Below are 57,671 nucleotides of genomic sequence, written 5' to 3'. Positions count from 1 at the left end.
TCTTCTACCGCTAATTGCAACGAAGTATAACCATTTTTTTCTGCTGTTTTAACATCAGTAACAACATTAGGTTGCACTTCAATAACTGTTACGGGAATTATCTTTCCTTCAACAGTAAAGACCTGACTCATAGCAATTTTTCTGCCTAAAATTCCTTTCATAAGAATTTTACCGTCCTTTCCAACTTATCATTATTGTGTATATCATTGCCTTTTAAAATATATTTCTAAAAGGTTGACTAGGTAATTGCATTTAATTTAATCTCAATATCCACACCACTCGGTAGTTGTAATCTTGATAAACTATTTACAGTTTTTGGCGTTGGATTAATAATATCAACGATTCTATTATGAGTTCGAATTTCAAACTGTTCACGAGCATCTTTATGTTTATGAACAGATCGTAAAACAGTATAAATTTCTCTTTTGGTTGGCAAAGGAATCGGTCCCTTAACTTTTGCTCCCGTCAATTGCGCTGCTTGAACAATTTTAAAAATTGACTGGTCAACAGTTTTGCTATCATAACCACATAAACGAATTCTAATTTTTTGAGCCATAACACGGTCTCCTTCCTGAATTAAAAATTACTTTTACTACAACGCTTCTTGGCGTATCAATAATGGTACATATAATATACACAATTAAATATTATACACTATTCCTTAGCAATTACAAATATATTTAACACGCTGGGGCGCATAAAGTTTTGTTAGGTGGGTAAAGATTTGAATAATTTTGAAAGAAAAGCAACTAAAAATTTATTACCTTTTTACTTGAAAAATAATTAATAAAACAAAATATTTAATATTAACAAACATATTCTTAATAAAAGGTTATAAAAACTAAGTAAAATGCTTATAAAAACAACATTAAAATAATTTTTTACAACAAAAATCATACATAAGAAATATATACTTAATTTGCATATTGAAATAATTTATAGTAAATGACTATTTTTTCTTTTTTAAGCCAAATTGTAAAGTTAAGTGCAACTAAATTATTTTTCTAACCAAATATTCGATTGGCGAAAGATAATTTAGTATTTTTCTTGGTCTTTGGTTTAAAGACAATATAAATTTATGAACTGCATTTTTAGTAGTGTTTGAAAAATTAAATTTTTTAGGAAATTTTTCTCTAATTAAACCATTAGTATTTTCATTAGTACCTCTTTGTCAAGGTGAATATGCATCAGCAAAATAAATTTTCACATTTAAATTTTTTTCAAGTTGTTGTCAATTAGTAAATTCTTTACCCCTATCAAATGTTATAGTCTTAACAAGATTATTTGGAAGAATTGATAAATAATGACTAATATTTTTGTTAATAACTTTAGTAGTTCTATTTTCAACTAATATTGCTAAAGTAAATCTTGATGTTCTTTCAACTAAAGTTATTAAACATGATTTACTTTTACCTCGTGATGATACTACAGTATCACCTTCTCAATGGCCAAGAGTTATGCGATTATTAACATTTCGTTCTTTAATGGATTTACCATTAAATTTACCCCGATTTTCTTGAGATTTTCGTTTCTTACCTTTTCTTCTTAAATTTTTACTAGTAACCTTTTCAAGTAATCCAGAATAAATTCAATTGTAAATTGTTTTAAAACTAATAATTCATTCTTGATGAAAATTTTTAATTCTGCCATAAATTTGTTCAGGCGATCAACCTAATAATAATTTTTGTTGTACATATTTTACTAATTCTCTATTTTTAAATTTATGAAAATAAACATGTAATTGTTTTCTATTTTCTGCTTTATTTTGTGCAATTAATGAAAAATAATGATTATTATCTTTATTTCTATTAACTTCTCGATTAATAGTACTAATACTTCGATTAAGATTTTTAGCTATTTCACTAATTTTTACTTTAAATTTCAATTGATTCTCAATATAAATTCTTTCATCTATGCCAAGATGTTTGTATCCCATATAAAAACTCCTTAAATTTACTTTTTCTAAAATAAACTTAGCATCATGAAATTTTTATATGAAATCTTTTGCAATTTTATTTACTTGCACTTACAAGTATAATTCAGCTCTATTAACTTCTCGATTAATAGTACTAATACTTCGATTAAGATTTTTAGCTATTTCACTAATTTTTACTTTAAATTTCAATTGATTCTCAATATAAATTCTTTCATCTATGCCAAGATGTTTGTATCCCATATAAAAACTCCTTAAATTTACTTTTTCTAAAATAAACTTAGCATCATGAAATTTTTATATGAAATCTTTTGCAATTTTATTTACTTGCACTTACAAGTATAATTCAGCTTAAAAAATACCTAAGAAAACTAAACGCGACCAACACGCTGAGCATGTAAAGTTTATTGGAGTTATTAGATTATGTTTTGAAAATTAATTCTTATATTTAAGAATTAATTGAAACTATGAGTATTTAACTCATCAGATAACTCATCAGACTTTTATTTTCACAAAAATTATTATAACTGAAAATAATGAATTTTTTTCTAAAATATACATAATTATTTTCATATTTATTCGATATGCTTTTACCATTTTAAAAATATCCATTCAGCAACATTAGGTCATAAAATTATATTTTGATTTTTTAATTTGTATTCATTATGTAAAATTAAGAAAAGTGCAATAAATAAGGAGTATTTTAAATGTCTTGATTACACAGTCTTATTACACAAATTCACTAATGTTTAACATTAGTGAATTGTAAATTATAGTTGTGTAATATCTCTGTCTTACCTTACAAATAAGTTTTCATTTTTTTCTTTGAATTTTTCTTTCACATTTTTTCTCCATTCAATTAATTAAAACAAATTAAAAAATGGCTGTGATAGCCATTTTGTTAAATTTATGTTTATTAGTAGTTTCTTTTATTGCAATTGCACTCAATATGAACAGCTTGTAAATTTGTAATATGGTTGCTTCCTCCTCTAGAAAGCGGAACGATATGATCCACATTCCATGCATATCTACTATTAGGTTAATTGCTTTCATGAGCCACATAAAGTATTGTATCTCGGCAAATACCACATAATTTATGGTTACTAAAACAATCATTTACAGAGCAAAAGCAAGAAAGTGCATTATCTCAAACTTGTAAAATTTTTTCATCTAAATCCATTAGTATCCTCTCCTTTTTAAAATAAATTTGATTTAATTATGCTGAATTATACTTGTAAGTGCAAGTAAATAAAATTGCAAAAGATTTCATATAAAAATTTCATGATGCTAAGTTTATTTTAGAAAAAGTAAATTTAAGGAGTTTTTATATGGGATACAAACATCTTGGCATAGATGAAAGAATTTATATTGAGAATCAATTGAAATTTAAAGTAAAAATTAGTGAAATAGCTAAAAATCTTAATCGAAGTATTAGTACTATTAATCGAGAAGTTAATAGAAATAAAGATAATAATCATTATTTTTCATTAATTGCACAAAATAAAGCAGAAAATAGAAAACAATTACATGTTTATTTTCATAAATTTAAAAATAGAGAATTAGTAAAATATGTACAACAAAAATTACTATTAGGTTGATCGCCTGAACAAATTTATGGCAGAATTAAAAATTTTCATCAAGAATGAATTATTAGTTTGCTGAATTATACTTGTAAGTGCAAGTAAATAAAATTGCAAAAGATTTCATATAAAAATTTCATGATGCTAAGTTTATTTTAGAAAAAGTAAATTTAAGGAGTTTTTATATGGGATACAAACATCTTGGCATAGATGAAAGAATTTATATTGAGAATCAATTGAAATTTAAAGTAAAAATTAGTGAAATAGCTAAAAATCTTAATCGAAGTATTAGTACTATTAATCGAGAAGTTAATAGAAATAAAGATAATAATCATTATTTTTCATTAATTGCACAAAATAAAGCAGAAAATAGAAAACAATTACATGTTTATTTTCATAAATTTAAAAATAGAGAATTAGTAAAATATGTACAACAAAAATTATTATTAGGTTGATCGCCTGAACAAATTTATGGCAGAATTAAAAATTTTCATCAAGAATGAATTATTAGTTTTAAAACAATTTACAATTGAATTTATTCTGGATTACTTGAAAAGGTTACTAGTAAAAATTTAAAAAGAAAAGGTAAGAAACGAAAATCTCAAGAAAATCGGGGTAAATTTAATGGTAAATCCATTAAAGAACGAAATGTTAATAATCGCATAACTCTTGGCCATTGAGAAGGTGATACTGTAGTATCATCACGAGGTAAAAGTAAATCATGTTTAATAACTTTAGTTGAAAGAACATCAAGATTTACTTTAGCAATATTAGTTGAAAATAGAACTACTAAAGTTATTAACAAAAATATTAGTCATTATTTATCAATTCTTCCAAATAATCTTGTTAAGACTATAACATTTGATAGGGGTAAAGAATTTGCTAATTGACAACAACTTGAAAAAAATTTAAATGTGAAAATTTATTTTGCTGATGCATATTCACCTTGACAAAGAGGTACTAATGAAAATACTAATGGTTTAATTAGAGAAAAATTTCCTAAAAAATTTAATTTTTCAAACACTACTAAAAATGCAGTTCATAAATTTATATTGTCTTTAAACCAAAGACCAAGAAAAATACTAAATTATCTTTCGCCAATCGAATATTTGGTTAGAAAAATAATTTAGTTGCACTTAACTTTACAATTTGGCATATAAATAATTTTTAAATCTTTTCTCATTAACAAGGGAACTAAAATTATATTTAACTGTTACAACTCTTATAGAGTTATTGCGAATGTGTAAAGTTATTATCAAAATATCCTTAAAGAAATAACCCAAATTATTTATTTTCAAAAAAGTCTAAAAGTGATTTTGTTAATGAAAAAAAATATCTGCTATAATAATTTTAAATCAACTAAGTTTGGAGTGATGTCATCAAAGATAAATTTTTAGTAACAGTACTAAAAATTTAAATTACGCCGGAGGTATAACTATGAACTCAGACTTATCAATAGTTAAAACAGAACCTAGTATTTGTGACACCGAATTTGAATGAGATACTAACAAAAATATTAGCAAGTTTTTGCAATTCATTAAATTCTCTCAGCAATAATATGACTCATTTTAAAGCATCATTTTTAGATTTTGTAAAAAATGCCGATTCAATATTTTTTCAAGAAAATTCCTTTGAATTACATTTTGAAACTAATTATGTAAAACCATTACAGCATTTACAAACTATCGTTCATCAAGATATTTATGAAAATCTTGATATTACAAAAAGTCAACAAATAAATATCCTTAATTTATTTTTAAACACTGCTTGAAATTTAGAGGACTTATTTATATGAACGGAAAAAGAAATTTCTACATATCAAAAAGAAGGTCAACATCAAAATGCTTTTCTTCCTAAAAAATCACATTTTGTTCAAAATGAAATTAAAAAAATTGAAAAAAGCAGTCATAAAATTAGTGAATTATTAGAAGTACTAACAGGGTTTAATTTAAATATTAAACGACTAATTGAAAAGAAAGTCCATGAAATTAGTAATTCATTCATTGACTCGGCTGAAGCTACTTTAAATAATACCCAATATGGTTTACAACAAAGAGTAGACGCCTACCAAGAAGTAATTAAAGGTCTAACAAACCGTATTAATGATATTGAATTAGAAATAAATCGCGAATTTATTAAAAATCCACAAATGCCCCACAACTATCAAAAAGAACTGCTAAATTTATATCTCATAGCACTTTCTAACTGAGATAAAGTATGTACAAGATTATTAAATATAATTAGTTCTAACACCGGTTATGGAAATGATGACAGTAAAGCAATGAACGATTTAACCCAAGAACTACAACAATATATTTTAGATAAAATTGCTAGCACGCAAACCAATTTAGATAAGATTAGTATTGCCCCTCTATTAGAAAAAATCAGAGATACAATGATGAAATATAATAAACAAAATCATAGTTTATTTTCAGAAATTGTTGATACCTTTGACCACAAAATTAGTGATGAAAATTACCAACAAATTAAAAAAAATTTAGAAAATTTTAAAAAATTCTTAAATAATATCAAAGACGCAACAGTAATAAACAATTTTAAGAAAATTGAAAAAGTTAAAGTTGACTTAATTAACGCTTTGATGTCAGTTAAACATATTATTAGTTCTACTGACAATACTGAATATCAACTAACCGCTTCAGAAATATCAGAAGATGAATTACAACAAAAAAGAAACCAATATTTTAAAGCAATTAAAGATAATTTTAACCAAATTGAAGAAATTTTCTTAAAACTATTTAATAAATATCAAAATGATTTTAATGCTTACGATAAACTTAACTTTACTAGTAAAAACGCTAATATTACAAATAAAGATTTTTGAACCGATGAAACTGAACTCTCAGATTTTGAAGTAAAAATTAATCAAGTAAGTTCTTTTATCAACGAATGAATCGGATACTTTAATAATAAAGATACCGAAAATAAATGATTAAAAGAAAAAAAATAATAGCAGAAAAAAATCAATTAATAAAAGAAAAAGAAAAAATAATAGCAGAAAAAAATAAATTAATAGTAATAAGAGATGAACTAATAACAGAAAACCATAAATTAATAAACGATAAGAATACAACCGAAGAAGAAAAAGAAAAATTAAGAGATAAAAATAAAGAATTAGAAAAAGAAATGTATTGAAAATTCAAAAACTTATTGAAAATTATAATGAAAAAAATTCCCTACCATATAACTTTGCGAAAGGTGAAACCAAAATTAGTGAACTTCAAAACACTGCTGAAAGGATAATACAAATAAAATTTAATAACCTACTAGATAACAGCCGAGCAACTATAGATCCGCACAAACTTCTTTCAGCAGGTAATTTTTTTCATAACGAAGAATTATTTGATTGAAACCAAGAAATTCAAGAAAACTTTATTGTAAAATCAAAAATAACCTTAAAGTTTAATGATGATAATGAATTTGTTGATTACCAATTACCTTACATAAAAGTTATTTTTGATAGTAATCGTTATAATCAAATTAAGCAACAAAAATTAGATTATGAAAAAATAATTACTGATCTTAATAAAAAACTTAAAGAAAATTCAGGTAAGTATGAGAAAGTAACTCATATCGGAAAAAATGAATTTATTAACTATTGATATGATGAAAACGAAAAACAAATATATTATAAAAGTAACAACGAAAAAAGAATCATTGATATCAATATCCCTCAATTAAAAGCACCAAATATCAAAATGGATTCAATTAAAATCAAAGAAGTAAATGTTGGTTATAATACCAATAAAGATTCTATCCATTATGAAAATATTTGAAGTCAAGAAACTAGTCAAGGTATTAAACAACTAAACATCATTAAAAATCATTTTCAACAACAAAAAGCTTTTACAGTAACATGAAATGCTATCCTTAATTATGAAGGTACTGGTTATGTTTGAACTAATGCCTATTCTGGCGATTTAGATTGAGGCAAAGATCAATCGATGGATGAATTCTTTTCTGCTGGGCATGTTAACCATAAAGAATATTTCTATCAAAAAAGCTTTTGATTTAACATTACCTATGAGATAGAAACATTAATTGATGATGAAAATATCAATACACAAATAAAAGATTATGAAAAGTTCATTAATGAAATTAATAAAGAGATTAAAAGTCTTAAAAATATCATTAAATTTTAATATTTAAATAATGTTGTCACATTACGCTAAGAATTATATTCTTAGCGTAATTTTTAATTACTCAATAAATAAAATATATAGATTAATTAAAAAATTAATTAAAACTCCTTTATAATTAAAATATAACATTGAGGGTATAGTTCAATGGTAGAACGTTAGTCTCCAAAACTAAATGTTGTGGGTTCAAGTCCTACTACCCTCGCCAATTATTCACCAGGGCGCATAAAGTTTTGTTAGGTGGGTAAAGATTTGAATAATTTTGAAAGAAAAGCAACTAAAAATTTATTACCTTTTTACTTGAAAAATAATTAATAAAACAAAATATTTAATATTAACAAACATATTCTTAATAAAAGGTTATAAAAACTAAGTAAAATGCTTATGCTGAATTATACTTGTAAGTGCAAGTAAATAAAATTGCTGAATTATACTTGTAAGTGCAAGTAAATAAAATTGCAAAAGATTTCATATAAAAATTTCATGATGCTAAGTTTATTTTAGAAAAAGTAAATTTAAGGAGTTTTTATATGGGATACAAACATCTTGGCATAGATGAAAGAATTTATATTGAGAATCAATTGAAATTTAAAGTAAAAATTAGTGAAATAGCTAAAAATCTTAATCGAAGTATTAGTACTATTAATCGAGAAGTTAATAGAAATAAAGATAATAATCATTATTTTTCATTAATTGCACAAAATAAAGCAGAAAATAGAAAACAATTACATGTTTATTTTCATAAATTTAAAAATAGAGAATTAGTAAAATATGTACAACAAAAATTATTATTAGGTTGATCGCCTGAACAAATTTATGGCAGAATTAAAAATTTTCATCAAGAATGAATTATTAGTTTTAAAACAATTTACAATTGAATTTATTCTGGATTACTTGAAAAGGTTACTAGTAAAAATTTAAGAAGAAAAGGTAAGAAACGAAAATCTCAAGAAAATCGGGGTAAATTTAATGGTAAATCCATTAAAGAACGAAATGTTAATAATCGCATAACTCTTGGCCATTGAGAAGGTGATACTGTAGTATCATCACGAGGTAAAAGTAAATCATGTTTAATAACTTTAGTTGAAAGAACATCAAGATTTACTTTAGCAATATTAGTTGAAAATAGAACTACTAAAGTTATTAACAAAAATATTAGTCATTATTTATCAATTCTTCCAAATAATCTTGTTAAGACTATAACATTTGATAGGGGTAAAGAATTTGCTAATTGACAACAACTTGAAAAAAATTTAAATGTGAAAATTTATTTTGCTGATGCATATTCACCTTGACAAAGAGGTACTAATGAAAATACTAATGGTTTAATTAGAGAAAAATTTCCTAAAAAATTTAATTTTTCAAACACTACTAAAAATGCAGTTCATAAATTTATATTGTCTTTAAACCAAAGACCAAGAAAAATACTAAATTATCTTTCGCCAATCGAATATTTGGTTAGAAAAATAATTTAGTTGCACTTAACTTTACAATTTGGCTTATAAAAACAACATTAAAATAATTTTTTACAACAAAAATCATACATAAGAAATATATACTTAATTTGCATATTGAAATAATTTATAGTAAATGACTATTTTTTCTTTTTTAAAAAATACCTAAGAAAACTAAACGCGACCATTACACCAATTTTAATTGACAATACATATTATCCAATTTATAATTATTATAAATAATTAGTACTAAAAATTATTATCAATTAATATTATGGAGAAAAATATGCTCAAAGAAAAACATATTATATTTAAAATTACCATTTCATCAATGGCATTAGCACTAGCACTAGCATTATCAATGCTAGAAATTCCTATTCCCTTACCTAACTTACCAGCAGCCAACTTTGAAATTGGTGATACCCTAATTTTATTAGTTATTCCATTAATTGGTCCTTGATTTGCAATGCTAATTGGTGCAATTAAACCTTGATTACATATGATAATTCCCCACCACATTGCTCACGGTAATATTGTTGTTAGTGCCACAATGGGAATGATGTTAAATGCTCTTGTTATTGGACTATATTTTCTATTAAACTGAATATGGAAAAGATTATTTCACAAAGAAAACATTTATACTAAATGCACCAGTATTCTTATTTGTTGTTTAGCAACTGCACTATTTGCTGCTGTAAATGCTCAATTGTGAGCTGCTGATGCTTTAGGTTTTCATACACACACTCATCCAATGACAATAAATCCAATAATAATAATTAATAAATGTAAGAATTTTTCTCTTCATGACCCAATCAAAGAAATATCCAAGCAACCACTAAAAACACAAATGCTAATTTTTTATGGCATTTATGGGGTTTTCATTTTTGTAAAATATCTCATCACCTTTGGTGTAATGTTAATTCTGGAAAAGCCAATCTTACGATATGCTGAATCAGCTCACTATTCTTATCACCAACGAGAAAAAGAAAAAGCAGAAGAAAAGAAACAAAAGAAAGTAAATAAATAAAAAATGTAGAATTATGTTGATGTTCATAATTCTACATTTTTAGTTTTTACAAAAACGGATATAAACCGTTACCTTCATCCCACGAATTTGTTCAAGTATCATAACATCTTCATCGTGAACGATTTGATATTAACTGCTTTGTACAATCAGTATAACGAACTTTTACAATATCATGTTTATTATATGTTTTAATATGCTTTTCACTCGGACCCATTTGTTTAACAATTAAACTTTGATCATCTAGTCAACCTTGTCGTCAAAAAACATTAATCCCGTTATTAAAATTATTACTAGCAGTAATCATATATTTTAAAATATCTAACTTTTTTTGACTTATAAATAATGAACCTCAAACATAATATAAATAATTTTTTTTATCCATTTTATCTAAAGCACTATAAGCAAAAAATACACCTTTTAAGGCACTAATAAATAGTTTCCCAGGAATTGGTAAATAATTAACAATCGTTAATAATCCCCCTAATGTTTTTTTAACAATTTCTTTCACATAGCTATCAGAATTATCAATTAATTCTCAATAATTGAAATTTTTTAAAGTTTTAATTCTTGAAAACAATGCCTCTTCTTGGATAAAAGATAAATCATCAAAATTACCAGTTTGAAATATATAATATATCAGCAAATCACAATTATTAATATAAAAATTATAATAATATGCTGTAGTTCAATAACCATCTCAATTTGTTTTAGTTATAATTTTGCGATCTAAATAACGAATCTCGTTAGCCATTAACATTTTAACAATACTTTCATCAAACTCATTTATTAATGGTTCACCAATTTCATCTTTTCAAATGCAATAGGGATTTTTAATAATATTCATATCCGGTGCAATAAATAATTGATTATTTACCTGAAACTGTTTTATTAAAACATCTATTTGGATAAGTTGATTAACAAAATTATTAATCTCAGAAAATTCAATTAAATCTTGATTACTGATTAATTTATAATAATAAGATTGTCGTAGTAATTCTTTACTATTGGTATCCAACTTATTTTGCCAAATTGTAAAGTTAAGTGCAACTAAATTATTTTTCTAACCAAATATTCGATTGGCGAAAGATAATTTAGTATTTTTCTTGGTCTTTGGTTTAAAGACAATATAAATTTATGAACTGCATTTTTAGTAGTGTTTGAAAAATTAAATTTTTTAGGAAATTTTTCTCTAATTAAACCATTAGTATTTTCATTAGTACCTCTTTGTCAAGGTGAATATGCATCAGCAAAATAAATTTTCACATTTAAATTTTTTTCAAGTTGTTGTCAATTAGCAAATTCTTTACCCCTATCAAATGTTATAGTCTTAACAAGATTATTTGGAAGAATTGATAAATAATGACTAATATTTTTGTTAATAACTTTAGTAGTTCTATTTTCAACTAATATTGCTAAAGTAAATCTTGATGTTCTTTCAACTAAAGTTATTAAACATGATTTACTTTTACCTCGTGATGATACTACAGTATCACCTTCTCAATGGCCAAGAGTTATGCGATTATTAACATTTCGTTCTTTAATGGATTTACCATTAAATTTACCCCGATTTTCTTGAGATTTTCGTTTCTTACCTTTTCTTCTTAAATTTTTACTAGTAACCTTTTCAAGTAATCCAGAATAAATTCAATTGTAAATTGTTTTAAAACTAATAATTCATTCTTGATGAAAATTTTTAATTCTGCCATAAATTTGTTCAGGCGATCAACCTAATAATAATTTTTGTTGTACATATTTTACTAATTCTCTATTTTTAAATTTATGAAAATAAACATGTAATTGTTTTCTATTTTCTGCTTTATTTTGTGCAATTAATGAAAAATAATGATTATTATCTTTATTTCTATTAACTTCTCGATTAATAGTACTAATACTTCGATTAAGATTTTTAGCTATTTCACTAATTTTTACTTTAAATTTCAATTGATTCTCAATATAAATTCTTTCATCTATGCCAAGATGTTTGTATCCCATATAAGAACTCCTTAAATTTACTTTTTCTAAAATAAACTTAGCATCATGAAATTTTTATATGAAATCTTTTGCAATTTTATTTACTTGCACTTACAAGTATAATTCAGCATTTCATAAAATAAATCATTTCTTAAAGTCTCAATACTTTTTCAAGTTAAATTTTTATTTTCTTTTTTTAAATTAGAATTAAATACTGGTTTCATATTAGGAATATGATTCATAAAGACTGGCAAAATAATAATTAATAATAATTTTTCCCCCCAACATAAAATTATTCATGTCCTTCCAACTATTAAATAATTTTATTTATCTTTTAATTGTAAATACGCAATATTAAGAGTTAATGCTGGCAAATAAATTAATAAACTTATGATTGAAGTTAAAAGTAACCCTGTTGTCTTTTTTACATAGAAATCCCCCTTAACTAATACCAAAAGAATAGTCATTACCAATGTTACATACATTTAGAACTAGCACTGATAAAGCAAAAAAGCGATATCGCAAATAATTTTTATATATCATTGTCAATAGCACCATTGTTAAAAATGTAGAAACCATATACATATGACAAGATTTTGGTTTCTACAAACTTGCTGTTAATTAATAAATAAATACGAGCTCATTTATTTATTACAAGAAATATAAGGTTAAATTAATATTTATTATTTTTAGTTATGCCTTGTATTTTTTTTGTGCCTTGTTAGTAATAAACTAAGTTAATTAGTAAACTTCGTTTACTAACAAATTTTGTTAAACATAAATGTTTAAAAAAATAAATATTTAACTTAGTTTAATATAACTAAATATTGTAAGGATGGTATGTATATGAGAAATATTGAAAATATTTTTTTAAATACTAAAAAATATCTTTTAAAAGAAACACAAAACGCAATTCTTATTAAAGCACCAGAAATTCCGTGATTTAGTAATCCTATTGGTATTTGATTTTCAAAACGATTTGTTTATAAAGGCAAATATGAAAATTCTATTTGTATTGGAATAATTAGAAATGGTGAGTATCAGTTGGTTTCAGTTAATAAAAAAGAGCAAGAGTCTAATTTGATTATAGGACAAGAATTGTTAAATTTTTTTATTGCTGAAAAAGAGAACGATAAAAAGGATATAAGTTTTAATTATTTTAAAAATTAATTTTAAAGGTGTTTTAAGGCGCATTAAGAATAGAGGTAAAAAAAAATCTTGGTTGATGTTTATAGTTGCGAAGCGGTGCGGAAAGCGTATGCTCCGCCCGCCAGTTATGGATGAGTTGAGTTATTTAACTAAGTTATTGCAATTTTTTGATTTGATGTAGTAAAAAAATAGTTTTGGAGTTTTAGAAATGAAAATGTGAGTTAGTGTGGATGAACCACCTAAAAATTATTGTCGAAAGTTTATATATTCTATTAATAAAAAAACTGGATTAGAACAAAAAATTTGAGCGTCTAAATCTGCAGTTGAATCTGTTAGAACTGATTTAGTCGGTGATAATTGACTTTGTGTTGATATTGCATATTAAAAAATTAAGGAGAAAAGAAAAATGAGTATTTTTGGATTAGTGTTTTTTACGATTTTAACATTATTACTAGCATACTATATTGCGGTTAATATTTATCGATTTTTTAAAGATAAAAAGAAATATGGTAGTGAAGCAAAACAGCTACCAAAAGATTTTACTTATTCACAACGAATATTTATTGCAAAGTTTAAACGAAATTTGTTAGAACAAGATGAAAAAGAAATTAAAAAGTAGGTTTAGAAAATGTTTAAAAAAATAATTATTGAATTAATTGAATTAATTTATCCAACTGCTGATTTACCACCCCAAGTTGTATTTTTGTTTTCAATTTTAATAATTGTAATGCTCTTCTCAGCAATTATTTTTCTACTCTTTTGACCTTTTAAGCGGTAATTATTATGTTTTTAGTTGCTTGAAAAGATTTAAATTGAGAAATGACAAAATTGTATTTTTGAGATTTATTTATTCAAATTAAAATTATTCCGGCGTGAGTTTCTGGTAAAGAAATTGATTTAACCAAAGAACTACTTTGACTTTTAATAGCGAATATTGCCTTTTGAATGGTATTAGTATTCATTATCTTATTTATGGTTATTTTATTTTATAAGGTTAAATCATATTTCGTTTAGAAGGGGGGTGATTATATGATTGGAACTTTCTTAGCCGATGTACCAGCAAAAATTACTGGCGAACAAGCGGTTACTAACTTATGAAAAGCATTAATTACAGCGTTCGGTAATATTTGAACTGATATTATTGGTGGTAATATGCCAAATGTCGTTAATTTCTTTGCTACATATTGAGTTTTCTTGCTTGGTGTGATTATTGGTTTATTTTTAATCGCTTTCAAAATGTTTGAAAAATTAATGCCCGGCAGATAGTAATAAAAATAAAGAAAGTGTGATTTAAGTGATGCTATTGTTTAAAAAAATAAATTTAAGATTATATGATTTTGTGACTTTAAATCGCACTTTATTTATTATTGCGTGATTTTATGGTGCGATTTTGCATTATTATAATCCCCAAAGTTGACGAATGTTATTTGATATTATTTATTTATTAATTGCTTTGTATATTTTATATACTAAAATTTCTCATTTCTTTGCTCGTCGAAGTTTTATTAATTTCTTATTAAATTCACCTTTAAATTTAGTAATTGGTGCTTTAGGAACTGGAAAAACCGCTTTAATGGTTTTAGCTTCTTACTTATTAAGTGGTTGAAAAACGATTTCTACTTTTCCGATTACAGATAAACAAATGCTTTCATTAGGGCATATGTCACTTTTAGATTATAATTATCCAATTTTAGATGAAAAGCATTTACTGTTATGAGATGAAACTAACTTATTTTTAGAAGGAACTGATTATAAAGAAAATGATAGAGTAACCCAAGGTTTACAAGAATATTTCGCTTCGGCTCGCCAATTTACCCCTATCATATTAGCAAGCGGACAACGAGCTGAACATATATGAGTTAAAGTTCGTGATATTGCGAATTCAATAATTGTTGGTATTAGAAAAAAACCAGTTAGTATTTTCCGGCCCTATTTACAAGTTATTTACGGCACTTTTAAATCAGTAAGCGAATACGAACAATGACGATTAACTCTGATTAATGCTAAAAATGATAAAAAAGGTCGCAAAATCAAGTATCGTAGCATTCCGGAATTAGACATTTATTTCTTTAAATTGAAAATTCCGATGTCAATTTTAAACCTTTATGATAATAAATATTTATCATTCTTGCGTGAATTAAGTAATCGTGCTTTGAATGATAATTATCAGCATAAATTTTGAAATGATAATGTGATGGATATTGAAGCATTAGAATATTTAAAAATGGAAAAATTTAGTAAGATACTTACTAAGTTAAAAAATAATCTAAATAAGAAAAATAAGTAAAGGAGTTTAAAAGATGGAAAACTTAGAAAAAATGGCTAGTTTGATTGGCGATATGCTTTATAAAGTTTTTGATTTAATTTGAACTTTAACCATTCCTGGAACAGATATTCGCATTATTATTTTTCCGCTAATTATGCTTGTAATAAATCTTGTAATTGGTGGTATTTTAGGTATTCATATTGAACGACCAAAAGTTGGTTTTCGTAAAAAATATCAAAAATCAGTTGCTAATTGAGGAGCTAAGAAAAAATCATCTAGTGGTCCAATTAAGAAATTCAGTGGTAATAGTCCTAAAAATAGACCGAGAGTTAACCAACATGGACGACGAATAAAAAGGTAGGTTTTTAAAATGTTTAAATTGATAATTTTATTTATTCTTGTTGCTGTTTTTTCTATTTTTGCTTTAAATGACTTTTTAGGTTTATGAGCCTATGTGCGTGAGGGTTTAGAATATTTTAATAAAGTTCTATCAAATAATATTAAAATTTTAGATTTATTTAAACCAATGATAAGGTTATTTTCTCAACATCCAATTTTCCAAATTTTAGGAACGATTTGCATTTTATCAACAATATATTTAATTTTAAGGACTTAAACATAGGAGAAAGGACAAATAAACATGTATAAATTTATGTCATGGTTAGTTATCGCTTTTATTGGTTTAGTCCCTATAGGTGCCTTCATTGATACAAAACAATTACCAAAACCCAATATGGAACAATCCTTTATGAAACGACAAAAACGAGCTACAAACCCCAGTCAATGTGGTAATAGTTGTGAATTAGAGTTTGCTAGCATTAAACAGAGTGCTTTTATTTATAATCCTTATTTTCAAAATAATTTTAATTCTAATCTCTTACAAGTTAAGAATCAGGGTTTAAATATTCCGTATGATATTCCAAGAAATGTTGGGGGTGGTTATTTTCCAAATCCTAGCCTTATTTTATTGGTTAAAGAAAAATCCAATGTTTATGATGAAGTTAATAATTTTTATCGTAATAATGGTACATATTCAAGTAATGCTTATGTTGTTGATAGCTTAGTTAAATTTAAAATTTCTATTTATGAATCAGAAGGTATATTTTATTTAAATTCATTTTCTGCCGAAATGCCTTATTAACTTTAGTAATTTAATAACCATTCTTGAAAATCGTATTTTTTGTAATACGGTTTTCTTTTAATGTTCGTGGTGGCAGATGTGATTTATATTTTGATTACAAAAATCTTCAAGTCGGCGGAATGTGGTCTTTATTTAACAATTTAAAAATTGGTTTTCACGATATTAAAAATTCAGAAGTTCCTAAAAACATCAAAACTTTTTATCGGTGAATTAAATCTGACCCTCGTTGAAAAGAATTAAAACAACAAATCAAACAAACTAAACGCCATTTTAAGCGTTATGAAGTTTCCGAGATTGGCCTTTTACAAATGGATGCTAAAATTATTACTACAACAAATTTTCCGGTTGATAAAAAATATTATATTTATGATTTCATTGACGAAATGACACGCATAGTATTTGGCTATGTTTATGATAGTTTAGGAACTAATAACGCAATTAACGCCGTGCAAAGAGCAATAAAAGATTTTGGTGAACTTGTGGCATAAGCATTAAACGCCTTCGCACTGATAATGCTCCGGAATTTACCACTACTAATTGAAGCAATAAAAAAGCATACAAAGTAAAAGAAAGGCCTTTTACAACCTTTCTTTCAAAGAATGGAGTTATCCATGAAACCACTCCAATTCGTTCACCACAAATCATTAAATAACAAAACTCCTTTTCAAATACTACAAAGATTTTTAAAAAAAATTTAAAAAAGTTGGAAATAATATATATATTATTTCCAACTTAATGCATTTAAACAAATATATTTACCTTAACTTAGCACTCTTAATTTTCATGCGTCGTAACTATCTCATAATTCTTTAACTTTTTTAGCACCAGCAGAGCCAATTTCTCCGGCAGGTCCTAATTTTCCGCTTTCTAAAACCTCTATTGCTTTGTTTTGAACTGCTTGTCTAACATCTCTATCCATTTCTACAGCCTTTCTCCCAACAGTTTTAACTCCACTTAATATATCGTCAAAAATACCTCTTTTAACACGAATTAAGTTTTGTAAATTATTATTTTCTTTAATTTTTGCTGGAACGTTTCCAACAAGTCCCGCCATTCCGCTTCCGGATATTGTTATTGTTCCTAAAATTCCTAGTAATTTTTTCATATTAATCAAATCCCTTTCGTGAATTTTTATTAATGCTGAATTATACTTGTAAGTGCAAGTAAATAAAATTGCAAAAGATTTCATATAAAAATTTCATGATGCTAAGTTTATTTTAGAAAAAGTAAATTTAAGGAGTTTTTATATGGGATACAAACATCTTGGCATAGATGAAAGAATTTATATTGAGAATCAATTGAAATTTAAAGTAAAAATTAGTGAAATAGCTAAAAATCTTAATCGAAGTATTAGTACTATTAATCGAGAAGTTAATAGAAATAAAGATAATAATCATTATTTTTCATTAATTGCACAAAATAAAGCAGAAAATAGAAAACAATTACATGTTTATTTTCATAAATTTAAAAATAGAGAATTAGTAAAATATGTACAACAAAAATTATTATTAGGTTGATCGCCTGAACAAATTTATGGCAGAATTAAAAATTTTCATCAAGAATGAATTATTAGTTTTAAAACAATTTACAATTGAATTTATTCTGAATTACTTGAAAAGGTTACTAGTAAAAATTTAAGAAGAAAAGGTAAGAAACGAAAATCTCAAGAAAATCGGGGTAAATTTAATGGTAAATCCATTAAAGAACGAAATGTTAATAATCGCATAACTCTTAGCCATTGAGAAGGTGATACTGTAGTATCATCACGAGGTAAAAGTAAATCATGTTTAATAACTTTAGTTGAAAGAACATCAAGATTTACTTTAGCAATATTAGTTGAAAATAGAACTACTAAAGTTATTAACAAAAATATTAGTCATTATTTATCAATTCTTCCAAATAATCTTGTTAAGACTATAACATTTGATAGAGGTAAAGAATTTGCTAATTGACAACAACTTGAAAAAAATTTAAATGTGAAAATTTATTTTGCTGATACATATTCACCTTGACAAAGAGGTACTAATGAAAATACTAATGGTTTAATTAGAGAAAAATTTCCTAAAAAATTTAATTTTTCAAACACTAATAAAAATGCAGTTCATAAATTTATATTGTCTTTAAACCAAAGACCAAGAAAAATACTAAATTATCTTTCGCCAATCGAATATTTGGTTAGAAAAATAATTTAGTTGCACTTAACTTTACAATTTGGCATATAATAAATATATTGCTAGTTTTAAATAAAATATTTTTAAAAAAACTGGTTTTTGTATAAGTCTCTCTCCTGATTTTAGACTAAGCATTTAGCAACTACCTCTCTATTTTTAATTACTTACATTTTTTAAACTTTCCTTGATAAATTCAAAAACTATCAACTCCTTAAAATATAAATATTTTTCTTAAACTTATAATGACATTATTATATCTAAAATTAAATGATTTCCATTGAAACTATTTTCTAAAAATGACATTGTGACCCATTTTAAAAACTAATTTAAAAAAGTCAGAAGTTTACTTCTGACTTTTAACATCTTTTATACAAGTTAATTTAGTTGTTATTTTAAAAGCTGTAATAATTTTTCCAATTCATCCAATAGTTGCTCCAAATGCTCCATTAACGGCACATAGGTTGCTTCCAGTGCTAAATCAATACCAACATCTTGCAAAATTAACATTGGTTCTTTATGATCCCCTGCTTTAAGAAAATTCAAAATGTTATCTTTATTGCCCTTTTCAAAATCATCATATAACTTAAACGAAGTTGTCACCGAAGTAGCATATTTATAAACATAATAAGGGGAATTAAAGAAATGTAAAATTCGCGGTCAAGCATAAATGCCATCATCAGCAATTTCATCATAAACATCATAACCATACTCAATTGAAACATCTTTAAACAATTTTGCTAAAATACTAGCATTAATCGGCTGCTCTTGTTCAACTATTTTATGAGCTTCCCATTCAAACTTAGCAAACTGAATTTGACGAAAGAAAGTAGCCATTAAATCATTAATTCTTGTTTCCAATAAATAAATTTGTTCATCTTTTTCTTTAGCTTGCGTATACAGATATTTAAATAAAAGATGCTCATTAAAAGTTGATGCCACTTCTGCTAAAATAATCGGATATTGTGCTAAATTAGGCGGTTGATATTTATTAGAAAATAATGTATGCACGGAATGACCTAATTCATGTGCTAAGGTAGCAACAGATCTTAATGAATCATCTCAATTCATTAAAATAATTGGTTCAACACCTTTACCTGATGACGAATATGCCCCACTGCGTTTGTTAGTGTCTTCAAAATAATCAATTCGCCCTGGTAATAAAGCGATATCTAACATCGTTAAATATTCTGCTCCCAATGGCTGAAAAGCTGCTTTTACCATTGCAATCCCTTGCACCACAGTATACTTATTATTTTCTGTTTTATTCATTAATAAATGACTATCAGTTGCATAAAATTTATCTAATTGAAAATATTTTTGTTTAATTTTAATAAAACGCCGATATAAATGAATATATGCTTTTCCAACTTCTAATAAAGTTAAATACATATCTGGCAATACTTTATCACCTAATAATGATGCTTGCAATGAACTTTCATAGTTTCTTAATTTAACTTCTTCAACACTATATTGAATAATATCTTCATACACTTTAGCTAATGAATGCTTCTTTGTAATTAAATGTTTGTTTAATAAGATACTAGTTTCTCGTCGTAATTTTTGATCTTCTTTGGGACGCGATAATTGTGCTATTGAAGTTGCTAATGATTCTGTTAATTCCTGTTTTTCACCATCATAATCAAGATATTGTTTTTCCTTATCAGCATATGCTAATAAATCATAAAGTTGATAACTAGTACTTCGCGTTTTAGCAACATTGTTTAATAATTCCTCTTGTTCTTCTGTTAATAAATATTTTACTTTTTCAAAAAATGACCGAAAATCATATTCAAAATTTTTTAATTCCGCATCATTTGCTAACATTTGCATAATTTTTTCCGCACCAATTTGTTTTAATTCTGGTTCAACAAATGACATCTTAGTTTGAATTTTTAATGACTCATTCATCATTAAATTACTTAAATTAATAAATCGTTCATCAGTAGTATCTAAACTACCATAATGTAAATATTGCGAAAGTTTTGCACCTAAAATTTCTCCCGCCTCTGACAATAAAATATATTGCTTAAAATTTTCTTGTTGATGTAATTTCCCTTTTAAATTATACAATTTACCATAATGACTAATATAATTTTGTAACGCCTTCGTTCATTCATCATCACTAGTAAATAAATAACTTAAATCTCATTGATACTTCTTATCAGCATTAATTCGTTTCATTAGTTGTATCCTCTTCCCTTATTAATCTATTTTATGATTATATCAATATATTACGGCATTTGTGCAATCAAAAATGTTATAATTTATATAATTTTATTATTAGGAGGAAAAATATGATTAACTTAACAAAAGAATCACAACAAAACATTGTAACTTTAAAAGCGATTTTTGAAGGCGCAGCAATTAAGGACACCGTTGAAAAATCTGAAGGAAATACAACCTTAATCGACTCAGAAAAAATCCTTTTCGTTTACTTTAAAGAAAAGAAAATGACATTTTGTAAATTACAGCAATGAATGAAAAAATTTAGCAGTACCAACACTCGGGAATTAAATATTGATGTTGCTAGTTTTACAACTGATGATTTTAATGAACAATTGGCATTACAAGCCATTAGTGAAGCCATTTTATATACCCAACATCAAGTAATATCTTATAAACAAGAAAAAAAGCAAGAAAAAGCAAACTATCATCTAATTACTAATATTAGTGATAGCACCGAAATTTTTAACACTGCTCAAATTAAACTAGATAGTGTTAATTTAACAAGAAACTTACAAGATACACCGCCAAACTTAATGTACCCAGAAATCTTTGCTCAAGATATTCAAAAAGTTTTTGAAGACATTGATAATGTTAAAATTACTATTTTAGATAAAAAAGCAATTATTGAAAATAAAATGGGTCTTTTACTAGCTGTTGCTAATGGTAGCCACAACGACCCCCGAGTTGTGATAATTGAATACACAGGAAATCCTAATAGCAAAGAAAAAATTGGTTTAGTGGGCAAAGGAATTACCTTTGATTCTGGTGGTTATTCATTAAAACCAGCAGCTTCAATGATTAATATGAAATTTGATATGTCGGGAGCAGCAATTGTTTGTTCAACATTATTAGCCATTGCTAAAATTAAACCCACAATTAATGTTGTTGCTGTTGCCTGTTTAACTGAAAATCGCATTGGAGGTCACGCCACCTTAGTTGAAGCTGTGGCAACTGCAATGAACGGTAAAACCGTTGAAATCTTAAATACTGATGCTGAAGGACGCTTAGTTTTAGCTGACGGAATTACTTATGCCATTAGAAATAACAACGCTACTAAAATTATTGATGTTGCTACTCTAACCGGAGCAATCGTAGTATCGCTAGGAAAACATGCTACAGGTGTATTTAGTAATAACAATGATTTTTACCACCAATTTGAACAAGCAAGTGATTTAAGCAAAGAACGCATTTGAAGAATGCCGATATACAAAGAAAATATTGAAGAAATGCAATGCTCACAAATAGCTGACTTAGCAAATATTGGAAAAATTCGGGATATGGGTTCTTCACAAGCGGCTGCTTTCTTACAAGAATTTGTTGAAGAAAAACCTTTCATTCACTTAGATATTGCGGGAACAGCTGATAGCGATTCTCGTGGTAGTGGGGTTATGGTTAAAACACTAGTTGAACTTTTAAGTAGAGTTAAATAGTAATAATTTGTAAAATTAAAAAGTTATCTATTTTAAATAGATAACTTTTTCTTTGCTTTTTATTTTAGTTTATTTTTTAAAATTTTTATTCTAAAATCTTATTAATTATTCCTGAAGCTACGGTTTTACCACCTTCACGAATAGCAAATTGTGTTCCTTCTTCTAAAGCAACTTTAGTATTTAACTCAACAGTTATTTCAGTATTATCACCAGGCATTACAAAGTCAACACCAGCAGGTAAGGTAACTGTTCCTGTTACATCTGAAGAATGTAAGTAAAATTGTGGTTGATAATTACTTTTAGTTGCCGTATGACGACCACCTTCAGCTTTTGTCAATAAGTAAATTTCTGCTTGAAATTTACTATGAGGCGTAACTGTTCCTGGTTTACATAAAACTTGTCCTCTTCGTACGGCATCTTTTTCAACACCTCGTAATAAGATTCCAACATTATCACCAGCTCTAGCTTCATCTAGCGTTTTGTGACCAGTTTCAATACTTGTAGCAATACTTTTAATTACCTTATCACCAAACCCAACAATTTCTACCGCTTCACCAGGTTTTAATATTCCCCGATCAACAAGACCAGTAGCAACTGTTCCACGACCTGGAACACTCACAACACTTCCAACTGACATCATAAATGGCTTATCTAAATCTCGCTCTGGCGTTGGAATATATTCATCAACAGCTTTCATTAATTCAAGAATTTTTGCTTCTTGTTCGGGATCACCATTTAATGCTTTTAATGCTGAACCTTCAATAATTGGTGTATTGCCACCATCAAAGCCATGTTTAGTTAATAATTCTCTAATATCTTCTTCTGCTAAGATTAACATATCAGGATCATCAAGTAAATCAACTTTATTTAAATAAACAACTAATTTTTTAATTCCCACATTTTTAGCCAATAAAACATGCTCATTAGTTTGGGGCATTGCGCCATCAGTTGCAGCAACAACTAAAATTGCTCCATCCATCTGTTTTGCACCCGTAATCATATTTTTTACATAATCAGCATGCCCAGGAGCATCAATATGTCCATAATGTCTTGCTTCAGTTTCATAATCAACATGGGCAATATTAATTGTAATACCTCTTGCTTTTTCTTCTGGTGCAGCATCAATTTCATCATATTTTCTTGCTTTTGCTCCACCTTGCTTTGCTAATACCGAAGTAATCGCTGCTGTTAAAGTTGTTTTACCATGGTCAACATGACCAATTGTTCCAATATTAACATGCGGTTTACTTCTTGAAAATGCTTCTTTTGCCATTTCATTTCTTCCTTTCATTTTTATTACTACTTTTTAAAAAAGATATTTATATTTTATCTTAAATTTATCTTAAAATTCAAGTTGCTAACAACAAAATTATTATCCTTGTTTTGAATTTTGGGCAACAATTTTTTCACTAACCGATTTTGGTGTTTCTTGATAGTAAGAAAACTGCATTGTATAACTTGCTCTTCCTTGTGTAAAGGACCTCAAATCAGTTGCGTACCCAAACATTTCTGCTAACGGTACTTTAGCTTTAATAACTTGAACATTACCTCTTTGCTCACTGCCTTCAATCTGACCTCTTCTTGAAGAAAGATTTCCGATCACATCACCATAATATACTTCTGGTGCTACAACTTCAACAGTCATAATTGGTTCTAACAATACTGGTTGCGAATGCTTCTTAATTTCTTTTAAAGCCATTGAAGCCGCAATCTTAAATGCCATCTCTGATGAATCAACATCATGATATGACCCATCAAATAATGTTGCTTTAATATTAATTAATGGATATCCCGCTAAAACACCACCAGATAAACTAGCTTCTAGTCCCGCTTTAACAGAACTAATATATTCGCGGGGAACTCTACCACCAACAATCTTATCAACAAATTCAAATCCTTTATCTGGATTAGGTTCAAATTTAATTCATACATGCCCATATTGTCCACGACCACCTGATTGTTTAATATATTTACCTTCACAATCAGATGAAGCTTTAATAGTTTCACGATATGATACTTGTGGATTTCCAACATTTACTTCAACTTTAAATTCTCGTTTCATGCGATCAACAATAATATCTAGATGTAATTCACCCATTCCCGCAACAATTGTTTGTCCAGTTTCATTATCAGTTCATGTTTTAAATGTTGGATCCTCTTCAGCAAGTTTTGATAGCGCTAAACTCATTTTATCTTGATCAGCTTTAGTTTTTGGTTCTAATGCTAAAGAAATAACTGGTTCTGGAAAAATCATTGATTCTAAAACAATCGCATGCTTCTCATCACACAAAGTATCACCAGTTGTTGTATCTTTCAAACCAACAGCCGCTGCAATATCACCAGCATATACTTCTTGAATTTCTTCACGATTATTAGCATGCATTTTTAATAATCTTCCAATGCGTTGTTGTTTATCTTTAGTAGCATTCAAGATATAAGAACCTGAGTTTAATACCCCTGAATAAACACGAAAGAAAGTTAACTTTCCGACATAAGGGTCAGTCATAATTTTAAATGCTAAGGCAGCAAAAGGTTCATCATCAGATGCTTTTCTTTCTGCTTCTTCACCATTACGAAGCACCCCTTTAATGGCTGGGATATCTAATGGCGATGGTAAATAATCAACAACCGCATCTAATAACAACTTAACCCCTTTATTTTTAAACGCTGATCCACAAACAACAGGAAAGAATTCAGCTGTTAAAGTAGCATTACGAATCGCTTGTTTAATTTGTTCAACACCAATCGCTTCGCCTTCTAAATATTGCATCGCTAATTCATCATCAAGTTTAGCAAGTGTTTCAATTAAACTACTGCGCTTTTCTTTAACTAACTCTTGTAATTCATTAGGGATCGGAATTTCCTCTACTGTTTCATGAATATCATTTTGATTATAATCATATGCTTTCATTTCAATCAAATCAATAATACCATCAAAATTATCTTCACTACCAATTGGCAATTGAATTGGATGAGCATTACCTTGTAAACGGTCATAAATTGTATTAATAGAATATAAGAAGTCAGCACCAATTTTATCCATTTTATTAATAAACACAATTCTTGGTACCTTGTAAGTATTTGCTTGCCTTCAAACTGTTTCTGTTTGTGGTTCCACACCTGACTGGGCATCTAAAACCACAACTGAACCATCTAATACTCGTAATGACCGCTCTACTTCAACAGTAAAATCAACATGCCCTGGCGTATCAATAAGATTAAGTCTGAATTCTCTTCAAACCGCTGTTGTTGCTGCTGAAGTAATCGTAATGCCGCGTTCTTGTTCTTGAGCCATTCAATCCATTTGTGAACCACCATCATGGGTTTCTCTAGCTTTACGAATTCTTTTAGTATGTACCAAAATTCTCTCAGTAACCGTAGTCTTACCAGCATCAATATGTGCTATAACACCCATATTGCGAGTTTTTTCTAAACTATATTCTCTTGGCATTCTCTATCTACTCCTCTTAAATTATCAACGGTAATTAGCAAAGGCTTTGTTCGCTTCTGCCTGTCTTTCGGTTTCCTCTTTTTTCTTAACAGCGCCACCTGTACCATTTGATGCATCAATAATTTCTGCTGCTAACTTTTCTTCCATACATTTTCCATTACGACTATGTGAATAATTAATTAATCATCTAAGACTCAATGTCATTTTTCGCTCTTCATATACCTCAATAGGTACTTGATAATTAGCACCACCAATTCTTCTTACTTTCAACTCCAATTGTGGTGAAACATTATTTAATGCTTTATTAAAAATATCCGATGGATCATCATTTGTTTTTTCTTTAATAATATCAAAAGCTTGATAAAGAATTGTTTGGGCAATTCCTCTTTTACCATCAACCATAATTTTATTAATTGCTCTCGTAACCAACTTTGAATTATATATTGGATCTGGTAAAACATCTCGTTTTTCTGCTCTTCTTTTACGCATATAATAACTCCTTTCTTAAACTATTACTTTTTAGGTCTCTTTGTTCCATAAATTGAACGACCTTGTTTTCGCCCTTCAACACCAGCCGCATCTAAAACACCACGAATAACTCGATAGCGCACTCCTGGTAAATCCTTCGTTCTTCCGCCTTGAATAAGTACCACTGAATGCTCCTGCAAGTTATGTCCTTCACCAGGAATATATGCTGTTATTTCTAAACCATTACTCAGTCGCACACGAGTAATCTTTCTTAAAGCTGAGTTAGGTTTCTTTGGCGTTTTTGTTTTCACAAGTTTACATACTGCTCTTTTTTGGGGAGAAGAACCAGTAGTTTGCTTTCTTCTTAATGAGTTATATCCTACTCCTAATAACGCTGACCTTGACTTACGAGTCTTTCCTTTTCTTGGCTTGTGAATCAATTGATTAATTGTTGGCATAATTAATACTCCTTTCATTCTTTCATAGTGTTATTATTTTATACACACGATACCGTGCGTATCTAAATAAAGTCCTTTATAATAATAACTAATTTATTATAAAAATGCAACATATCCCCAAAATAAAATCTAGAACTTATATATAATTAAGTTCTAGATTTTAGAATAACTAACCGCCTTGATAACAAATAGGACAACTATCATTAGTAAATATATAATTTGGATATTGCGAATGATAATGCTCTGCAATTGCTGCTACATCAAATTGTTGATTAACAACAGATTTATTATATGTTTCTTGATTCGGTAAATTAATATTTAATGTTGGTTGTTCATAATAATTAGATTTTGTTTGATATCTTGCTTGCACATATCCTTGTGGATAGGAAACTGCTTCTTGTATTCCTACTGGATTAGCTCGGCGCTGCATTGTTTGGTCAAAAATTCCATAAGAACGACTTTCGTGATTCTTCTTTTTGTCCTGTTTTGGTTTCTTATCTTGTTCTTCAATCGGATTATATTCATACACCGGACTTTCTAACTCATCTGGTTTTCCTGGAAGATTAGCAAATAAAAATTTTCTTGTCTTTTGTGGAACAATTTCAACAGTTTTTCCTGTCATCGATGAATGACAATAAATTTTATTAGGCTCAATGTCTGTATCATCAGCTTCATTTTGTTCACCTAATGCCACTATTTGTTCCTGAACTTGTGAATATTGCTGTCCTTGATAATACCCATTAGCAAATGACTGCTTCACAAAATCATCTTCCCTACTACCAGTTTGTGAACTATTACTCATCAATGGTTGTTTACCATCGTCATCCTCCAATTCACTTGGAGCAACATATGAACACTCCTCCGGTTGCTTAACTTGTAAATATTCATTATTAATATCCACTTGGTTTTTACCATCAGCTTCCTTTTGTTCACCTAATGCCACTATTTGTTCCTGAACTTGTGAATATTGCTGTCCTTGATAATACCCATTAGCAAATGACTGCTTCACAAAATCATCTTCCCTACTACCAGTTTGTGAACTATTACTCATCAATGGTTGTTTACCATCGTCATCCTCCAATTCACTTGGAGCAACATATGAACACTCCTCCGGTTGCTTAACTTGTAAATATTCATTATTAATATCCACTTGGTTTTTACCATCAGCTTCCTTTTGTTCACCTAATGCCACTATTTGTTCCTGAACTTGTGAATATTGCTGTCCTTGATAATACCCATTAGCAAATGACTGCTTCACAAAATCATCTTCCCTACTACCAGTTTGTGAACTATTACTCATCAATGGTTGTTTACCATCGTCATCCTCCAATTCACTTGGAGCAACATATGAACACTCCTCCAGTTGCTTAACTTGTAAATATTCATTATTAATATCCCCTTGCTCCTTATCATCAGCTTCCTTTTGTTCACCTAATGCCACTATTTGTTCCTGAACTTGTGAATATTGCTGTCCTTGATAATACCCATTAGCAAATGACTGCTTCACAAAATCATCTTCCCTACTACCAGTTTGTGAACTATTACTCATCAATGGTTGTTTACCATCGTCATCCTCCAATTCACTTGGAGCAACATATGAACACTCCTCCGGTTGCTTAACTTGTAAATATTCATTATTAATATCCCCTTGCTCCTTATCATCAGCTTCCTTTTGTTCATCTGATGATATCACATTATTTTTTGAATCTTTTTGATAAATCGGTTCTGCAATTATTTTACGAATCGCATCACCATCATCTTTATTCTCTTTTAACAACATTGGATTTAAAATATCTGGTAAGGATGCTTTTGACTTTACCACCAACTTATTGTTATCAATTTCATTAGTTTCATAGTCTTTATCATTTAAAAACTCTGACTGTAACTGTTCTTTTACTAAAGACAATGATTGTTGTGCTTGAATACTATTTTTTCTAATATTTACAATTTCGTTATTAATATCTAAATAATTTTCATTACTAATTTTTCCATCACCCGCAGTAATAATATTACCAATTTGGTATTCTTTATGATTAATAGAATTTTTAATTAATGATAAGAAGGAATTTTGTAAAAAAAATAACCCCATTGCTAAAACTGCTAAAATAAATGAAAATCATCATATTCCCGTAAAAATAATCATTAAAACCAAAATAGTAAAAATAATTCCCGTTAAAGCAAAATTTGTATAAAATAGTCTAATTGCCACTTTATGATTTTTACGATGACGAATTTGTGATATTACTATTGTTACTAAAACAAAAAATAAAGTAATTAAAATTCCAAAAAATACATAAATTACAAGATTACTCATTAAATCATTTTTTAATTTAATTAATGCAAAAGAAAAATTTTCTTTACCAAATCTTAAAAATAATTTTTCTAACCAAATTTCATTAGTAATAAAATTAAAAATAATTGGCATTGATAACACTAATAAAAATACCCCTAAAAGCGTAGATAAAAATATCATTATTGCTCCCATAATCATTAATGTCATTGCTTTTCACCCCTTAATATCCATTTACTTAAATTCAAGAAATAAACCATTATTTTCCTTTTATTTTATTAAATTATACACCATTTTATAAAAAAATTATTGAATAACTTCAATAAAATAAAGAGTTTTTATATATTATTAATTAAATTAAAAATGCCAAATTGTAAAGTTAAGTGCAACTAAATTATTTTTCTAACCAAATATTCGATTGGCGAAAGATAATTTAGTATTTTTCTTGGTCTTTGGTTTAAAGACAATATAAATTTATGAACTGCATTTTTATTAGTGTTTGAAAAATTAAATTTTTTAGGAAATTTTTCTCTAATTAAACCATTAGTATTTTCATTAGTACCTCTTTGTCAAGGTGAATATGCATCAGCAAAATAAATTTTCACATTTAAATTTTTTTCAAGTTGTTGTCAATTAGCAAATTCTTTACCCCTATCAAATGTTATAGTCTTAACAAGATTATTTGGAAGAATTGATAAATAATGACTAATATTTTTGTTAATAACTTTAGTAGTTCTATTTTCAACTAATATTGCTAAAGTAAATCTTGATGTTCTTTCAACTAAAGTTATTAAACATGATTTACTTTTACCTCGTGATGATACTACAGTATCACCTTCTCAATGGCCAAGAGTTATGCGATTATTAACATTTCGTTCTTTAATGGATTTACCATTAAATTTACCCCGATTTTCTTGAGATTTTCGTTTCTTACCTTTTCTTCTTAAATTTTTACTAGTAACCTTTTCAAGTAATCCAGAATAAATTCAATTGTAAATTGTTTTAAAACTAATAATTCATTCTTGATGAAAATTTTTAATTCTGCCATAAATTTGTTCAGGCGATCAACCTAATAATAATTTTTGTTGTACATATTTTACTAATTCTCTATTTTTAAATTTATGAAAATAAACATGTAATTGTTTTCTATTTTCTGCTTTATTTTGTGCAATTAATGAAAAATAATGATTATTATCTTTATTTCTATTAACTTCTCGATTAATAGTACTAATACTTCGATTAAGATTTTTAGCTATTTCACTAATTTTTACTTTAAATTTCAATTGATTCTCAATATAAATTCTTTCATCTATGCCAAGATGTTTGTATCCCATATAAAAACTCCTTAAATTTACTTTTTCTAAAATAAACTTAGCATCATGAAATTTTTATATGAAATCTTTTGCAATTTTATTTACTTGCACTTACAAGTATAATTCAGCTAATATATAAAAAATATTAATACAATAACGCCTAATATAACTTATGAACGAATAATAACAATCTCACTACCTGTAGCATCAATAATTGTTGAAGCCTTTTGGTCAATAATACCCCCATCAACAATAAAATCAACTTCAAGTTTATTCTCATTAACAGTTATAATTGGATTTTCATTATGAATATTAGCACTAGTGGCAAATAGTGGTCCTGTTTGATAAACAATATCTTGTAACCAGCGATAATTGGTAATTCTAATCGCTATCGTTTCTGTGACATTCACTTTTTGTTTAACAATAATTGTTATTTTCCCCCGAGGATACGATTCATATAACTGTTCAACTTGCGAAGTAATAACCCCAATATCTTTTGCCATTGCAATATCACTAACAATAACTGCCAATGGTTTATTTTTATCTCTTAATTTTAAATGCGAGATTCTTTTAGCGACAAATTGCGAAGAATAAATTCCCACTAAACCATATACGGTATCGGTAGGAACAATACCAACTTGCTCGTTTAATAAATTATGAATAACAAGATTTTTTTGTTCTAATGATAATATTTGCATAAACTAATAAAACTATCTCGGTACCGATTCTTGCAAATACTTTTCAATATCATTATCCATAATAGTTATTCCTTCATTAAGACTTTTCTTAAAAGCAGAACGACTAGTACTATAAAAATTATTTACCTTATTAGCATAAGAATTAAATCATTTACGAGCTAAATCAGAAATAAATTTGCTATCTAGTTTATATAAAATAGCATCTTTTAAATATCCAAAAAGCGGTTCGTGTTCTAACGCTACCCGATAGATTAAGAGCATTACCCGATCAACATCAAGATCCAAACCACGGTCATAACGATTATAAAAAATATTAATTAACTTCGCAACACGAGCATTACTTTGTGCCATATTAATACGATGCAATTCCTGAACTAAAACAAAATCCTTTTCATATTCATTTTTAATTTGCTGTGTAAATCCCATTGTTGCTGGTGTAATATTTGGTAACGGATTTACAACTCCCAAGCTATTAAATTCTTCATTTTCTTTTATTAATGGTTTAATATTATTATCCTGTAATAAATTTTCTTTAGCATAAAAGTCATTAATATCATCGCTTTTAATATTCATTGTGGCACTTAAACTACCATTATAACTAGGATTTACATAACCAGCATAAACATTATTAATATTAGGGATATATTCCGTTTTTGGTTCTTTATTATTATATTTCATATTTTGTAAATTAGAATTTAAATTAAACGCTGTTCCATCCTCAAAACTATTTTCTAATAGCAAGTTATATTTTAATAATGAATTATAATTCATTGCAAACTCAACAATAGCAACAATTTTAGCAACGATTACTACTCCGCCGATAATTCAAATTGAACGACTATTTAACCACGAAATACTTAAGCCACTGTTACCACCATCCATATATATTGCTAATGATATTTGTGAATAAAAAGATAACATTAAAGATATTGCCATTGATAATGATAATAAAAAAATTCAAGCAATAAGATATTTACTTTGTTTAGTTTTATAATTTTTAAAATTTAAAAATAAAGCAACAGCAATACTTATTAAACTAATAAGTAGCGATAATAATGGTAACAAAAGAATTTTTGTTGAAGACAATAGTAAAGAATCTTTAAAAACATCACTTCAAAGAACAACTTCACTACTTAGGTAATTAGCAATAATAAAATATACAAGGTTTCATATTAATATTACATTAGCAATTAAATAAAGCCATTTTTCTTTTCTAATCATATTATCTCTACCTCACACTAGAAACTAATTCTACTTTATTAGATGCTTTTTTTCGCGCTCTAATAATTTTTTATATTTGTAATTATATCACACAACAATTGCATTAAATATTAAGATTGGAATAAATATTAAATAAATTAAATAATCCGCATTCTGATAAACAGCATTTCCCACACTAATCGGCAATTTTCTTAAACTAAAAAAAGTCGTTATCATTAACAAAATAAAAGTAGTATAAGTAAGAAAACGATTCAAAAGATATCATTGATAATAATCACTAACAGTTAAAAATGGTCGGTTCCACAGCGGATAAAACTTAATCATAATAAATAATGCTTCACTCAAATAAAGAACAGCAACAATGCTAATACCAATAGCTCAAATTAATGTTGAAAACTCCAATGGGGCAGCTTTATAATTATATGTGCTGAATTATACTTGTAAGTGCAAGTAAATAAAATTGCAAAAGATTTCATATAAAAATTTCATGATGCTAAGTTTATTTTAGAAAAAGTAAATTTAAGGAGTTTTTATATGGGATACAAACATCTTGGCATAGATGAAAGAATTTATATTGAGAATCAATTGAAATTTAAAGTAAAAATTAGTGAAATAGCTAAAAATCTTAATCGAAGTATTAGTACTATTAATCGAGAAGTTAATAGAAATAAAGATAATAATCATTATTTTTCATTAATTGCACAAAATAAAGCAGAAAATAGAAAACAATTACATGTTTATTTTCATAAATTTAAAAATAGAGAATTAGTAAAATATGTACAACAAAAATTATTATTAGGTTGATCGCCTGAACAAATTTATGGCAGAATTAAAAATTTTCATCAAGAATGAATTATTAGTTTTAAAACAATTTACAATTGAATTTATTCTGGATTACTTGAAAAGGTTACTAGTAAAAATTTAAGAAGAAAAGGTAAGAAACGAAAATCTCAAGAAAATCGGGGTAAATTTAATGGTAAATCCATTAAAGAACGAAATGTTAATAATCGCATAACTCTTGGCCATTGAGAAGGTGATACTGTAGTATCATCACGAGGTAAAAGTAAATCATGTTTAATAACTTTAGTTGAAAGAACATCAAGATTTACTTTAGCAATATTAGTTGAAAATAGAACTACTAAAGTTATTAACAAAAATATTAGTCATTATTTATCAATTCTTCCAAATAATCTTGTTAAGACTATAACATTTGATAGGGGTAAAGAATTTGCTAATTGACAACAACTTGAAAAAAATTTAAATGTGAAAATTTATTTTGCTGATGCATATTCACCTTGACAAAGAGATACTAATGAAAATACTAATGGTTTAATTAGAGAAAAATTTCCTAAAAAATTTAATTTTTCAAACACTAATAAAAATGCAGTTCATAAATTTATATTGTCTTTAAACCAAAGACCAAGAAAAATACTAAATTATCTTTCGCCAATCGAATATTTGGTTAGAAAAATAATTTAGTTGCACTTAACTTTACAATTTGGCATGAAAATAATAAAGTGTTCAAATGACTAAAAAGTGACTAAAAAATAATAATATATTAGTCAAAAATCAAATTAACATTGAACGATTATATACAAAAAACATTTTATTTTCCTCTTTATTTTTTGGATATTTTTTTTACTTTCTTAACTCTTTTTTTCTTTTCTAAAATAAAATTAGGAATTGTCATTTTTATTTTTAAATTATCTTGTTGATAAATTTTCCATAACAAAATTGAAATAATAATTGAAAAGACAGCAAGAACAATAATTTCAACACTAAACACAATTCACTCGCCAGTATTAGAAATAGCACCCCCAAATAAGGATGATTTATAATATGATATATGAAAATCAGGATATTTTTCTTTAAGTTTATAAAGCATATCATTAGCAACAGCAATTAAATTATTAGTATTAGTTTGTGAATATGTAAAAAGAAATAAACCAGCAAAAAGAATTGGCAGAAAAAAAGTATAAAATAAAATTATTGAACCACGAGATAAATAAGATATCCTTTTAATAAAAACAAAAGATACACTTCAAATAATTATTAAAAATGTTAAACCTAAAATTGGCGCAAACTGCACAACAAAAACAGTTGGTAAATTAGGATAATAATAAATTGGTGCTAAAATTTCAATCAAAAAAGTTTCACGAATAATTTCTTGTGGTTGTCCAAGGATTTCAAGAATATTTCTAGGATTATTATGACCATAAGGAAATTTTGATAACAAATCATAAAGATTTACTAAATCTTTATTAAGAAAATTAGCAATAATTAAAATAACTTCAATTAAAATAAATATTGAAATTAAAAAAATTGAAATTCGCAAAACATTTCAAATTGTTGGTTGTTTAAAAGAAACCCAAGTTTTTCGAAACCAATTTTGACCAAATAATAAAATTTTTTCCCGTTTATTAAAAACAAAAGCCGGTTTCACTAAATGACTAGCATAACTAGTATAATCAAAAGCAACAATTAAAGAAACTAATGTTGCTTGAATAAGAAAAACTCATCAAATACCAACTTCACTAATTCAATCATTAGTATTTCCTTTTAAATTAATTAACTTTTGATAAAATTCTTTAAAAAGAAAATTTTTAAATCACTCAATAGCTTCAGAATGAATTTTTTTACCAGATAACGCCACTAAAAATTCATGAAATTCTTCACTCGCAAAATGATAAGGATTGGGAATAATGATAATATCTTTAGCATCCTTAACTTTTACTAGCGAATTTAAAGTTGCTTCATTAGTTCATTGATATTTATATTGCCCCACAGCTAATAATCCAAAACCAACAATTGTTATAATTCAAAAAATTAATAAAACAACTACTAATGCCCTTGTTGTTTTTCACTTTTTATTTAAAAAAAATGCTCCCCCTAAAATAATAAAAATTCCTAAAAATACTAATGAAGTTCCCGTAATTGTATAGGCAAGTTGTGCATTCATACTGGAAATTATTTTAAAATCATAAAAATCAGATAAATATTGCAAAAGGATTTTAGTATTTTCCAAAGAAAAATTATAGGTCTTTTGAAAATATTGTAAGTAATCTTCTTCTCTTGTAAAAACATTAAAATCATTAGTAAAAGTTGTAACTAATGAATCATTAACCAAAACAATAAGAAAAGCAATTCCCGGTGCTAACAAAAGAATTAAAAAAAGTGATATTAACAATGGTTTTGTTGCTTTACCCTTCATTTCATTTCACCCAATTCTTTATTTTCTAATGTCATTATTTTACTATAAAATTATTTATTATTCATTGTAAATAAAAAGCATTCTTCATCGACCACTAATATCTTTAATAAATTCATATTCACTAGTTGCAAAATATTCCTTTACTAATACTTCTAAAGCCGCTTTTTGTGAATAACCAAATTCAAAGGCTAATAAATATTTATTGTTCATTATTGTTTTTACTTGTTTAAAAATTAATTTATAGAAAAATAAACCATTATCAGTAGCAAATAATGCTAAATGCGGTTCATAGTCTTTAACCATATTTTCAATCTGTTCATCAATTCCAATATAAGGGGGATTACATACTAAAATATCAAACTTATCATCATTATTAACAAAGGACGCTAACAAATTACTATTAACAAATTTAATATTTTGACAATTAAGATTTAGCGTATTAGCTTTTGCAACTTTTAAAGCTTCACTACTAATATCACTAGCAACAACTAAAACTTTTGCTTCTTCTAACGCTAAACTAATAGCAATCGCACCACTACCCGTAGCAACATCAAGTACTTTAATTTGCTTTACATCTTGAAAATAGTCATCAACATAATACAAAAGATTTTCTACTAATTCTTGCGTTTCAGTACGCGGAATAAAAACATTGGGGTTAACAATAAAATCACGCCCCAAAAAAGTTTGATAACCTAAAATATATGCCAACGGTTTTCCCTGTAAATTAATATTAATTAAAGCATAAAAGTCTTCTTCACTAACTTTACTTTCAATATCTAAATTGGCATATAATTCTTGCAAGGAATAGTTTGCTAAATGAGCTAATAATCATTTACAATGGTGACTACGATAATCAACATATAATTTTTCACCCTTTTGTAATAACTGATGATAGGTCATAACTAATCTTCCATTCCCATTTTTCTTTTTTGTTCATCATCAATTAAAGCATTAATAATCTCATTAAGTTCACCCAGCATAATTCGATCAAGTTTATTTAATGTCAAATTAATCCGATGGTCACTAACACGATTTTGAGGATAATTATATGTTCGAATTTTTTCTGCTCGCACACCACTACCAACAGCACTTTTTCGTAATGTTCCCATTTCACTTTGCTGAGCTTCAAGTTTAGCTTCATAAATTTTAGCAAGTAACACTTTTAAAGCCTTATCCTTATTATCATGTTGACTGCGACCATCTTGTGAAGTTGCCACAATTCCAGTTGGTAAATGAGTAATGCGTACTGCTGAATCAGTAGTATTAACATGTTGCCCCCCAGCACCAGAAGCCCGATAAGTATCAATTTTTAATTCTGACGGTTTAACATCAACATCTAAAGCACTAGCTTCGGGTAAGACAACAACCGTAGCTGTAGAAGTATGAACTCTTCCTTGTGATTCAGTTTTAGGAATTCTTTGCACGCGATGACTACCAGCTTCAAATTTCATTTTTGCATAGACTTTTTCACCTTTAATCAAAAATGAAATTTGCGAAAAACCACCAGAATTTGATATTCGTGCATCCAAAAGTTCTGTTTTTCAATTTTGTGATTCACAATATCGTAAATACATCCGATATAAATCACCAGCAAAAATATTAGCTTCATCACCACCAGCAGCACCACGAATTTCAATAATAACATTTTTATCATCATTAGGGTTTGCTGGCAATAATGCAACTGTTAACTGCTGTTCAACAAATAATAATGATTCTTCATTACCTTTTAATTCTTCTTTTGCTAAATTTAACAAATCAGCATCTTTTTCATTTTGAAAAATATTTTTAATTTCTTGAAGATTGCTTTCAATACTAAGATATTTCATATATAGCAATACTGTATCATTAAGTTTAGCTCTTTCTTTAGATAACTTAGTTAATAATTCAATATTATTATTAATATCGGATTGACTTAGTAAACTATTAATTTCATTATAACGATGTTTCATTGTTTCCAATCGTTCTCGGGTTTTGACATTCATTTTTATTCTCCTTAATATTAGTTTGTGGATAATCATTAACAATATGACAATGACGACAACGCGCTTCATAAAATTCATTAGCACCAATTAAAACAATCGGGTCATGATAACTAGCAGGAAATCCATTAATTATTCTTTGCGTTCTTGTTGCCGGCGAATGACATTTTACACATATTGCTTCTAATTTAGTAACAAATTCAGCTCGCGTTAATAGTTCTGGCATACATTTAAAAGGTTCACCACGAAAATCTTTATCTAAACCAGCAACAATAATTCTCTTTCCCTGATCTGCTAATTGTTCTAAAACTATTAAAATATCACTTGTAAAAAACTGAATTTCATCAATCGCAATAACCTCGGTATCATCATCTAAAAATTCAATTAATTGTTGCGCATTACAAATTCTTATTGCTTTAATTTTTCTATTATTATGACTAACAATTTCTTCTTCTTCATAACGATTATCAATTAATGGTTTAAAAATTTGAATTTTTTTATTAGCAAATGATAACATATTTATTCGGCGGATTAATTCCTCAGTTTTACCAGCAAACATACAACCACTAATTACTTCAATTCATCCATCTTTATAACGCACATACATTATTTCCCCTCACTTTGATTAATATTTTTTGCTAACAAATTTAAATCATTTAATAAGGCATCAACAGTATGTCAAGAATTAGTTTTTACACCAGCTGCACGATGATGACCACCGCCACCATATTTTGCTGCTAAATCATTAATTTTCAAACCAGTACTCCGAATACTAATTTTAATAAACTCATCATTTTCATCTTGACTACAAAATGCTCATATATGTATTCCCAAAATCTTCCCTAAGAGATTAACTAAATTATTAGCTTTTTCTTTAGTAATTAAAAATTCTTTCAAAATATCTGGTGTTAACTTTAAAAAAGCAACGCCATTGTCAGTAACCGTAAAATTACTCAAAGCAAACGCTTGAAATTTTATAATATTCATTGGCCGTTGATACAAATTATTATAAAGTTGTTCAATATTAAAACCCGTTGTCATTAAAAAATTTGCTAATAAAAAAGTTTCTGGTCGCAAATTACCATAAAGAAACCTTCCCGTATCAGTTACCATTCCATGAAATAGTGCTTTAGCAGCCTCCTTTGTAACTTGCAAGTTATTATCTAAAGCTAACTTTGCTACCATTTCACTTGCTGATGGTGCCACATCATCAATTCACTCTAAATCAGCATATTGTTCATAAAATGGATGATGATCAATTTTAATCTTATATTTTCCTTTTTCTCATCCACTGCCATCAATTCGCTCGGCATTAGCACAATCACCAATAATTACTAAAGCATCACGATAGTCTTCTTCCTTAACATCATCACAGATACCAATATAACTCAAGTCTAATAAACTAACACCCCCAGTTAAAACTCTAATATGAGGCAAATTTAAACAAATTAAATGTTTTAAACCAAATTGGACACCATACGCATCACCATCAGGACTAATATGGCGCAAAATTATTACCGTGGAATATTCTTTTATCTTATCTCAGATTTGTTTTGTCATTTTTTATTATTCTCCTCTATCATCTCTTAATTAATTGATCGGTTTTACTATCAAACAAATAAATACCCCCTGACAAAATATCAAATTTAATTTCTTCTTTTAAAAATTTTTTATTATTTGATGGTGGAGTTATTACTTTAATAATTTTATTATCATTTAAAATTACATCAAGTAATCAATCACCTTTACGCATTTTTTTTAACTTAATAACTCATCCATAAAGGGGTTGCTTATTAATAATTTTTATTTTATGTTTGTAAAAATCAGGAACAATTTTTTCTGGTAAAATACCAACATTAAAACTAAAATTATTATTTTCCATATAAAGTGTCTTTAAACTGACAATATTAATATTATCAATTAATAATCACGATTCAGTATAATTAAAGTACGCAAACCAATTTAAATGTGGGGAACTAATCGCCTGTAAAACATCCTTATTAAAAGGTTGAGCAATAATATTTTCTTTTGTATCTTGCTGAACAATATCACCATTTTGTAAAATAATAACTTTTTGGGCAACATCAATAACACGATAACCATATTTACTAATAATAAGAATCGTTAAATTATAATGCTTTTGAAGTTTTTCAATTAAATAACCAAACTCATTTTTATACTGTTTAGATTGTTTAACTAAAGTATCATCAATAATAAGTAATCGTTTTTGTTGAATAAGAGCAATAGCAATTTGCAACTTAATGCGATCTCAACCCGTAAATTGTCAAATAAAACTAAACTTTAAGCCTTTTAGCTCAATATCATCAATAATATTCTTTACTTGTAATCAAGCTTGCTGACGAACCCTAATAACTGCTCTACTAGCAGTATGAACTTCATTTTTAAACTTTTTTACACTAATTTTATCAAAACCATTTAAAAGCAATTGATGATAAATATAGGTTTCATTCATAATTTTTCCTTGAAGCATTTTAATTTCTGAAACTAAAATTTCACTAATAATTTGCCCTTGTTGAAAATAAAATTCATTGCGGTATTCTCTTGTTACCTGTTTTCACTGCTTAAATTTATTACTTTTTTTTAAACGAATAAAATCAGCATTTTTATGTTGATACTCAATGCTTTTAACTAACTTTCAAAAATTTTTCGCATATGCTTTCGTATCAATTTCCGCTTGTAAAATATTTTTTCTTAACTCAGTAATTTCCCCATCTAAAGTTTCTAAAAACTCATTAGCAACAAATGTTACTTCTTTCATCTTAAATGAACGCTTATTTTCCTTATGTCCTTGATGACAATGACAACTTTTTTCCATTCTTGTTAAAATAAAAATTTTATCTCATAAAGCTTGTAAAAAAGTTAACCGACTATTTAAAATTGTTAATTTTTCCGCTTCTACAACTCAACTTTGAAATCTTTGCATTAAAATTGAAGTATTATTAGCATTAACATCATTCATAATTTGTTTAATTGCTGTTTGATGAAATTTGTTAATAAACTCATAATATTTATTAATCCGTGTTTCTTCAAGAATCCGACTATTTTTAAGAAAATTCTCATTAAAATCTCGTAATTGGTCTTTATATTTTTTCTTATCAAGATTAATACCATTATCAATTAAATCATTTAAATGATGTTTAGTATCACGATAATCTTGTTTAGCTTGCAAATAAAAATTTTTATTTTTTAAATATAAACTAGTTAATTTTCAAGGAATTGAAAAAATTGAAAAAAGAAATTTTTGTGGAAAAATTAATGCTAATGGGCGTTTTTTTGGTAATTGTGTTGTAATATTTTCTTCATTAAAAATTATTTGCCCAGTTTCTAAATTCTTGCCATCTTTAAAAGCTTTAAATAAAGCATTTTTTTCTTCATAAGAATTAGTAAGTAAAACACAAACATCATTATTAGAAATATTAAAGGAAATATTTTTTAAAATAACAATATCTTTTTGTTTAACAACAATATCCTTAAGTTCTAATATCACAAAATCACCTATTTCTTAGTCTCATTACATTATACGACAAACTAAAAATAATACGAAAAAACTCACTATAATTTGTTTTAGTGAGTTTTAAACTATTTGTTTAAAGAATCTTTCAAGTCTTCTAATGATATCTCTTTTAACTTATCACTTTTTTTACTTGCATTTTTAACGATTGGTTTTTGATTTTTAGCATTTGCAATTTGTTGCTTTAAAATTTCTTGTTGTTTTGCTTGTTGCTTAGCAAACTTTTCTACTTGGCCATCAGCACGCATTGATTGTTGTTGACCAGTATAAAAAGGATGACATTTTGAACAAGCATCTACTCTAATTTCTTTTCCCTTAGTTGAACCAACAGTAAAGACATTAGAACATGTTATACAAGTAATTTCTGCTTCATAATAGTTAATAGCATTCTCTTGATCTTTTTTATTCATTATTCCACCTCTAAAATATTTTCACTATAAAATAATAACATATATTATGTTAATTACAAAATCAGCGTTTTTAATCGGTCGCGTTTAGTTTTCTTAGGTATTGCTTTGAAGAAGTAAAACAATCAGCTAATTATATTATTTAATTACTAAACTAACCCTGCCTTCCCTTATTATTGTCATTTTTATTCATTACTATTTTATCATATTATTGAATTTTTACACAATAAAAATTATTAATTTTATTAAATTTTCACTAATATATATTAATTTTATATTTTTACTTACTTAAATCTATTATATTTATTTGTTACAGCATTACCTTTATAATTAATTCAACTATCATCATTTTTATTATTATATTTATTTCATAATGAATTTTTATATATTTCTTTTCTGATTTCTATTTCTGAATTAATATTTTCATTAATATAATGTAATACATTTAATTTGTTTAAATTTGCCATTCTTAAATGTAATAAGTTATTTAAATTCTTATGATTATATATTTTTGCTCCATATCCTAATTGTTGTTTTACTAAATGTGATACATCACTCTCGATGCTACAACCGATATTTCATTCTAAATTTTGATTATGAATGCCGTGCTTATTATTACTGAAATAATTACTCGCCCTCCTTAAATTTGTTTTAATATCTTTATTTAATTCATTTTTAGCGACATTACGAATGTTTTTTATCAATTCTTGATGATTTCCATTTTTATATAATTCAATTCAACTATTTAGTGTTACTTTGCGATTTTCAAAAATAATATTAAATGTCGCTTGTTTTAATTTTTTAATAGTGTGATAACCATCTAAAATATATCTAACATTACCAAAACTATTGGCAATTTCTCTAATTCAAGTAGCACCATCGCCACAAACAATTATTTTGTCATAATTAATATTCACATAATGTTTTTGTAATTCTCTAATTAATAAATCACGATAATCAATCGTATTTATTCGTTTACCAATTTTTAACATTAGAAAATGACCTCGTTTGTTTTCTAATTCTCTACGAGCATTTTTGTAATTATTTTCTTTATGTCCGGTATGAAAAGTAGCTAAACGAATTCTTTGGTCTTGTTTAACTTTATTATCTAATGTCGCTAAAAATGCCTCATCTAGTTGAATATATAAATCATTATTTTTAACATCAATTCTAGTTTTAGTTTCTTGTTCTGTTAGTTGAAAATATTCAGCAATATCGTATTTATTTAAAATATTTGAAATACTAGCTTTTGAAATATAACAATGATTTAGAGCATCTAAAACATCGCGATACCGTTTACCATCACCCAAAAGACTTAAAACTTTAAATTGGACATCAAAATAAATGCGTTGTTTGGGCAATAAACCAATTTCTTTATCTAATAAACATACATATTCAAATTTACCTGATTTTTGATTTCAATATTTATATCGGCGTCGTTTAAAAATAACTTCACCAAAAATTGTAATAATTGTTCTTGTTGCAAAATGAACTACTTTATAACCTTGTTTTAAACGATAATGATATTTATATAAGTATTCATCTAATTTTTCATATTCGTTAGCTAATTGTTCACATTTGTTAGTTTACATATTTTTATGCGTTGTAAATAAACTTAATCAATGCTTGTTTTCTATCGTTTTTAAATTATTATTAATTTTTAACATAAAAAATCACCTTTCTTGGTAGTAATTTTAATAAAGTTTAATTTATTTGCTTCAATAATACAATTTTCAGTTACTATCATAGTATTGCAAGAAGCCTATTATAGTAAAAGTAGAATTTTTTTGTTTGACGGTATATAATGAAACTGCAAAGTGAATAGATTCCAGACTAAGATTTGGAAAAAGCATGTTGATTATTTAATAAATTTTATTAATTGCTGAATTATACTTGTAAGTGCAAGTAAATAAAATTGCAAAAGATTTCATATAAAAATTTCATGATGCTAAGTTTATTTTAGAAAAAGTAAATTTAAGGAGTTTTTATATGGGATACAAACATCTTGGCATAGATGAAAGAATTTATATTGAGAATCAATTGAAATTTAAAGTAAAAATTAGTGAAATAGCTAAAAATCTTAATCGAAGTATTAGTACTATTAATCGAGAAGTTAATAGAAATAAAGATAATAATCATTATTTTTCATTAATTGCACAAAATAAAGCAGAAAATAGAAAACAATTACATGTTTATTTTCATAAATTTAAAAATAGAGAATTAGTAAAATATGTACAACAAAAATTATTATTAGGTTGATCGCCTGAACAAATTTATGGCAGAATTAAAAATTTTCATCAAGGCCAAATTGTAAAGTTAAGTGCAACTAAATTATTTTTCTAACCAAATATTCGATTGGCGAAAGATAATTTAGTATTTTTCTTGGTCTTTGGTTTAAAGACAATATAAATTTATGAACTGCATTTTTAGTAGTGTTTGAAAAATTAAATTTTTTAGGAAATTTTTCTCTAATTAAACCATTAGTATTTTCATTAGTACCTCTTTGTCAAGGTGAATATGCATCAGCAAAATAAATTTTCACATTTAAATTTTTTTCAAGTTGTTGTCAATTAGTAAATTCTTTACCCCTATCAAATGTTATAGTCTTAACAAGATTATTTGGAAGAATTGATAAATAATGACTAATATTTTTGTTAATAACTTTAGTAGTTCTATTTTCAACTAATATTGCTAAAGTAAATCTTGATGTTCTTTCAACTAAAGTTATTAAACATGATTTACTTTTACCTCGTGATGATACTACAGTATCACCTTCTCAATGGCCAAGAGTTATGCGATTATTAACATTTCGTTCTTTAATGGATTTACCATTAAATTTACCCCGATTTTCTTGAGATTTTCGTTTCTTACCTTTTCTTCTTAAATTTTTACTAGTACCCTTTTCAAGTAATCCAGAATAAATTCAATTGTAAATTGTTTTAAAACTAATAATTCATTCTTGATGAAAATTTTTAATTCTGCCATAAATTTGTTCAGGCGATCAACCTAATAATAATTTTTGTTGTACATATTTTACTAATTCTCTATTTTTAAATTTATGAAAATAAACATGTAATTGTTTTCTATTTTCTGCTTTATTTTGTGCAATTAATGAAAAATAATGATTATTATCTTTATTTCTATTAACTTCTCGATTAATAGTACTAATACTTCGATTAAGATTTTTAGCTATTTCACTAATTTTTACTTTAAATTTCAATTGATTCTCAATATAAATTCTTTCATCTATGCCAAGATGTTTGTATCCCATATAAAAACTCCTTAAATTTACTTTTTCTAAAATAAACTTAGCATCATGAAATTTTTATATGAAATCTTTTGCAATTTTATTTACTTGCACTTACAAGTATAATTCAGCATTAATTGAAATTATTTGATATTTACTATCTTTTATTATTCCGATGCAAATAGAATTTTCATATTTCCCTTTATAAACAAATCGTTTTGGAAACCAAATACCGATTTGTTCATTAAATCACGGAATTTTTGGGGCTTTAATAAGCATTGCGTTTTGCGTTTCTTTTAAGAGATATTTTTTAGTATTTAAGAAAATGTTTTCAATGTTTTTCATAATAAATTACCTTTCTTATAGATAAACTAAGTTATATTAACTAAGTTAGTTAACTTAGTTTTTTAAACACTTATATATCGCAGATTTAAGTGTTTAACAAGCTTTGTTAATAAATTTTATTTTTTTATTAGATAAAGATTTTAATAATTTTAAACTTAACATACCCCTATAATAGAAATTTCTACACTTTAACATCCGCATCCTACCCTTGGAACTAATTTAATAGCGTGTATATTTTTAGGAAATCCACCCATTCATTTTTTTATTGCAAAATGAAACAAATTGCTATAGCTAATAGGGTGTTATCTATTAACTGGTAAACTCTTCTTTTGGTTATGGCGACCACCCACAATTTATCGTGCTTTAATACATACCAACATTATTAATTCACTTGTATTTAATTTTCAAAGAACAAATTTTTAACACCTTATAAAATAAAAAGACAATCATTGCTGACTGCCTTAATACTTATTCAAATATTTACCTACCTAACAAAACTTTATGCGCCCTTTTTAATCTATCTTGTTGCCAACAACATTATCGCTTACGCAAGCAATTTTGTTCCAATAATCTCATAATACTTATTAGGTAAGTATTCCAAGAAAAACTCATTGAGTATTGTTCAGCGAACCGATAATTGATCGCTTGGCATACTAATCGGTTGTAACAACCATTGACTAAATAACTCTGCAAACTGTTCTTTTAAACTAACAAACTTACCATAGTTACTATCAACAAATAATTTTGATACTAAAACACTAATTTTTGCTTCTGAATTAGAAAAATATATTTTGCCATTTATATCAATAAATTTAATCTTACTTGGAAGATACCCCAATTTACTAGCAATAAAACGAACAAATTCTTGGGATGCAGAAATTTTTGTTTTTTTTAATTTTCACCCCTTTTTATATCACGCTTGATTTTTATTAGTAGATTTTTGTAATCCATTTTTAAATCATTTATCTAAACGAACTTCATCACTAGCATTAGTTTTATCTGGTAAAATATTACTATTTAACTGCTCAGGAAAAAAATTTAACAAGTTTTCTAACGCATGACCATACTCATGAATAATCCCAGTAGTAACATTACTAGTAGAAAATTGACCATTACAATATTGGGATTTAATATGGTCTTTATCAACAATACTTGGTCGCAAAGCAATAAACTGATAACCATATTGTCAATCTAAAACCGTAACCCCTAAGGTATTTTCTGAATCAGTCTGTAAATCAAAACTATTAGTAACCAAAAGGGCAACTAATAACTTAGCAACATTTTTTTTACCATAATATTTACTTAAATAATTATACATCGCTAACAAATACTTTGAATCATTACCAATTTTTTGTTCCAATAGTTTCAAATCAAGCATTGGTTTTTGTCCATCTCTTAAGTCAGTATTTTCAAGATTTTTTACTAAATCATCATAACTTGAATAATAATCTCTTAACAATAATGAACTTTGTTTATACTTATTATATTGCTCTGTACTTTTATTAGAAACTTTTAAAATCTCATTATAACAAGATTGTAACGCTTTTCTTTCAGCAATATTGTTTTTCTTTCTATTAATAGTTGCTAAATATTTCATATATTTTGAATCACCATCATCTGATGGTGATTCAAAATCTAAATTCCAACGATGAAAAATATCTTCTAAGTTTAACCCTTCACTTTTAAGATTAACATTCTTACCCTCAAAAGCACAATTATAATTAATTAACGAATCATTATCATTAGATAATTGATAATCATAAAAATTAAAAGCGTTACACCCTACTAACAAAAACAATATGATAATAATATTAACAACTAATGGTGTTTTTTTAATCATTGTTATCCTCCCTAATTATCACTTATTTTAATTACTTTATTTTATCATTTTTTATCATAAAATCTATAAAATTTAATGTTTTATCCACTCAAGAAGTATTAAAATTAATATCATGACTAGTCAATAATACTGTCCCAGAATAATTGGTTATTGCTTCTAATAATGAATCCTTAGCTAAATCATCTAAATGATTAGTTGGTTCATCCAAAATTAACAAACTACAAGGAATTAAAGATAAAACTGCTAACCGAACTTTAGTTTGTTCTCCCCCTGATAATTTATTAAGGGTTTGCATCGCTAACTCGCGCTTAATTCCAAAACTAGCTAATATTTTCCTAATTTCACCATCATCTATTTCCGGATTTAATGATTTTAAATATTGTATTGGCGATAATTCAGGAAAATTATAAAACTGCTTAAAATAACCAATCGTAACATTATCACCAATCGTAATTATCCCTGATATTGGTTTAATATTACCAGTTAAAGTTTCTAGCAATGTTGTTTTTCCAATCCCATTATAACCTTGCACCAATCATTTTTCACCTTCTTTAATCGTAAACGATAATGAATTAATTAACGGTTTAGTATAACCAATCGTTAAATCTTTTACTTTAAGAGTAACCGATGTTAAACTTCGGCGATACTTAAAATTAAAATTTGGTTTACTAATTTTTTGTGGTTTAGCAATAATTTCCATTTTTTCCAATTGTTTTTTTCGTGACTGGGCACTTTTTGCTGTTGACTTTCTAGCAATATTTTTATTAACATAAGTTTGTAACTTATCAATTTTCTTTTGTTGTCCTTGATATTCCATTAAATACTGTCGTTGATTTAATTGTTTAAGTTCTAAATAATGATCAAAATTACCAACATAACGAACTAAATTAAAATTTTCAATTGCATAAATAATATGAGCAACTTTATTAACAAATGCTTGGTCATGTGATATTAATAAAAATGCATACGGATATGTTTGTAAGAAACTTGCTAACCAATTAACTTGTTGGGTATCTAAAAAGTTAGTTGGCTCGTCTAATAACAAAAAGTCATTTTTTGATAATAATAATTTTGCTAAAAGAATCTTACTTTTTTGGCCACCACTTAAACTAGATAATTTTTGTGCTAATGATGATTTATCAATTGCTAAACCGATAACTAAATTATTAATTTCTTTTTCAACATTATAAAAATCACTATTATCAAGTTCAGTTTGCAGTTTTAAAGCTTTATTTAAAATTTTTTCTTCATAATTCAATGATAATTGATGATATAATTCATTAATCATTTGTTCCTTTAAAAATAAATCTTTATATGCTGTTTTTAAATAGTCTAATGCTGAAATATTATTATCAACCAATTGATGTTGATCTAAATATCCCATTTTAACATAAGGAAAAAAAATTAAATCAATTTTATCAGCACTAACTTTACCAGAAATAATATTTAATAATGTTGTTTTGCCACTACCATTAGGTCCAATCAAAGCAATATGCTCACCAACATTAATTTTCATTGTTGCTTTTTGATATAACGATTTACTACCCGTACTATGATTTAATTCTTTAATAAATAAAATACTCATTGCTTCTTTCACCTCAAATAATAAGTTAATGATAACTTGTTTTAAAAATTTTTTATATTTCATAAAAAATAATTAAGTTAATAATAACTTAATTTAAAAACCTTTATATTTTTAACTTTACAATAATATTATACTATAAAGATTTAATTAATGAAAATTCCTAAACTCAACAACTCCTAAAAAATTATCAACAGATTTTCAATACTCATTTGTTAAATAATCAAAAAAATCATTTAAAATATTTCATTTAATTGGCAGTTCATTTTGATAATAAGGCATTAAAAATCATTGCGAAAATAAATCACTAAACGAAACTTTTAAAGTATCATTTGCTCTTAAAATACTATTACCAGTAAGAAGAATTTTTAAAATCGTAATTAATTCTTCTTTTTGAAACTTTAAATATTTATCATTTTGATTTTTAAACTGCATAAAAAGTCATTCATCAAATACCTTATTAAGATTAAAATTAATTTTATTATTAGCTGAATTATACTTGTAAGTGCAAGTAAATAAAATTGCAAAAGATTTCATATAAAAATTTCATGATGCTAAGTTTATTTTAGAAAAAGTAAATTTAAGGAGTTTTTATATGGGATACAAACATCTTGGCATAGATGAAAGAATTTATATTGAGAATCAATTGAAATTTAAAGTAAAAATTAGTGAAATAGCTAAAAATCTTAATCGAAATATTAGTACTATTAATCGAGAAGTTAATAGAAATAAAGATAATAATCATTATTTTTCATTAATTGCACAAAATAAAGCAGAAAATAGAAAACAATTACATGTTTATTTTCATAAATTTAAAAATAGAGAATTAGTAAAATATGTACAACAAAAATTATTATTAGGTTGATCGCCTGAACAAATTTATGGCAGAATTAAAAATTTTCATCAAGAATGAATTATTAGTTTTAAAACAATTTACAATTGAATTTATTCTGGATTACTTGAAAAGGTTACTAGTAAAAATTTAAGAAGAAAAGGTAAGAAACGAAAATCTCAAGAAAATCGGGGTAAATTTAATGGTAAATCCATTAAAGAACGAAATATTAATAATCGCATAACTCTTGGCCATTGAGAAGGTGATACTGTAGTATCATCACGAGGTAAAAGTAAATCATGTTTAATAACTTTAGTTGAAAGAACATCAAGATTTACTTTAGCAATATTAGTTGAAAATAGAACTACTAAAGTTATTAACAAAAATATTAGTCATTATTTATCAATTCTTCCAAATAATCTTGTTAAGACTATAACATTTGATAGGGGTAAAGAATTTGCTAATTGACAACAACTTGAAAAAAATTTAAATGTGAAAATTTATTTTGCTGATGCATATTCACCTTGACAAAGAGGTACTAATGAAAATACTAATGGTTTAATTAGAGAAAAATTTCCTAAAAAATTTAATTTTTCAAACACTACTAAAAATGCAGTTCATAAATTTATATTGTCTTTAAACCAAAGACCAAGAAAAATACTAAATTATCTTTCGCCAATCGAATATTTGGTTAGAAAAATAATTTAGTTGCACTTAACTTTACAATTTGGCTTAATTAATATTAAAATGCGCAATTGCATAATTTTCTTTTCTCGCTTTTTGCAACATTGCTGTTGGATTAACTAATTTTGTCATTTCTATCCTCCAAGATTAAAATTTGTTAATATGCTTTAATTACTGCTTCAATAAATCCAATAAATAATGGATTTGATTTGCTTGGTCGGGAAGTAAATTCAGGATGAAATTGACTACCAATAAAAAACGGATGGTTCTTTAATTCAATAATTTCCACTAAAAATTGTTCTTTATACATACCACTAAAAATAATTCCTTTTTCTTTAAATAAATCCAAATAATCATTATTTACTTCGTAACGATGCCGATGGCGTTCTTGGATAACCTTCTTCTTGTATAATTTCGAAACATGCGTTTTATCTTCAATAGTAATATCATAATTTCCTAGTCGCAATGTACCACCAATATGATCAGTTGAGTTTTTTCCTCTAATTAAATGTAATATCGGATTTTTACATTCAGGAAAAAACTCCTCAGAATGAGCATCTGGTAATTTACAAACATCTTGGGCAAATTCAATTAATGCCGTTTGCATGCCTAAACAAATGCCAAAATAAGGAATATGATGTTTTCTAGCATACTTAGCAGCTAATATTTTTCCTTCAATGCCCCGATAACCAAACCCACCAGGTACAATAATACCTTTACAATGTTTAAAAATATTTTCATAATTATTTTCATCAATATCATTGGCACTAATTCATTGTACTTTAACTTCAACACCTTTTTCATAACCAGCTAACTTTAATGACTCTAAAACTGATAAATACGCATCCGGTAATTCAATATACTTACCAACTAAATAAATTGTAATAACTTTATTTTTAGCATCACTAGCTTTTTGTAAAAACAATTTTAATTTCTTTAAATTATTATGTTTAATTTTTAAATGTAGCAACGAAGCAAGCGTTGTTAAAATATCTTGTTCATAAAGAACAATTGGTACTTTATAAATATTATCCACATCATAAGCACTAAAAACAGCATTACGATTAACATTACAAAATAAAGAAATTTTATCAATTAATTGTGCTGATAATTCTTGTTCACTACGAGCAAGAACAATATCTGATTGAATTCCTAACGACAATAATTCTTTAACTGAATGTTGAACTGGCTTTGTTTTAAATTCACCACTAGCAGCAATAAATGGTACTAAAGCAACATGAATAAATAACACATTTTCTTTCCCTTTTTCCATTCTTATTTGCCGAATCGTTTCAATAAATGGTAATGACTCAATATCACCAACTGTGCCCCCAATTTCACCAATAATAATATCGGCTTTACTAACAGTTGACGCTAAATAAATCTTATTCTTAATAATATCTGTTAAATGCGGTACTACTTGAACTGTTTTACCTTCATAATCACCATTCCGCTCTTTTTCAATTACTTCTAAATATGCTTTACCAGCAGTAATTGATGAATAGCAAGTCAAATTTTCATCAATAAAGCGTTCATAATGACCTAAATCTAAATCAGTCTCACTACCATCAGCAGTAACAAAAACCTCACCATGCTCATAGGGATTCATTGTTCCTGGATCAACATTAATATATGGATCAAATTTTTGCATAAAAACCTTTAATCCACTATCTTTTAAAATATGACCAATTGAAGCGCCAGCAATTCCCTTACCTAAACTGGAAACTACACCACCCGTAATAAAAATATATTTTGTCATTATAATTCACCTTCTTTAACTCTAACAACTAGTTATTTTCTTCCATTTCTTTTTCAATTTCATCTCAATCAACTTCATCTTCTTCATCATCGCTATCAATTTCTAATTCATCTTCTTCATCATCAATACTTTCTTCAAAAGTATCATCAACTTCATCAATAATTTCAGTAACTTCTAATTTCTTAGGATCAATATCATCATTAATAGCAAATAAAAATTCTAATTGTTTCTTAATTTCATCATACTTATAATCTTGTCGTAACCCCCATTCGTTATCCTGAATTAACAAAAAACGATTATCCAATACCATATCAGTATATAAATTAACCATTTCTTTTGCTTCAGCTTCAATTGGTGTTTCCTTGGCAATCTTAACATAATCATAAATTTCTTTAAAACCAGCGTGTTTTCGCTTAATAAGAAATTCATATGCCAGATCAACTAAAGACTTATTCATATATTATCTCCTTCTAAATCTATGTTTGTACTAAAACTTCTTTTGGTAATAATACATATTGTTGTTTTTCAACTTGTTTACTACTTTGTTCATTAGTATTAATCAATTTAGATTTTTTTTCTAAATTAAATACTAGATCATTTTTATTAACTAATTTAATTGGTTGCTCCATTAAGTTTTGCTGATATAATGTTGGCTGATTAAATTCTTCAATAATTAAATAATAATCTAAATCATAATTTCCTGCAACTAACAATTTTTGATAGTTTTTTAAATCATTAGCATTGACATTAGGAATTAATTTAAAAAATCTTCGATTAACAATGCGGTCTGTTAAATCTTGCAAAATATTATCTTCTTCTTTAGCTAATAAACTAAAAAGACTCATTAAACTATAATCATCAAGTTGTAAATAATGACTTACATTTAATTGTTCGGAATTATTTTCTTGTAATAAAGGTACAACTAAAGCAATATCAGTTTTAAACTTAAAATTTTTTGTAAATAAATATTTTAAGCGTTTAAAAATATTTACTAATAAATAATCAAAACTAATGCCAACTTTATGATTATAAATTTGCCAATACATATGATAACGACCTAACAAATAATTTTCAATTGCAAATAATGCTTTTTCATCATAAACAATTTCATTATTAATAATTCGTAAATTTTCCATAATTCAATCAATATCAAAATTTCCATATTCAACACCTGTATGATAAGAATCTCTTAACAAATAATCCATCCGATCACAATCAAGTTGGGAACTTACTAATGATAAAAGAATTTTATTAGGATGGGTTTTAGCAATAATTTGACAAACAGCTTGCACATCAATATTAAATGCTTTTAAAACTTGATTAATTTGCGATTGTTCATTTTGAATAATGGCAATTGTTCATTGTTCATGATTAATTGGCGAAACTTTTTCAAAACTATGAGAAAAAGGACCATGCCCTAAATCATGTAATAAACCAGCAATTTTTGTTAAAGTTTTTTCTTCATTAGATACATTATCAAAACTAGAATTTCTAAAAATTTTATCAATTAAATAATAAACTCCTAATGAATGACTAAAGCGATTATGAACAGCACTAGGAAAAACAAATTGTCCACCACCTAATTGCAAAATTCTTCTTAAGCGTTGAAACTCTTTACTATTAATTAAAGCAATAATAACTGATTCTTGAACATTAATATTACCATAAATACTATCACGAACCATTCATTGACTCATCATCTTACCCCACCTTATTAAATATTTCTAATATTTCATTAATATTATTCATTACTTTTTTTTGACCTAAAAGTTTAATTGTTTTTACTAATTGTGGTCCTACCATTCGTTTTGAACTAGCAATTCTAATTGGCATCAATAAGTCTTTACCTTTAAGATTTTGTTCTTTTTTAATTGTAGTAATAATACCATTAATACTATCATCATCTCAATGCTTTAAATTTTGAATTAATTGCTTAAAATTATTAATGACTAATAAAACATCATTAGTTTTTAAATATTCAATAACTTCCGTAGCCACAATATCATCTTCAATAAACATCGCAACTAAACCACTTATTTGTTGTCCATAAATTAATTCTTGCTGATACAAAGCAACTACTTCTTGTCATCAAACTAACGGATATGCTTTTATTTCATAAACTTTACATAAAAATGGCAAACATAATTCTCAGTAAGCAATCGCATCTAATTTTTGAATATACTTATTATTAATTCAATTAAGTTTATTAACATCAAACAAACTACTAGATTTACTAAAACGATTTTCATCAAAAATAGCAATTAATTGCGATATTGAATAAATTTCTTGCGTATCTGGTGGTGATCAACCTAATAAAACAAAAAAATTAAATAACGCTGCTGGTAAATATCCTAATTCGCGATACTGACTAATAAATTGTACAATTGTTCCATCGCGTTTTGACAATTTTTTCCGATTTTCATTAACAATTAATGGTAAATGACCAAAAATTGGTGGTGTTCAATTAAAAGCTTCATAGACTACTAATTGCTTTGGAGTATTAGATAAATGCTCCTCACCTCGTAAAACATGACTAATTTTCATTAAATAATCATCAATAACAACAGCAAAATTATAAGTCGCCACCCCATTTGATTTAATAATAACAAAATCACTAATATCTTTACTAGCAAATATTACTTCTTTTCGTACCAAATCATTAAGAATATAAGATTTATTTTCTGGAATTCGGATTCTAATACTTGGTTTAATCCCTAAAACTTCTTTTGCTTTAATATCACTAATAGAAAGACTTCAACATTTACCATCATAACTTGGCGCTATTCCTTGATCAATTTGCTTTTGTTTCACTTGACTTAATTGTTCTGCTGAACAATAACAATAATATGCTAAATTATTAGTAACAAGCTCATTAGCATATTTAATATAAATTTGTAAGCGCTCAGTTTGTTGATATGGACCAAAATTACCTAATGTATCAATAGTTTCATCAATAACAATATTTAATCATCGCAAATTATCTAATTGTGACGCAATACCACCACTAACATTTCGTTCTAAATCAGTATCTTCAATTCGCACAATAAATATGCCATTATAATGTTTAGCAAATAGATAATTAAAAATTGCTGTTCTGGCACCACCAATATGTAAATATCCTGTTGGACTAGGTGCATAGCGTAATCGTATTTTCTTCATCCAGTATCTCCATTTCTTTTAATATATAAAAAAATAAATTAGTTTTTAACTACTAATTTATTTTACACTATAATAATTACTTTATTGTACATAAAAATGCTCAATGGTCGCGTTTAGTTTTCTTAGGTATTTTTTAAAAAAGAAAAAATAGTCATTTACTATAAATTATTTCAATATGCAAATTAAGTATATATTTCTTATGTATGATTTTTGTTGTAAAAAATTATTTTAATGTTGTTTTTATAAGCATTTTACTTAGTTTTTATAACCTTTTATTAAGAATATGTTTGTTAAATATTAAAAATTTTGTTTTATTAATTATTTTTCAAGTAAAAAGGTAATAAATTTTTAGTTGCTTTTCTTTCAAAATTATTCAAATCTTTACCCACCTAACAAAACTTTATGCGCCCATGCTCAATAACTTAAAGACTTTAAACATTAAAACGGAAATAACAAATATCACCATCAGAAACTAAATAATTTTTCCCTTCAAATCATAACTTTCCTGACAATTTAACGGCATTCTCACTACCATATTTAACTAAATCATCATAACTATAAACTTCTAATTTAATAAAACCACGAGAAATATCAGTATGAATAATACTAGCACATTCAACAGCTTCCATACCACTTTTAAATGTTCAAGCACGAACTTCTTTCTTACCAGCTGTAAAAAATGTTGATAAACCTAATGTGCGATATGTTTTTGAAATCATCTGATCTAAGCCTGATGTTTCTAAATTTAATGATTTTAAAAACTCTTCTTTATCATTATCTTCTAACGATGAAATTTCTAATTCTGTTTTTGCACAAATAACAATAACTTGTGATTTCTCAGCAATAGCATAATCCTTAACTTTTTCAACTCACTTATTAGTTTTATCCACTAAATCTTTTTCACTAATATTTGCAATATACAAAATTGGTTTACTAGTTAAAAAACTATAATGTTTAATCAAATTAACTTCTTCAACTGTTAATTCTAAACGCCGAATCGGTTTACCATCAAATAACGCTTCTTTAATTTTCTTTAATAAATTAATTTCTTTCAGTAAAACTGGATTTTTATCATTTTTAACAAGTTTTTCTAATTTTTGTAATATTTTAATAACGATATCATAATCTGCTAAAATTAATTCTAAATTAATAATTTCAATATCTCTAATCGGATCAATCGTAGTTTCAACATGATTAACATTACTATCATCAAAACAACGCACAACTTCACGAATATGACCTAAAAACTTATTACCTAAACCATGGCCTAATGATGCCCCTTTAACAAGTCCCGCAATATCTGTAAACTCAAAATTATTAGCAATAACTTTCTCAGGTTGAAAAATTTCTTCCAACTTATTAAGTCTACTATCGGGTACTTTAACAATACCAACATTAGGATTAATCGTTGTGAAAGGATAATTTGCAGCTTCAACTTTAGAATTGGTAATGGCATTAAATAATGTTGATTTTCCAACATTAGGTAATCCAACAATTCCTGCTTTTAAAGACATAATTTCTTTATTCCTCTTTCATATTTAATATTTAATTAATAAAAATGCTGAATTATACTTGTAAGTGCAAGTAAATAAAATTGCAAAAGATTTCATATAAAAATTTCATGATGCTAAGTTTATTTTAGAAAAAGTAAATTTAAGGAGTTTTTATATGGGATACAAACATCTTGGCATAGATGAAAGAATTTATATTGAGAATCAATTGAAATTTAAAGTAAAAATTAGTGAAATAGCTAAAAATCTTAATCGAAGTATTAGTACTATTAATCGAGAAGTTAATAGAAATAAAGATAATAATCATTATTTTTCATTAATTGCACAAAATAAAGCAGAAAATAGAAAACAATTACATGTTTATTTTCATAAATTTAAAAATAGAGAATTAGTAAAATATGTACAACAAAAATTATTATTAGGTTGATCGCCTGAACAAATTTATGGCAGAATTAAAAATTTTCATCAAGAATGAATTATTAGTTTTAAAACAATTTACAATTGAATTTATTCTGGATTACTTGAAAAAGTTACTAGTAAAAATTTAAGAAGAAAAGGTAAGAAACGAAAATCTCAAGAAAATCGGGGTAAATTTAATGGTAAATCCATTAAAGAACGAAATGTTAATAATCGCATAACTCTTGGCCATTGAGAAGGTGATACTGTAGTATCATCACGAGGTAAAAGTAAATCATGTTTAATAACTTTAGTTGAAAGAACATCAAGATTTACTTTAGCAATATTAGTTGAAAATAGGACTACTAAAGTTATTAACAAAAATATTAGTCATTATTTATCAATTCTTCCAAATAATCTTGTTAAGACTATAACATTTGATAGGGGTAAAGAATTTGCTAATTGACAACAACTTGAAAAAAATTTAAATGTGAAAATTTATTTTGCTGATGCATATTCACCTTGACAAAGAGGTACTAATGAAAATACTAATGGTTTAATTAGAGAAAAATTTCCTAAAAAATTTAATTTTTCAAACACTACTAAAAATGCAGTTCATAAATTTATATTGTCTTTAAACCAAAGACCAAGAAAAATACTAAATTATCTTTCGCCAATCGAATATTTGGTTAGAAAAATAATTTAGTTGCACTTAACTTTACAATTTGGCATTTAAATAATTTTAAGAACTTCCAAAATGCGATTCAAATCTTTATCATTAGA

The 57,671-nt window shown here is 26.4% G+C and carries 61 protein-coding genes, 1 tRNA gene and 1 pseudogene (2 of these 63 only partly in view); 25 read left to right on the top strand and 38 right to left on the bottom strand.

Features of this window, described 5'->3' with window-relative positions; genetic code table 4:
* The 6 genes from rplC to AAHN02_RS01660 all read right to left on the bottom strand — a co-directional run.
* Nucleotides 1-161: the 5' portion of a 50S ribosomal protein L3 gene (gene rplC, locus AAHN02_RS01680; protein ID WP_338968283.1), read on the bottom strand. 547 nt of this gene lie to the left of the window's left edge; only the first 161 of its 708 coding nucleotides appear in the window; its start codon is at nt 159-161; the stop codon falls past the left edge of the window.
* A gap of 77 nt (nt 162-238) precedes the next feature.
* On the bottom strand, nt 239-556 hold the full coding sequence (gene rpsJ / locus AAHN02_RS01675; RefSeq protein ID WP_215825743.1) for a 30S ribosomal protein S10: 318 nt from the start codon (nt 554-556) through the stop codon (nt 239-241).
* 435 nt (nt 557-991) lie between these two features.
* Complete coding sequence (locus AAHN02_RS01670) at nt 992-1,936, bottom strand: IS30 family transposase (RefSeq protein ID WP_342277391.1); 945 nt, start codon at nt 1,934-1,936, stop codon at nt 992-994.
* 90 nt (nt 1,937-2,026) lie between these two features.
* Entirely contained in the window at nt 2,027-2,176 is a 150-nt protein-coding gene (locus AAHN02_RS01665; RefSeq protein ID WP_342277390.1) for a helix-turn-helix domain-containing protein, read from the bottom strand.
* 673 nt (nt 2,177-2,849) lie between these two features.
* Nucleotides 2,850-2,948 (bottom strand): HNH endonuclease, encoded by a 99-nt coding sequence (locus AAHN02_RS06400; protein WP_425289502.1) that lies wholly within the window; start codon nt 2,946-2,948, stop codon nt 2,850-2,852.
* Between the two features lie 24 nt (nt 2,949-2,972).
* On the bottom strand, nt 2,973-3,113 hold the full coding sequence (locus AAHN02_RS01660; protein WP_342277957.1) for a hypothetical protein: 141 nt from the start codon (nt 3,111-3,113) through the stop codon (nt 2,973-2,975).
* A 148-nt stretch (nt 3,114-3,261) separates the two neighbouring features.
* On the opposite strand from AAHN02_RS01660, the gene AAHN02_RS01655 reads away from it, so the two are divergent.
* The 8 genes from AAHN02_RS01655 (at nt 3,262) to AAHN02_RS01620 (ending at nt 10,151) form a co-directional block, all read left to right on the top strand.
* A complete protein-coding gene (locus tag AAHN02_RS01655; protein ID WP_342277956.1) occupies nt 3,262-3,618 on the top strand; it encodes a helix-turn-helix domain-containing protein in 357 nt (118 codons plus the stop codon).
* A gap of 80 nt (nt 3,619-3,698) precedes the next feature.
* Nucleotides 3,699-4,643, top strand: coding sequence for an IS30 family transposase (locus AAHN02_RS01650; protein ID WP_342277955.1), 945 nt, complete (start codon nt 3,699-3,701; stop codon nt 4,641-4,643).
* A 428-nt stretch (nt 4,644-5,071) separates the two neighbouring features.
* Nucleotides 5,072-6,481 carry a hypothetical protein gene (locus AAHN02_RS01645; RefSeq protein WP_342277954.1) on the top strand — a complete coding sequence of 470 codons (1,410 nt, stop codon included), beginning with the start codon at nt 5,072-5,074 and terminating at the stop codon, nt 6,479-6,481.
* Complete coding sequence (locus tag AAHN02_RS01640) at nt 6,460-6,774, top strand: hypothetical protein (RefSeq protein WP_342277953.1); 315 nt, start codon at nt 6,460-6,462, stop codon at nt 6,772-6,774. The genes AAHN02_RS01645 and AAHN02_RS01640 overlap by 22 nt, the downstream gene beginning before the upstream one ends.
* Nucleotides 6,663-7,673, top strand: a complete 1,011-nt coding sequence (locus AAHN02_RS01635) for a hypothetical protein (RefSeq protein WP_342277952.1) — start codon at nt 6,663-6,665, stop codon at nt 7,671-7,673. The genes AAHN02_RS01640 and AAHN02_RS01635 overlap by 112 nt, the downstream gene beginning before the upstream one ends.
* A gap of 130 nt (nt 7,674-7,803) precedes the next feature.
* Nucleotides 7,804-7,878, top strand: a tRNA-Trp gene (locus AAHN02_RS01630).
* 322 nt (nt 7,879-8,200) lie between these two features.
* Nucleotides 8,201-9,145 (top strand): IS30 family transposase, encoded by a 945-nt coding sequence (locus AAHN02_RS01625; protein WP_338966716.1) that lies wholly within the window; start codon nt 8,201-8,203, stop codon nt 9,143-9,145.
* A gap of 265 nt (nt 9,146-9,410) precedes the next feature.
* Nucleotides 9,411-10,151, top strand: a complete 741-nt coding sequence (locus tag AAHN02_RS01620) for an ECF transporter S component (RefSeq protein WP_342277951.1) — start codon at nt 9,411-9,413, stop codon at nt 10,149-10,151.
* Between the two features lie 46 nt (nt 10,152-10,197).
* Here AAHN02_RS01620 and AAHN02_RS01615 read toward each other — a convergent pair whose 3' ends face one another.
* Nucleotides 10,198-11,166, bottom strand: coding sequence for a hypothetical protein (locus AAHN02_RS01615; RefSeq protein WP_342277950.1), 969 nt, complete (start codon nt 11,164-11,166; stop codon nt 10,198-10,200).
* Between the two features lie 32 nt (nt 11,167-11,198).
* Nucleotides 11,199-12,143 (bottom strand): IS30 family transposase, encoded by a 945-nt coding sequence (locus AAHN02_RS01610; RefSeq protein ID WP_338966716.1) that lies wholly within the window; start codon nt 12,141-12,143, stop codon nt 11,199-11,201.
* Between the two features lie 58 nt (nt 12,144-12,201).
* On the opposite strand from AAHN02_RS01610, the gene AAHN02_RS01605 reads away from it, so the two are divergent.
* The 11 genes from AAHN02_RS01605 to AAHN02_RS01555 all read left to right on the top strand — a co-directional run bounded on the left by AAHN02_RS01605 (nt 12,202) and on the right by AAHN02_RS01555 (nt 17,166).
* Nucleotides 12,202-12,327: a hypothetical protein gene (locus AAHN02_RS01605; RefSeq protein ID WP_342277949.1), complete on the top strand. Its 126-nt coding sequence runs from the start codon at nt 12,202-12,204 to the stop codon at nt 12,325-12,327.
* A 641-nt stretch (nt 12,328-12,968) separates the two neighbouring features.
* On the top strand, nt 12,969-13,292 hold the full coding sequence (locus AAHN02_RS01600; RefSeq protein WP_342277948.1) for a hypothetical protein: 324 nt from the start codon (nt 12,969-12,971) through the stop codon (nt 13,290-13,292).
* A gap of 187 nt (nt 13,293-13,479) precedes the next feature.
* Complete coding sequence (locus AAHN02_RS01595) at nt 13,480-13,656, top strand: hypothetical protein (protein WP_342277947.1); 177 nt, start codon at nt 13,480-13,482, stop codon at nt 13,654-13,656.
* 21 nt (nt 13,657-13,677) lie between these two features.
* Entirely contained in the window at nt 13,678-13,890 is a 213-nt protein-coding gene (locus tag AAHN02_RS01590; RefSeq protein WP_215825617.1) for a hypothetical protein, read from the top strand.
* A gap of 164 nt (nt 13,891-14,054) precedes the next feature.
* Nucleotides 14,055-14,285 carry a hypothetical protein gene (locus tag AAHN02_RS01585; protein ID WP_338982011.1) on the top strand — a complete coding sequence of 77 codons (231 nt, stop codon included), beginning with the start codon at nt 14,055-14,057 and terminating at the stop codon, nt 14,283-14,285.
* A gap of 15 nt (nt 14,286-14,300) precedes the next feature.
* Nucleotides 14,301-14,537 (top strand): hypothetical protein, encoded by a 237-nt coding sequence (locus tag AAHN02_RS01580; protein WP_338966977.1) that lies wholly within the window; start codon nt 14,301-14,303, stop codon nt 14,535-14,537.
* 31 nt (nt 14,538-14,568) lie between these two features.
* Nucleotides 14,569-15,558 carry a hypothetical protein gene (locus tag AAHN02_RS01575; protein WP_342277946.1) on the top strand — a complete coding sequence of 330 codons (990 nt, stop codon included), beginning with the start codon at nt 14,569-14,571 and terminating at the stop codon, nt 15,556-15,558.
* Nucleotides 15,559-15,571: 13 nt separating this feature from the next.
* A complete protein-coding gene (locus AAHN02_RS01570) occupies nt 15,572-15,898 on the top strand; it encodes a hypothetical protein (protein WP_342277945.1) in 327 nt (108 codons plus the stop codon).
* 9 nt (nt 15,899-15,907) lie between these two features.
* Nucleotides 15,908-16,153, top strand: coding sequence for a hypothetical protein (locus tag AAHN02_RS01565; RefSeq protein ID WP_342277944.1), 246 nt, complete (start codon nt 15,908-15,910; stop codon nt 16,151-16,153).
* A gap of 117 nt (nt 16,154-16,270) precedes the next feature.
* Nucleotides 16,271-16,678 (top strand): hypothetical protein, encoded by a 408-nt coding sequence (locus tag AAHN02_RS01560; RefSeq protein WP_342277943.1) that lies wholly within the window; start codon nt 16,271-16,273, stop codon nt 16,676-16,678.
* Between the two features lie 23 nt (nt 16,679-16,701).
* Nucleotides 16,702-17,166: a hypothetical protein gene (locus AAHN02_RS01555; protein WP_342277942.1), complete on the top strand. Its 465-nt coding sequence runs from the start codon at nt 16,702-16,704 to the stop codon at nt 17,164-17,166.
* A 272-nt stretch (nt 17,167-17,438) separates the two neighbouring features.
* Here the strand turns inward: AAHN02_RS01555 and AAHN02_RS01550 are convergent, their stop codons facing one another.
* Nucleotides 17,439-17,867, bottom strand: coding sequence for a hypothetical protein (locus AAHN02_RS01550; RefSeq protein WP_342277941.1), 429 nt, complete (start codon nt 17,865-17,867; stop codon nt 17,439-17,441).
* A 58-nt stretch (nt 17,868-17,925) separates the two neighbouring features.
* Here AAHN02_RS01550 and AAHN02_RS01545 point away from each other — a divergent pair, with 58 nt between their 5' ends.
* On the top strand, nt 17,926-18,870 hold the full coding sequence (locus AAHN02_RS01545) for an IS30 family transposase (protein ID WP_342277940.1): 945 nt from the start codon (nt 17,926-17,928) through the stop codon (nt 18,868-18,870).
* 366 nt (nt 18,871-19,236) lie between these two features.
* On the opposite strand, the gene pepF is transcribed toward AAHN02_RS01545, so the two are convergent.
* Nucleotides 19,237-21,030, bottom strand: a complete 1,794-nt coding sequence (pepF, locus tag AAHN02_RS01540) for an oligoendopeptidase F (RefSeq protein ID WP_342277939.1) — start codon at nt 21,028-21,030, stop codon at nt 19,237-19,239.
* A gap of 113 nt (nt 21,031-21,143) precedes the next feature.
* On the opposite strand from pepF, the gene AAHN02_RS01535 reads away from it, so the two are divergent.
* A complete protein-coding gene (locus AAHN02_RS01535; RefSeq protein WP_342277938.1) occupies nt 21,144-22,505 on the top strand; it encodes a M17 family metallopeptidase in 1,362 nt (453 codons plus the stop codon).
* Nucleotides 22,506-22,590: 85 nt separating this feature from the next.
* On the opposite strand, the gene tuf is transcribed toward AAHN02_RS01535, so the two are convergent.
* The 9 genes from tuf to AAHN02_RS01490 all read right to left on the bottom strand — a co-directional run bounded on the left by tuf (nt 22,591) and on the right by AAHN02_RS01490 (nt 32,806).
* Nucleotides 22,591-23,778, bottom strand: coding sequence for an elongation factor Tu (gene tuf, locus AAHN02_RS01530; protein WP_338969016.1), 1,188 nt, complete (start codon nt 23,776-23,778; stop codon nt 22,591-22,593).
* 99 nt (nt 23,779-23,877) lie between these two features.
* Complete coding sequence (gene fusA / locus AAHN02_RS01525; protein WP_342277937.1) at nt 23,878-25,956, bottom strand: elongation factor G; 2,079 nt, start codon at nt 25,954-25,956, stop codon at nt 23,878-23,880.
* Between the two features lie 21 nt (nt 25,957-25,977).
* A complete protein-coding gene (gene rpsG / locus AAHN02_RS01520; protein WP_338967738.1) occupies nt 25,978-26,445 on the bottom strand; it encodes a 30S ribosomal protein S7 in 468 nt (155 codons plus the stop codon).
* A 23-nt stretch (nt 26,446-26,468) separates the two neighbouring features.
* Nucleotides 26,469-26,882 (bottom strand): 30S ribosomal protein S12, encoded by a 414-nt coding sequence (gene rpsL / locus AAHN02_RS01515; protein WP_338967736.1) that lies wholly within the window; start codon nt 26,880-26,882, stop codon nt 26,469-26,471.
* 169 nt (nt 26,883-27,051) lie between these two features.
* The gene (locus AAHN02_RS01510) at nt 27,052-29,382 is read right to left on the bottom strand and encodes a hypothetical protein (protein WP_342277936.1); all 2,331 of its coding nucleotides are present in this window, start codon (nt 29,380-29,382) and stop codon (nt 27,052-27,054) included.
* A gap of 179 nt (nt 29,383-29,561) precedes the next feature.
* Entirely contained in the window at nt 29,562-30,506 is a 945-nt protein-coding gene (locus tag AAHN02_RS01505) for an IS30 family transposase (protein ID WP_342277809.1), read from the bottom strand.
* A 149-nt stretch (nt 30,507-30,655) separates the two neighbouring features.
* Nucleotides 30,656-31,183: an L-threonylcarbamoyladenylate synthase gene (locus tag AAHN02_RS01500; protein WP_342262732.1), complete on the bottom strand. Its 528-nt coding sequence runs from the start codon at nt 31,181-31,183 to the stop codon at nt 30,656-30,658.
* A gap of 12 nt (nt 31,184-31,195) precedes the next feature.
* A complete protein-coding gene (locus AAHN02_RS01495; RefSeq protein WP_342277935.1) occupies nt 31,196-32,404 on the bottom strand; it encodes a hypothetical protein in 1,209 nt (402 codons plus the stop codon).
* Between the two features lie 30 nt (nt 32,405-32,434).
* Nucleotides 32,435-32,806 carry a hypothetical protein gene (locus AAHN02_RS01490; RefSeq protein WP_342277934.1) on the bottom strand — a complete coding sequence of 124 codons (372 nt, stop codon included), beginning with the start codon at nt 32,804-32,806 and terminating at the stop codon, nt 32,435-32,437.
* 132 nt (nt 32,807-32,938) lie between these two features.
* Between AAHN02_RS01490 and AAHN02_RS01485 the strand changes: the two genes are divergently transcribed.
* A complete protein-coding gene (locus tag AAHN02_RS01485) occupies nt 32,939-33,883 on the top strand; it encodes an IS30 family transposase (protein WP_342277933.1) in 945 nt (314 codons plus the stop codon).
* Between the two features lie 139 nt (nt 33,884-34,022).
* Here the strand turns inward: AAHN02_RS01485 and AAHN02_RS01480 are convergent, their stop codons facing one another.
* From AAHN02_RS01480 to AAHN02_RS01445, 8 genes and pseudogenes are all read right to left on the bottom strand, one after another.
* Nucleotides 34,023-35,615 carry a hypothetical protein gene (locus tag AAHN02_RS01480; RefSeq protein WP_342277932.1) on the bottom strand — a complete coding sequence of 531 codons (1,593 nt, stop codon included), beginning with the start codon at nt 35,613-35,615 and terminating at the stop codon, nt 34,023-34,025.
* Between the two features lie 57 nt (nt 35,616-35,672).
* Nucleotides 35,673-36,515: a peptide chain release factor N(5)-glutamine methyltransferase gene (gene prmC, locus AAHN02_RS01475; protein WP_342277931.1), complete on the bottom strand. Its 843-nt coding sequence runs from the start codon at nt 36,513-36,515 to the stop codon at nt 35,673-35,675.
* Nucleotides 36,516-36,517: 2 nt separating this feature from the next.
* Nucleotides 36,518-37,597, bottom strand: coding sequence for a peptide chain release factor 1 (gene prfA, locus AAHN02_RS01470; protein WP_338967721.1), 1,080 nt, complete (start codon nt 37,595-37,597; stop codon nt 36,518-36,520).
* A complete protein-coding gene (locus AAHN02_RS01465; RefSeq protein WP_338967720.1) occupies nt 37,548-38,201 on the bottom strand; it encodes a thymidine kinase in 654 nt (217 codons plus the stop codon). Before AAHN02_RS01465 ends, prfA begins: the two co-directional genes overlap by 50 nt.
* Nucleotides 38,201-39,154, bottom strand: a complete 954-nt coding sequence (locus AAHN02_RS01460) for a bifunctional oligoribonuclease/PAP phosphatase NrnA (RefSeq protein WP_342277930.1) — start codon at nt 39,152-39,154, stop codon at nt 38,201-38,203. Before AAHN02_RS01460 ends, AAHN02_RS01465 begins: the two co-directional genes overlap by 1 nt.
* 16 nt (nt 39,155-39,170) lie before the next feature.
* Entirely contained in the window at nt 39,171-41,102 is a 1,932-nt protein-coding gene (locus tag AAHN02_RS01455; protein WP_342277929.1) for a hypothetical protein, read from the bottom strand.
* Between the two features lie 221 nt (nt 41,103-41,323).
* A pseudogene (gene rpmE, locus AAHN02_RS06395) lies at nt 41,324-41,536 on the bottom strand (50S ribosomal protein L31); the annotation flags it as partial.
* 281 nt (nt 41,537-41,817) lie between these two features.
* Nucleotides 41,818-43,047 (bottom strand): Mbov_0401 family ICE element transposase-like protein, encoded by a 1,230-nt coding sequence (locus AAHN02_RS01445; protein ID WP_342278177.1) that lies wholly within the window; start codon nt 43,045-43,047, stop codon nt 41,818-41,820.
* Between the two features lie 475 nt (nt 43,048-43,522).
* Between AAHN02_RS01445 and AAHN02_RS01440 the strand changes: the two genes are divergently transcribed.
* Nucleotides 43,523-43,876 carry a helix-turn-helix domain-containing protein gene (locus AAHN02_RS01440; protein ID WP_342277928.1) on the top strand — a complete coding sequence of 118 codons (354 nt, stop codon included), beginning with the start codon at nt 43,523-43,525 and terminating at the stop codon, nt 43,874-43,876.
* Here the strand turns inward: AAHN02_RS01440 and AAHN02_RS01435 are convergent.
* From AAHN02_RS01435 to AAHN02_RS01415, 5 genes are all read right to left on the bottom strand, one after another.
* The gene (locus tag AAHN02_RS01435) at nt 43,860-44,804 is read right to left on the bottom strand and encodes an IS30 family transposase (protein WP_342277927.1); all 945 of its coding nucleotides are present in this window, start codon (nt 44,802-44,804) and stop codon (nt 43,860-43,862) included. The two genes, AAHN02_RS01440 and AAHN02_RS01435, sit on opposite strands and share 17 nt — an antisense overlap.
* 90 nt (nt 44,805-44,894) lie before the next feature.
* Nucleotides 44,895-45,125, bottom strand: coding sequence for a hypothetical protein (locus AAHN02_RS01430; RefSeq protein ID WP_342277926.1), 231 nt, complete (start codon nt 45,123-45,125; stop codon nt 44,895-44,897).
* 544 nt (nt 45,126-45,669) lie between these two features.
* A complete protein-coding gene (locus AAHN02_RS01425) occupies nt 45,670-46,965 on the bottom strand; it encodes a hypothetical protein (RefSeq protein ID WP_342277925.1) in 1,296 nt (431 codons plus the stop codon).
* Between the two features lie 31 nt (nt 46,966-46,996).
* Nucleotides 46,997-48,550 carry an ABC-F family ATP-binding cassette domain-containing protein gene (locus tag AAHN02_RS01420; RefSeq protein ID WP_342277924.1) on the bottom strand — a complete coding sequence of 518 codons (1,554 nt, stop codon included), beginning with the start codon at nt 48,548-48,550 and terminating at the stop codon, nt 46,997-46,999.
* A gap of 147 nt (nt 48,551-48,697) precedes the next feature.
* Nucleotides 48,698-49,084: a hypothetical protein gene (locus AAHN02_RS01415; protein ID WP_342277923.1), complete on the bottom strand. Its 387-nt coding sequence runs from the start codon at nt 49,082-49,084 to the stop codon at nt 48,698-48,700.
* Between the two features lie 58 nt (nt 49,085-49,142).
* Between AAHN02_RS01415 and AAHN02_RS01410 the strand changes: the two genes are divergently transcribed.
* The gene (locus AAHN02_RS01410) at nt 49,143-50,087 is read left to right on the top strand and encodes an IS30 family transposase (RefSeq protein WP_342277922.1); all 945 of its coding nucleotides are present in this window, start codon (nt 49,143-49,145) and stop codon (nt 50,085-50,087) included.
* Nucleotides 50,088-50,220: 133 nt separating this feature from the next.
* Here AAHN02_RS01410 and AAHN02_RS01405 read toward each other — a convergent pair whose 3' ends face one another.
* The 5 genes from AAHN02_RS01405 to ychF all read right to left on the bottom strand — a co-directional run bounded on the left by AAHN02_RS01405 (nt 50,221) and on the right by ychF (nt 56,495).
* Nucleotides 50,221-51,822, bottom strand: coding sequence for a CTP synthase (locus AAHN02_RS01405; protein WP_342277921.1), 1,602 nt, complete (start codon nt 51,820-51,822; stop codon nt 50,221-50,223).
* A 28-nt stretch (nt 51,823-51,850) separates the two neighbouring features.
* Nucleotides 51,851-52,279, bottom strand: a complete 429-nt coding sequence (gene rpoE / locus AAHN02_RS01400) for a DNA-directed RNA polymerase subunit delta (protein WP_342277920.1) — start codon at nt 52,277-52,279, stop codon at nt 51,851-51,853.
* Nucleotides 52,280-52,298: 19 nt separating this feature from the next.
* Nucleotides 52,299-53,519: an HD domain-containing protein gene (locus AAHN02_RS01395; RefSeq protein ID WP_342277919.1), complete on the bottom strand. Its 1,221-nt coding sequence runs from the start codon at nt 53,517-53,519 to the stop codon at nt 52,299-52,301.
* A 4-nt stretch (nt 53,520-53,523) separates the two neighbouring features.
* Entirely contained in the window at nt 53,524-54,981 is a 1,458-nt protein-coding gene (gltX, locus tag AAHN02_RS01390; RefSeq protein ID WP_342277918.1) for a glutamate--tRNA ligase, read from the bottom strand.
* Nucleotides 54,982-55,412: 431 nt separating this feature from the next.
* Nucleotides 55,413-56,495: a redox-regulated ATPase YchF gene (gene ychF / locus AAHN02_RS01385; RefSeq protein ID WP_342277917.1), complete on the bottom strand. Its 1,083-nt coding sequence runs from the start codon at nt 56,493-56,495 to the stop codon at nt 55,413-55,415.
* Nucleotides 56,496-56,649: 154 nt separating this feature from the next.
* Between ychF and AAHN02_RS01380 the strand changes: the two genes are divergently transcribed.
* Nucleotides 56,650-57,594 carry an IS30 family transposase gene (locus AAHN02_RS01380; protein ID WP_338966716.1) on the top strand — a complete coding sequence of 315 codons (945 nt, stop codon included), beginning with the start codon at nt 56,650-56,652 and terminating at the stop codon, nt 57,592-57,594.
* 26 nt (nt 57,595-57,620) lie between these two features.
* Here the strand turns inward: AAHN02_RS01380 and AAHN02_RS01375 are convergent, their stop codons facing one another.
* Nucleotides 57,621-57,671, bottom strand: partial view of a ParB/RepB/Spo0J family partition protein gene (locus tag AAHN02_RS01375; RefSeq protein WP_342277916.1) — the end only. Its footprint extends 852 nt past the window's final position; the window shows 51 of its 903 coding nt (coding positions 853-903); its start codon lies beyond the right edge, outside the window — the gene reads right to left on this strand; it ends in the stop codon at nt 57,621-57,623.

This window comes from Spiroplasma endosymbiont of Nephrotoma flavescens, assembly GCF_964030835.1.
Lineage (GTDB): Bacteria > Bacillota_I > Bacilli_A > Mycoplasmatales > Nriv7 > Nriv7.
The sequence above is the reverse complement of the archived record's forward strand: the minus strand, read 5'-3'. Positions and strand labels throughout refer to the sequence as shown.